The sequence below is a fragment of the Lactococcus sp. S-13 genome (genome assembly GCF_004210295.1).
Taxonomy (GTDB): Bacteria; Bacillota; Bacilli; order Lactobacillales; family Streptococcaceae; genus Lactococcus.
This window is the reverse complement of the sequence record NZ_SDAK01000001.1, coordinates 1668266-1725936: the sequence shown is the minus strand read 5'-3', so window position 1 is coordinate 1725936 and position 57671 is coordinate 1668266. Positions and strand designations below refer to the sequence as shown.

Below are 57671 nucleotides of genomic sequence, written 5' to 3'. Positions count from 1 at the left end.
TAAACAGCTAGACATTTCTCCTAACACGCTTAGAGCATGGGAAAATAGCGGTTTGAAACGTTTAGAACCTCCTATCGAGGGCACACGTTCGGTTTTTTACCTTCTAGATGATGTATTAAAATTCTTAGCGCACTAACCTACAAAAATATGGTAAAATTGGCTTATCTCAAAGAAGAGAGAAAGCCTTTTTTTAGCCAATTTCGTAATTACCCAAAATCGAAAGCAGGCAATAATGAAAATAGAAAAAATTACTCATAACAACAAAAAAGTAATCAAGAAAACTAAAACTAACGGTGAGATTTCCTACTCTTTAAAAGGAGCTTATCTTGGCTTAGATATCAAGACAGGAAAACAAGTTACGACTACAATTACGGCTCGAACCCTTAAAGCCCTTGATAGAAATCTGATACAAGCCAAATTAAACTTCGAAAAAAATGACTCAACAAAAAAAGAAAAGATTCAAGTCAAAAATTTTGAAGAGTTATCCGAACTTTGGTTTAATAGTTTTAAAAACTGGGTTAGTTCTGAAAACACCTTAAATCGAGTAAGAGGATATTTAGACACTTATATTATCCCTCAATTCGGAAAATACAAGCCTGATAAAATTTCATCTTCTGAGATTCAAGCTTGGGCTAATCAACTAGCTATAAATGCTCAAGGGGCTTTAGAAACAGGAAAAAAGCGTTCTGTCAAAGGAAAAACAAAAGATTTTGGTGCTATTATTCACAAATTAAGTGATATTTTTGATTTTGGAACAACTCATTTTGGGTTAAAAACAAATCCAGTACAGTCAATAAAAATCCCTCCAAAACCAAAATCAAATAGTAAACGTGTTATGGTGCTACATGATGAAGATTTAACAAAGTGGCTTAATTTTTTGGAATCATTACCCAATACTAGAGGCAATCGGCGCTTTAAAATTATTTGCGATACTTTACTCTGCTCTGGCTTAAGAATAAATGAACTATTAGCTCTAACTATCTCTGACCTAGATCTTGAAAGCTCTGAGATAACCGTAAATAAGACTCTTGTATGGAAAAACGGAAATAAAAAACTTCACATTAAAGGGGGCATTACATGTAAGTTGAGCACCAAAACTGACTCTGGTTTCCGACGTGTATCTGTTCCTTTAAACAGCTTACTTCGACTTAAGGCCTTTCATAAGGAAATGAACAGCTACTTTATAAAACATAGGCTACCTCAATCATCTTTAATTTTCCCAACTATTTATGGTAACTATATGTGCGACAGAAACGAAAGAGCTACGCTGAAAAAACGGTTAGAAAGTATCAACCTCCCAAATTACGGTTTTCATCTTTTCCGTCACACCCATGCATCAATTTTACTTAATGCTGGTGCAAACTGGAAAGAATTACAGGTCAGAATGGGGCATAAATCTATCTCAACTACAATGGATATCTATGCAGAACTTGCTCCAAAAAAGAAAGTTGAAGCTGTCAATATTTATCTTGATAAAATTTCATCTTTGAAACTTCTATAAAGACTCTCTACCTTTTTCTCTACCTCTCTCTAATTTATAAAAAACAAATCTCTCAAACCCTTGTAAAATCACTATCTAGAACGGCTAAAATTAAATATACTTCATCTTTAAAGAAGTTAAATAAGGTTTAAAACATATGGAATTGCAGTCCTTCGGACTGCAATTTTTTTATTTCTTCTCATAACTGAGAGCGGTGGACTTCTTGTTATTTTTATAAGTGACTATGGTATAATAAAAAAACGATGTAATAATAGAAAGTTACCCTCCATGCAAAATTCAAAATCTTCACTTTCGCTGATCGGCGGAATTGCCTTTTTAGGTGTTATTCTGCGCGTTCCATTTACTACCTTGACTCCCGTGCTCTCGGATATCGCTAAATCTCTTGATGTCCCAGTCAGTTCACTAGGTCTCTTAACAACCATCCCACTCTTGATGTTTGCGATTTTTTCATCTCTAGCTCCCAAGCTCGCTCAGCACACAGGGATTGAACGCCTATTTACTGCTGTTATTTTCTTGATGATTGTTGGCTCAGCGGTGAGAATTTTTAATCTTCCTTTGCTCTATTTGGGTACTTTTTTGATTGGTGCAGCCATTGCCATGCTCAATGTGCTCTTACCAGCTCTAATATTGGTTAATAAACCCGGGCAAATTGGTCGCTACACAACATTTTATACTACTGCGATGACAATTTCTATGGCAATTTTTTCAGTCATTGCTGTCCCTATCGTTATGGTTTCATCTTGGCGAACCTTGATTTTAGTTTTGACCGCTTTATTAGTTGTCACACTCATTTTCTGGTTACCCAACAATAAAAACAATCATAAATTACAGCTCAAAGAAAAAAATCAAACCACAACTTCTGTCAATTTATGGAAAAATAAATTGGCTTGGGTCTTACTAGTTTTCGGCGGTTTACAATCTTTCTTATTTTACACTGGTGTCACTTGGTTTCCGACAATGGCCCAAGACGCTGGAGTTTCTCCTGAGTTGACAGGTTTACTAGCTGGAGTTTACACCTTAATCGGGATGCCCTTTGCTCTATTTCTGCCTATTTCTCTAACTCGCCTTAACAGCAAACAAAGACAATGGCTCATGGGCGGAATCAGTACTCTGGGAATTTTAGCACTGATCTTACTCCTCTTTCCAACAGAAAACTTTTTCTATTGGTTACTTATTAACGCCTTTGTGGGATTGACCGTTGGAGCACTTTTTCCTTATCTGATGACTACTTTCTCGTTGAAGTCCTCATCTCCCCAGCAAACGGCTAAATTATCAGGCATGGTACAAACGGGAGGTTATTTCCTTGCTGCCGTTGGTCCAATTGGCTTTGGTTATGCTCATGATTTGTTCAACTCTTGGTTACCCGAAAATATTCTTTTACTGATTTTGACCATTATTATGACACTTGCCCTAATTTATATCGAACGCTTTGAAAAAATTGTTTAAAAAGGATAATCATGTATTATCCTTTTTAATTTAATCAAGAAGCGCTTACCGTCTGTATTCAAAAAAGCCTTAGACAAGCAGTCTAAAGCATGAATTTACTAACAAAATATTAACACAAGAACTAAAAGCACTTGAGTTCACTAATTTAAACTTCTCATTTAATAATCATCACATTGCAAGGCGCGTGTTTTACCACATAAACAGCAGTTGATCCGAGCAACATTCGATCAAGTGCACCCTTACCTGAGGATCCCATAACAATCAGATCGATCTCATGATCTTTAGCGAAATCAACAATCTCTTTTTGTGGTGAGCCCTCTACTTTGACTGTTTCAAAATTGACTTGTGGGCCGATTAAAGCTGTAGCTCTGTTCATAATATCCTGAGTTTCTTGTTCAATGCTCTCATCAACAGCAGAAAGATTTGGAGCAATGGGTAAAGCCGGAGCTGGAACAGTAGGCATGGGAGTTGCCGCTGCATATAAATTCACTTTATCAGTCGCGTGTAAAACAAACAATTGAGCTTTGCTCAATTTACAAATCGCAACTGCCTCATGTACGGCCTCCTCAGCTTGTTCTGAACCATCAATAGCCACTAAAATTTTTTTGTAATTTTCCATCATTGTAAGCGTCCTCCTTAATTCTATTTTACGTTATTTCTAAAATGAATTCCAATTAAACGACCAATAATTTATTCTAAAGAATACTGTTTTCTCATTAAATCTATAAGCCCGCCTTCCAAAATTGATTTTTGGTTTAAGTTTCTATTTAGAAGGATAACATATACTAGTAATTCTATTACTATTTATCTCAGTGAAGTGGTATAATTACTTTAAAAATACACCATTTATTTCATTAAAAATTTCAGTTTTTGAAAGGAAATCAAAACATGACAGAAAAAATTGTTGCCATCACTGGCGCTTCAAATGGAATGGGGTTAGAAGCTGCGCTCCTTTTTGCGAAACGGGGATGGAAAGTTTATGCTGGCGCGCGTCGTGTAGAAAAAATCCCTCAAGACGAAGATAAAATTATCGCTGTAAAACTTGATGTGACTGACTCAGCTTCAAATCAAGATTTTGTTCAACAAATCTTAACACAAGCTGGTCATATTGACGTCCTTATCAACAATGCAGGATATGGAGAATATGGTCCTGCTGAAGAAATTTCAATGGACAAAATTCGCAAGCAATTTGAAACTAACTTTTTTGGTGCAGTGGAGCTGACACAGCTCATTTTACCTACCATGCGTGCACAAAACTATGGGCGTATTGTTAATATCTCTTCAATTGGTGGAGACGGCTATATGCCTCTCGGAGCTTATTACCATGCCACGAAAGCTGCAATTCAACAATGGAGTGATGTTCTCGATCTTGAAGTTTCTCAGTTTGGCATCCGCTCTGTCTGCGTCCAGCCTGGAGGTACACAGTCAAGTTGGGGAGCAATTGCCCTAAACAATTCCAAAGCTAATCTGAGTGAACATTCTCCTTATCAACCTCTTGTTGATTCGGTATCGTCTGGTCTTGAGCGTTTCATGAAAAGTAGCGCTAAAGCTTCTGATTTAGCCGAAGTTTTTTATAAGGCAGCTACTGAAATTAAACCAAGCTTACGTTACCTTCATTCATTTAGTGACAAGTTCATGGTCAATGTTGCACGCAAGCATCCTCAAGTTTTCCGTAGAGCCATTCTCGCTGCTATGCGCTATTTTGAAAGACAAAATAAAAAATAAAAACAGTAATAAAACTGTTTTTTTATTTACTTTCAAACCCGCTCTATAAAAAAGTTCTATTCTCTTTATTAAAAAATATTATAACCAGAATTTTCTGAAAAAACTATAATTATAATAAGCTTTATATCCTAAAGGAGAGTGTTATGATCCGAGAAATGCTTACGAATAATCTGCGAATGTGATTCACAACTATTTTTAAACCCTACCCTGTAAATCTTTCAATATAAAATAGGAGAAAAATATGACTGAACACAATTATAAATTTGACACTTTACAAGTCCACGCTGGCCAAACCCCTGACCCAGTTACAGGAGCGCGTGCCGTTCCTCTTTACCAAACCACTTCTTTTGTTTTCAACAACTCTGATCATGCAGAAGCTCGTTTTGCCCTACAAGATCCAGGTGCTATTTATTCCAGACTTGGAAATCCAACGAACGATGTTTTTGAAGCACGAATTGCGGCACTTGAAGGTGGAACCGCAGCACTCGGTGTAGCGTCTGGCTCAGCTGCTATTACTTATGCCATTTTAAACATTACAACAGTGGGCGATAATATCGTTGCAGCTAGCACGCTTTATGGCGGAACTTATCATCTTTTTTCTGGCACTTTGTCAAAATACGGCATCGCGACCAAATTCGTCAATCCAGATGACCCACAAAACTTTGAGGACGCGATTGATGAAAAGACCAAAGCCATTTATTACGAAACTTTAGGAAACCCTGGCAATAACGTGATTGATTACGACGCCGTCAGTGAAATTGCTGAGAGACACGGTATCCCTGTCATTGTTGACGCAACTTTCACCACTCCTGTGACTTTCAAACCTTTTGAACATGGAGCTAATGTTGTGGTACATTCGGCAACTAAATTTATCGGTGGACATGGCACTTCCATTGGTGGAGTCATCGTTGACGGCGGTAATTTTAATTGGGCAAATGGAAAATTTCCAGAGTTTACCAAACCAGACGAAAGCTACAATGGCATCAAATTTGCAGACTTAGGGGAGGTTGCTTTTGTAACTCGTATTCGAGCAATTTTACTGCGTGACACTGGAGCTTCTCTATCTCCTTTCCATTCTTGGCTCTTCTTGCAAGGACTCGAAACACTCTCACTTCGTGTAGAACGCCACATTGCCAACACGAAGAAAATCGTGGAATTTTTGACGGAACATCCAAAAGTTGGTGTGGTTCATCATCCGTTGCTAGAAAGCAATGAATATCACAAGCTTTATGCCAAGTATTACTTTAAAGACGCTGGCTCAATTTTCACTTTTGAATTGAAAGAAAAAGATCAGCAAAAAGCGCGCGATTTCATTGACAATCTGGAGATTTTCTCCCTACTCGCTAATGTCGGCGACACCAAATCGCTGGCAATCCACCCTGCTTCGACCACGCACCAACAACTCAACGACGAAGAACTGACTGCCGCTGGAATCAGTAAAGCAACAATTCGTCTTTCTGTTGGTATTGAAGATGTGACAGATTTGATTGCGGATTTGGAGCAAGCTTTAGCTAAAATCTAATTGAAAATATAAAAAAACTGAGCGGTAACCAGCCGCTCAGCTTTTGTTTAGGAGTAAACTTTATGAAAAATTTTATTGGAATAAATATATTATAGATTTACTCACTTAATTCTTACTAAAATCACACTAAACTCAAACTAAATACATTTCTTTTTTCCGAATTACTTTGATAAAGCTCTTTCCAAAAATATAGACTTTATAAAGTCTAATTTTTATGCTAAAATAAGAGCAGAATGCTCGTTTTGAGTACAAAAGCGTCGGAACGCTTTAGCCAAAAAAATAATTGAGAATCTTTCTCATCATTAAAAAAGGAAAAAACATGCTTACAGTATCTGATATTTCGTTACAATTCTCTGACCGCAAGCTTTTTGACGAAGTCAACATCAAGTTTACCCCAGGAAACTGTTACGGCTTGATTGGCGCCAATGGCGCTGGTAAATCAACTTTCTTGAAAATCTTGGACGGTGAAATTCAACCAACAACCGGCCACATTTCAATGGGCCCGAACGAACGGATGTCTGTTCTTCGTCAGAATCATTATGACTATGAAGACCAAACGCCACTTGATGTGGTTATGATGGGAAATGAAAAGCTTTTTGCCATCAATCAAGAAAAAAATGCCATTTATATGAATCCTGACGCAACAGACGACGACTTCATGAAAGCTGCTGAACTTGAAGCTGAGTTTGGTGAAATGGGTGGTTACGAAGCCGAATCTGACGCCGCACGTCTTTTACAAAACTTAGGGATTAAAACTGAGCAACATGCTGACCTCATGGCCAATCTAACTTCTGGAGAACACGTTAAAGTCCTCCTTGCTAAAGCCCTCTTTGGTAAACCAGATGTTCTTCTTCTTGACGAACCGACCAATGGACTGGATATTCAAGCGATTGCTTGGTTGGAAGAGTTTTTGATTAACTTTGAAAATACCGTTATCGTTGTTTCCCATGACCGTCACTTCCTCAACAATGTGTGTACTTATATGGCTGACCTTGACTACGGTAAAATCAAACTTTACCCAGGGAACTATGATTTCTGGAAACAATCTTCTGAGCTTGCCCTTCGCTTACAAGGTGATGCTAACCGTAAAGCTGAAGAAAAGATTGCCGAATTGAAAGAATTTATCGCACGTTTCTCAGCTAATGCTTCTAAATCAAAACAAGCGACCTCTCGTAAAAAAATGCTGGATAAAATCGAGGTTGAAGAATTTGTTCCTTCATCACGTAAGTATCCATTTGTCGGTTTTGAACAAGAACGTGAAATCGGAAACGATCTTTTGCGTGTAGAAAACCTTTCTGTTGCTATTGACGGTGAAGTTATCGTTGAAAATATTTCATTTATTTTAGCACCTGGTGATAAAACGGTCTTTATTGGTCAAAATGATATCCAACAAACAACTGTCATTCGTGCCTTGATGGGTGACGTTGAAGACAACTGGACTGTGACTGGCGATATCAAATGGGGCGTAACTACTTCTCGCTCATACTTGCCAAAAGACAATACGAAAGACTTTGACACAAGTGACTCTATTCTTGATTGGCTTCGCCAATTTGTCTTGACTAAAGAAGAAGATGACAATACTTATCTTCGTGGTTTCCTCGGACGTATGCTCTTCAAAGGGGAAGAATCTCTGAAATCTGTGAATGTCCTTTCAGGAGGAGAAAAAGTGCGCGTGATGCTTTCTAAAATGATGCTTCAACGTGCTAATGTGCTGGTGCTTGATGATCCAACTAACCACTTGGACTTGGAGTCTATTTCTGCCCTTAATGATGGCTTGAAAGCTTTCAAAGGTTCTATTCTCTTTGCTTCACATGACCATGAGTTTATCAATACTATTGCTAATCACATCGTTGTTCTTGGTAAATCTGGGGTCATTGACCGTATCGGTGAAACTTATGATGATTTCTTGGAAAATGCCGAAGTACAAGAAAAAGTCAAAGCACTTTGGGCTGACTAATTGGTAAATTGAAGTTCTGTCAGTAATTTTTACTGACAGAACTTATTTTTAATTGTTCGATGCACTGTCAGTATGAATTTTAGGAGTTAAGATGAAAGATTTAAAACTTTTTGCAACCGATATGGACGGAACTTTTTTACGTAACGACCATTCTTATAATCACAAAAAACTCGCAGAACTTATTCCACGGATTCAAGAGAAGGGTCTTCTTTTTGCCGCTTCTTCTGGACGCTCTTTACTTGGTTTGACTGAGGTATTTGCTCAGTACAAGGAGCATATGGCTTTTGTGGCTGAAAATGGCGGAGTGGTTGCTTATAAAGGGGAAGTTCTTTTCGCTAAAGCTTTGAGCGTTGCTCAAATGCAAGAATTGATTGATGCCCTCCAAGAAATGCCCTTTAGTCCACAAAAAAATTATCTGATTTCTGGACTCAAAGGAGCATATTATCCTGTGGGAGTTTCTGAAGATTATCTAGCACACGCTAAGCTTTACTATCCAAACTGTCAGCTTTTTCATGATTTGGCAGAAATCGATGATAAATTGCTTAAAATTACGACAAATTTTCCAGAAGAACACGTACGTGATTGTGAGCGGTGGGTTACTGACCGCCTTGATTTTGTTCGCGCGACAACCACTGGTTTTACAAGTATTGACATTGTACCTAATGGCATCTCTAAGGCCTCTGGTTTAGCCCATTTACTCGCACATTTTAACTGGTTACCCGAAAATCTTGCGGTGTTTGGTGATCAAATGAACGATTTAGAAATGTTTGAATATGCTGGATCTGCTTATGCTGTCAGCAATGCTGCCCCTGAAATTTTGGCACTTGCTGATAAAGTCATCTTGAGTAATGACGAGGATGCTGTATTAGTTGAAATTGAACAGATTTTGACACAGAAAAATTACTGATAGAGAAAAATACTGATGGAAATAAATCCGTCAGTATTTTCTCTTATATTTTATGTCCTTGAAAATAATATACTGTTTTTAAACAGCTTCATGGAATTAAAATATATCTTTAATTTGTTCATACATATATTTTTTATTTAACCACCAAGCCTGTTTCGTCATATACCAATCAGAGTACTCCTGAATTTTATCTGTTGGTCAATTAATCCATTTAATCCTAGCGGGTAATTTCTCAGAATAATGTCTGCCGTCAGGATGAACTTCTGAGTAAGAGGTTTGCCCTGCAGACAGCTTACTCAGAAGTTTAATTTCTGAGGTAAATTTAATAAAGTTGGTCAATCTTCTGTGCGGTGTCCATATAATTTCAACTCCAGATATAAACTTGAAGACGGTATCCTTGTAAACTTCACGCACTTCTTTTTCCACATCACTTTCAGGCATTGACCAAAATTTAGCTCCTACTAAAATAGAATTTTTATCATTTTTGTTCTGCATCTCCCATACAGAGATAAGAAACTTCGTATTGTCTAAAAATTCATGAAGCTCGGAGTCTTCCCAGCCTTCTTCAGCACAGACATCAGCAAATTTATATTCTTGAATTTTAAATTCTTCTTTAAGTTCTTTTTGATTTTTGATAACAGAGACAGACTTTGGCTCAATGCCTAAATTATTCCAAATTAGTAAATTTTCTTGGCCAATTTGTCTTTAAATTTTTGCTAAATCCTTTTTGAACCACTTTTTTTCGCAGATAAACTTGCATATCTTGAGAAAAAAATACTTTATTCTTCGAGCCTTCAAAACGACTAGAGTAAAAACTTAAACCTTGAACTTCTATATCCTCTTCATCAAGTCCCCAAATCATCCAACCTCTTAAAATCCAATTTTTCTTTTTATCTTCAGTAAAAATGATAAAAAAGTAGAGTAGTCCATAAAGCGACTCATAAAAGCTACTTTCTTCAAACGGCTCGATAAAATCTTCCTCATCACTATCAAAAATTGGAAAATCTCCCAACAGTTGCCCCACCTTGTCAATTCTATAAGGAAAAACAGTCATTCCAGATTTCTGAAATTCTTCTGACTCCTGCAACGAACAATTCAATTCAAAAACTGACTTTAGGAAATCAACAAATGGATTTCCACTGCCTTTACAGCTCAGTTCTATTTGAATTTTAGAAATTGACAAGCCAATATAACGGCTTAATCTGCTAGTAAAAATGCTGTCTAGTCCATATTCTGCCACTTCATGAACCTTCTTTATAATTGACTTTGTTTTCATGAAGGTATTTTACCGATCGAGATCTAAATAAAGCTTAGATCTGACGAATTTTATATATCTTTTTGTAGATGTGATAAAATAGAGATAAATCAAGACGTGGCAAGAAATTTGGAGGACAAAATGAACAAAATTGAAAGAGAGCATCTATTTGTTGAATGGATGAGTTCGCCAATTCACCCAACGATAAAGGCTTCAACCTTGGAGAGCTATATTGCTGCCCTCAAGAAATCTTTTACGACCTTCTCAAACGTGGATTTTGAACTCGATATTTTCAACTATAAAATCCTGAGCGAGTTCCAAAATTTCTTCAACCAAATTCGACAAAATGAACGCTATGACAAATTCAATAAATCAAATAATGGCAGCTATCAAGCACTATTGAAAAAATATGAAAAATATTTGTCTGAGATGCAAGAGAGCCAGGAAAAATATGTTTCCAAAGAAGATTTTCTGGAATGGGCGGTTTTGAAGAAAAGGTCTTACAATCCAAGCTGGATAAAGATTTATGCGGATAATTTGAAATCTTTAGCCTTCGACCTTCAAGAAAATGATGACTTGAAAATCAATTTGTTTAATATTGATGATGCCAATTCGTTTCGCATCGCCGAAGTCAAGATAAGAGTGGACAAAAATTTTGATACTATCAACCAGCATTCAACTCAGAAAAGTTTTTCAGCCGCACTTGGTCGGTATTCTGAATTTTTGGCAAGCGATTTTTATCTTTCAAGGTTATTTGTGAAAGATTTGGTGGAAGATAAACTCATTGATGAGCAGGTCAAGACTGAAATCGAGCGAACCGTGCTGTCAAGAATTGGTCAGTCAGACTTTAGGCGTGGAATTATCAGACGTGATAGGGATTGTTTATTGTGTCACATCCCCTACACAGAGTTGCTGCGTGCCAGCCATATCAAACCTTGGGCTAAATCAACAAATCAAGAGCGTCTGGATTTATCAAACGGCTTTCTGCTTTGCGCCAATCACGACGTCTTGTTTGACAAAGGATTGATTAGCTTTGATGAACAAGGAATTTTGAAAATTTCAAGCCAGATTAACCCGAAAGATTACGACAAGTTGTTACTTGGAAAGGCCATGAATTTGAATGTTGATGAGCGACAGGGGCGCTATCTGATTTATCATCGGCAGGAGATTTTTAGAAAATAAGCTGACAAATATCTCATCACTGATGAGGAAAAAAATTTGAATACCTACGTGAAGCAAAAAAGTTTGAACGAAACACTTCCGACGGTCACACTTGGATTTACTCCGAAGGTGGCATGAGTCCCTCATGATAATCTCAATCTCCCCGCTCGTACAGTGAGTTCTATCAATCGTTCAACTCACCTTTTAAAGACTGAGCAAGGTTATCGACTCTTAACTCCTATTGAAGCAGAATTGTTACAAGATTTTCCAGAAGAATGGACAAGGTATAAGCTTGTTGACGGAGAGGTTAAAGAAGTCTCTGATAAAATGCGATATTTTTTCATGGGGAATGCTTTAGTTACAGGAATTGTCAAAAGGATTGGCATAGAAATCGAAAAACTAATCTCAGAAAATAATTAAAAGTGACGCTCTTGTCACTTTTTTTGTTATAATTTTACTGATATCTAATTTGATTTGGAGAAAAATATGAAAATTGCAATTGATGCGATGGGAGGAGATTTTGCTCCCGAAAATATTGTTAAGGGTGTAAATCTTGCAAAAAAAGAACTTTCTGATGTAACTTTTCAGCTTTATGGAGATGCAACTAAAATTCGAGAGTTTTTAGATAATGAAGTAAATGTTGAAATTATTGCAACAAGTGAAGTGATTGATTTCCATGATGATCCAGTGACAGCAATCAAGGCGAAAAAGGATAGTTCGCTCGTTCGGGCTGTGACTGCTGTGAAAAAAGGAGAAGCCGATGCGGTCTTGTCCGCTGGCTCTACTGGGGCACTTTTGACTGCTGGGTTGCTTTTGGTAAAGCGAATTAAGCAAGTGTCGCGTCCAGCTTTGATGTCAACTTTACCAACGGTTGATGGTCGGGGATTTGATATGCTTGATCTTGGTGCAAATACTGAAAATACTGCTCAGCATTTGGTGGATTTTGCGGTTCTTGGCTCTTATTATGCTGAAAATGTTCGAGGAATTGAAAAACCACGAGTAGCATTGATTTCTAATGGTTCTGAAGAATCTAAAGGTTCCCCAACAGTCAAAGAAGCTCATGAACTTCTGGTAGCAATGCCCGAAATTAACTTTATTGGCAACATCGAAGCACGAGATATTTTGACAGGTGGTGCAGATGTTGTCGTAGCTGACGGTTTCACGGGAAACGCTATTCTCAAAGCAGTAGAGGGTACTGCAAGTGTACTAATGAAACAGATTAAAACAGCGATTATGGAAGGCAGTTTAACCACAAAAATTGGTGGTGCGCTCATTAAAAAATCCCTTTCTGGTTTGAAAGACTTGATGAGTACAGACGCAGCCGGAGGAGCGGCTTTCGTTGGCCTCAAAGCACCTGTAGTCAAGGCTCACGGCAATTCTAGTGAATTTGCCATTGCTTCTGCTTTGAAGCAAATCCACAAAATGATAGAATCTGACGTTTCTGGAAAATTGGTCAAACATTTTGAGGCACTTGATAAATAAAAAGCTCGATTTTCGAGCTTTTTTCTATTTTACTTCAAGAAATTATTCAAAAAAATTTGCGTCAGTATTTTCTCTGAGAAATTTTACTGACGAAAAACTCTTAATCTATTTCAGCGCTGTTGGTAAGCGTCAGTAGATAAGTGCTGATAACAAAAATAAGACTTTTTGCACAAAAAATTACTGACGGAAATTACGTCAGCAAATTCTCTAGCAAAAACAGCACATATTTTACTCTTCCATAAAAGCAAAATACAAACCATTAGGACTTTGAAAATTAAAAGTCAATTTCCCACCCATTTCTTGCAAATCACTTGTAAAACCACCCTGAGCAACCACTTTTTCATGCCAATCTTGAATGTCCGAGACTTCAAATAAAATTGATGGCTTTTGCTCGGCAACTTCGGGACTCACTTGACGAATAAACTCAATATCCCAAATTTGTAAGCGAGCATTTCCAGCAGCGGTTGGTGCAAAAATGAGCGTTTCAGTTTCACCATTCTTTTGTCGTGCCATTTCCACAAAACCAATAGTCTTAAAAAATTCACCTTCAGTTTTAACATTTTGAACATAAAGATTCGTACACATTTTAATTGTCATCAGCCGACCTCCTTTTGATAAGCAAATTATAACAAAAAAGTGAACTGAATCGTTCACTTTTTCCTTTTTTAAAATACATCAACTTATCTTTAAGCTAATTTTGCGTCCAAAGTAATCTCTTGGACTCCTGCAAGTGCGCGGGATACAGGGCAATTGTTCTTGGTAAATTCAGCCAATTGAGCAAAATCAGCTTCGGACATTCCAGGAATATTGCTGACATTCGTCAAATGAATTTTGGCAACTGTTGGAGCACCATCCACCACATCAAAAGTCACGTCAGCTCTTGTGTCGATTGATTTTGCCACCAAATTTTTTTGTCCAAGAAAAAGTGCCATAGCTTGCGAAAAACAAGCTGCGTGCGCTGCACCCAGGAGTTCTTCAGGCGTTGTGATGTGAACTTGACTTTCAGCACGGGCCTTAAAATTATAAGGCGCTTCTGTAAAAAGCTGTGAAGATTCAGCAGAAATAGTCCCAAAGCCTTCTTCAAGTGTATCTTCCCAATGTGCTGAAGCTGATGATGTATTTGCCATAATTTTAATCTCCTTTTCAATTGACTCTTCCCAAAATAGTCAATTTTCTTGTCAAATGATTTTTACATTTTCAGTATAATCCTTTAAGAAAATGAATGCAAGAATTTGAATTGCACTTTCTTAAAATCCTAAGCTAATCGTTTCAAAAATAAATCCACCAAATCCCGCTCGAGCGAACTCAATCTCCTATCCGATTGATAAGCAATGAAAAAGTTTGCCGAAATCAGGTGTTGTGAAAGTTTGAAAAGATTGTAATTCTGAACTTTTTCATCTTTTATCATGGTTTCTGGAACAATCGTTCCCGCAAGTCCTGCCTTGGCAGAATGAAAAGCGGTCAACAAATTTTGCGTTTCCAATACAATTTGTGGTATAAGTGAATACTTATCAAAGAGAAAATTAATATTGCGCCGCACCGAAGAACCTTTACTTGTCAAAACTAACCTCTCCTGTAAGAAAGTTGATAGTTCAAATTGTTCTTCTAGCAAAAACTCTTGCCCCACTTGATATAGCTCAGAGCATTGAGGAATGACCGCTATGTAACCAAAATTAACCGAACTCTCAACTTTCAGAGCCTGAGAAACGGTTTCTGAATTTTGGCCGATAAAAAAATCAATAGTTCCAGAAATCGCATTTTTTTCATTATTATCTGCAAAATCCTCTACTAACTCCACCTTGACTTCAGGGTGTTCCTGCAAAAATTCGGGTAAAAATCGTGGCAGTAAATCCTGCCCCAATGTTCCTAAAATCCCAATCCGTAAAAGTTGCCCATTTTGTAAGGTAAAAGGATAAAGCTGTTTTTTAAAATCGTCCTGCGCCAGCTCCAATTCTTTCAGATGATGATAATAAAGCTCACCCGCCGCCGTCAACTGCAAGGGACTGCTGGCACGATTGACAATAGCCACCCCCAATTCCTGCTCGCAGCGCTTGATGACCTGCGTCAGATAAGGCTGCGAAATATAAAGCTGCTGCGCCGCCTTAGTAAAATTCCCCACCTTCAAAAGCGTATCCAAATAATGCAATAAATCCACTGAACCTGCCATACTACCAAACCTCCATCCCCCCATTATAACAAATTACTTATCAAGCTATAAGCAAAAAAGTATTTCACTAAAAGCTTGTGAAGTATTATACTTATATTATATTGTTAATAATTGAACAAAAAACCAAGAAAGAGACAAAATCATGAAATTCCTTGCCATCGTTGGGACCAACTCAGACCGTTCAACCAACCGCAAACTCTTGCAATTCATGCAAAAACACTTCAAAACTCAAGCCGACATCGAAGTCCAAGAAATCAAAGACCTGCCTGCCTTTGACGAGCCAGAAGACCACCATATTCCTGCTGCCGTCCAAGCCTTTTCTGACAAAATCGCAGCCGCTGACGGCATTATCATAGCCACACCCGAATACGACCACAGCATTCCTGCCGTCCTCAAAAGTGCGCTGGAGTGGCTGTCTTACACCACGCGCCCACTGATTGACAAACCCGTCATGATTGTAGGCAGCTCTCTGGGTTCGCTGGGAACTTCCCGCGCTCAAGCTCACCTGCGCCAAATCCTTGATGCACCTGAGCTTAAAGCCCGCGTCATGCCCGGCACCGAGTTTCTCTTGGGACATTCTGCACAAGTCCTTGATGAAAATAATGACCTGCTTGATACTGCCAAAGTCAAAGAATTAGAAGAAAGCTTCGCTGAATTTTGCGACTTCGTGCCTTTGGTCAATGAACTGCTCCAAAAATATCCCAATCGTACCGCAGCCAACAAATCTTTCAGCTGGGAAGTAGAAAATCAAGGAGGCCAAGCCAAATGAAATTCGTTGCCATCGTTGGAACCAACGCTAAAAAATCCTACAACCGCAAATTATTGAAATTCATGCAAAGCCATTTTGCAGATAAAGCCGACATCGAAGTCCTAGACATCACAGGCATTCCCATGTTCAACGAAACGGATGACCAATCTAATCACCCACTCATTCAAGCCCTCAATGACAAGATTTTGGCCGCTGATGGAGTCATCATGGCCACGCCAGAACACAACCACTCCATCCCTTCGAGCCTGAAAAGTGTGCTGGAATGGCTGTCTTTCAACCTGCACCCCTTTGAAAACAAACCCGTCATGATTGTCGGCGCTTCTCTGGACCTTCAAGGCTCGTCACGCGCCCAACTCCACCTGCGCCAAATCCTCGACGCCCCCGGTGTCAATGCTTTAGTCATGCCAGGCTACGAATTTTTGCTGGGTCAAGCCAACCAAGCCTTTGATGAAAATGACCAACTCAAATCTGAGGGCACCATCAATTTCTTAGAATCTTGCTTCAACCAATTTATCCGCTTTGCAGGCATCGCAGCTCAGCTGGCTATTCCCGAAGAAATGAACTACGAGCCAGGCGACTATGAAGTCACAGCACTGGGACACAACGGTGCTCTGCCAATGACCGTCACTCTGTCTGAAAATCGTATCGAAAAAATCGACATTGACAGCAAGGGTGAAACTGAAGGCATTGCCGACATCGTCTTTGAGCGTGTGCCAATCCAAATCATCGAAAATCAAACCCTCAACATTGATGCCGTGGCAGGCGCTTCTATCACCACTAACGGCGTGCTGGACGGGGTGGCAAAAGCTGTCAAAATGGCAGGCGCCAACCCAGACGCTCTGCGCAAACGTCCTAAAAATAACCCTGCTGCCAAAGTTGAAAGCAAGGAACTTACCACTGATGTAGTGGTTGTCGGAGCTGGTGGTGCTGGATTGACCGCAGCCGCAAGACTTCTGCAAGCTGGCAAAAAAGTGACGATTTTGGAAAAATTCCCAGCTGTCGGCGGCAATACCTTGCGCGCTGGTGGACCAATGAATGCCGCAGATCCAGACTGGCAAAAGACTTTCAAAGCCCTGCACGGCGAAGAAGAAACCCTGCAAAAACTGGCCGCTATTGATGAAAATCAAATTGACCCAGAATATCGTGCAGACTTTGCGATTTTCAAAACTCAAGTGGCAGACTATGTCAAAGCTAGACAAGCTGACCAAGATTTCCTCTTTGACTCGACCATCTTCTACCGCATTCAAACTTACCTGGGCGGCAAACGCAAAGACCTGCAAGGACATGAAATCCACGGCAACTATGACTTGGTCAAAATCTTGACCGACCATGCCTTGGAATCTCAAAAATGGCTGGAAAAAATCGGTGTCGAATTTGACTATTCTGACGTGACTATGCCTGTTGGTGCCCTCTGGCGCCGTGGTCACAAGCCTGTCAAACCCATGGGCTTTGGCTTTATCAGCGCTCTCAAAGACTACGTCCTGCAAAATGGTGCTGAACTTTTGACTGAAACAGCGGCTAAAGAATTGCTGATGGATGAAAATGGTCAAGTTACTGGGGTGGTCGCAAACACGGTCACTGGTCAAAAACTCAATATTCATGCGGAAGCAGTTATCTTGGCTTCTGGTGGTTTCGGGGCCAATACTAAGATGTTGCAAAAATACAACCGCTATTGGACAGAAATTGATGACAACATCAAAACTACCAACTCGCCCGCTATCACAGGTGACGGGATTGTGCTGGGACAAAGCGCTGGGGCTGACTTGGTCGGTATGGGCTTCACGCAAATGATGCCCGTGGCTGACCCTGACAACGGCGAATTGTTCACGGGTGTCCAAACACCGCCCGCTAACTTCATCATGGTCAACCAAGCCGGCAAACGTTTTGTCAATGAATTTGGCAGCCGCGATGAGTTGTCGCAAGCAGCTATTAAAAACGGCGCTCTCTTCTATCTGATTGCCGATGATAAAATCAAGGAAACGGCCTACAATACTACCCAAGAAAGTCTGGACGCACAAGTGGCTGCTGGCACACTTTTCCGTGCTGACAGCTTGGAAGAATTGGCGGAGCAAATCAATATCGAGCCTAGCGTGTTGATTGAAACCATTGAAAAATATAATGCTTACGTTGACGCTGGGGTTGACCCAGACTTTGGTAAGTCTGCCTTTGATTTGAAATGCCAAGTGGCGCCATTTTATGCCACTCCGCGTAAACCAGCCGTTCACCACACTATGGGTGGTCTGAAAATCAATACTAGCGCCCAAGTCATTAACACTGAAGGTCAAGTCATTGCTGGACTCTTTGCCGCTGGCGAAGTGGCTGGTGGTATTCACGCGGGAAATCGTCTGGGCGGAAATTCACTGACCGACATCTTTACCTTTGGCCGAATCGCCGCAGAAAGTGCCTTGGCAAATTTGAGTTGACAATTTTTGGAAATAAGGCTAAAATAACCTTATCAGAAAAGTAGTTTTTGCCAGATTTACAGAGAGTTGACGGGAGTGCGAGTCAACAGACCGCAATCACGAAAATTGGGCCTGATAAAATTGCTTTTCAAAAAAGCTTAAAAGTGAAAAATAACGGTGGTACCGCGCCATAAGCGCCCGTTGACTTTGTATAAAGTCGCGGGCTTTTTTGATACTTGAAAATCTAGTCATTGCGCTGCGCAAGGCTTAAAAAGCGTAGGGGACCACGCTTCATTCGCAGCTGACTACAAAATTAAATAGATAAGAAAAAGGAGAATCTTATGACAAAACCAATCATCTTAACGGGCGACCGTCCTACTGGCAAGCTGCACATCGGTCACTACGTTGGCTCCCTGCAAAATCGAGTCAAAATGCAAAATGAAGGCAAATACGATATGTTCGTTTTCTTGGCTGACCAACAGGCGCTGACTGACCACGCTAAAGAACCTGAACTCATTCGTCAATCTGTGGGCGATGTGGCGCTGGACTACTTGGCGGCTGGTCTTGACCCTGCCAAATCAACCATTTTTATCCAAAGCCAAATTCCTGAGTTGGCTGAGTTGTCTATGTACTACATGAACTTGGTTTCTTTAGCTCGATTGGAACGCAATCCAACGGTTAAAACTGAAATTGCGCAGAAAGCCTTTGGTGAGTCGATTCCGGCTGGTTTCTTGGTTTATCCTGTGTCACAAGCGGCGGACATCACGGCTTTTAAAGCTACTCACGTGCCTGTAGGAAACGACCAAAAACCTATGATTGAGCAAACGCGTGAAATCGTGCGGACTTTCAACAATGCCTACAAGACGGACGTTTTGGTGGAACCAGAAGGCATTTACCCTGAAAATGAAGCGGCTGGTCGCCTGCCGGGACTTGATGGCAATGCTAAAATGTCCAAATCGCTGGGCAACGGCATTTTCTTAGCTGACGACATGGACACGCTCAAGAAAAAAGTCATGTCCATGTACACTGACCCCGACCACATCAAGGTCGAAGACCCCGGCAAAATCGAGGGCAACATGGTCTTCCATTATCTTGACGTTTTCGGCAAACCCGAAGATGCGGACACTATCGCTGAGATGAAGGCGCAATATCAAGCGGGCGGCTTGGGCGATGTCAAGACCAAGCGCTACTTGCTGGAAGTTCTCGACCGCGAGCTGTCGCCAATCCGCGAGCGACGCATTGAATTCGCGAAGAGCATAGACTACGTCTATGATATGCTCAAAGCTGGTTGCCTCAAAGCTGAAGCTGTGGCTGCTGCAACCCTTGACGAGGTAAAAGACGCCATGGGAATTAATTATTTTAAATAAATAAAAAATTGGCTTTTACAGCCGATTTTTTCATTTTGAAGTATAATTAAGACATGATAAATTTAGAAAAAATCGCCAATTTCGCGAGTGACATTCACTGCCAAAATAACGATGGACATGGTTTTGATCATATTGAGCGCGTAGTAGCTTTAGCAGAAAAAATTTTACTCACCGAGCCGACTGCAAACCGTGAACTCGTTCTCGCTGCATGCTACTTGCATGATAGCTATGATGAAAAATTGACCACAGATGTGGCTAGGCGCAAGTCATCAGTTGCTCAATTTTTGAAAGAAATCCAAATTCAGCAAGACACCTGTGATGAAATTTTTTATATTATTGATAATATGAGCTATTCAAGTAATCTTGTAGAAAAAAAAGTTCTCAATTTAAACGGACAAATTGTCCAAGATGCTGATCGTCTTGATGCTCTGGGCGCCTGGGGTATTGTCCGCACGCTTGAATATGGTTGGTCAAAAAATCGAGTTCTTTACAATCCTAAAATTCACCCCAACAGTTATGCATCCAAGGCAGACTACCACGCTCAAGAAAAAAACACAACCATCAATCATTTTTATGAAAAGTTGTTTTTACTTAAAAGTTTATTAAATACCGCCGAAGCCAAGAGAATTGGTGAACATCGTGATAAAATTATGCACGATTTTGTTAAAGAAATCGAACGTGAATACAAGGAAAATTATGAAAACTGAAATTTTTGCTCACAGGGGCGCTCGTTGGTGTCGCCCAGAAAATACCTTAGCGAGTTTCCGGCAGGCACTGCGTGAAAAAGCAGATGGCATCGAACTTGATGTGCATCTGAGTCTCGACAATGAACTAATCGTCATTCATGATGAAAAAATAAATCGCACAACCAACGGCAAAGGTTTTGTGAAGGATTTTACGCTTACTGATCTTAAAAATTTCAGTGCTGGTGTCAAATTTGTAGCTCAATCTACAACAGGAAGTTTTCCTATCGTGCAGAAAATACGAAGTTTGCTAACCAAAAAGATTTTTCTTCACGAAAAAATCCCTACCCTGCTAGAAGTCCTAGAACTCCTTTCAGATAAAAATTTTTCTGGCAAACTTAATATCGAAATTAAAACCGATCATATTCACTACGAAAATATCGAAAATATCCTATCTGAACTAATGACCAGTAAAGTTTGGCCCTTCTCTTACATTTATAGTTCTTTCAATTTTTCTAGTTTAGAAAAAATACATCAGCTTGAACCTCAAACCGAGCTTGCCTATCTAACCTACAACAGAGCTTTTGAAATTCAACGTGGTCTAGACAGCAACTTCATCCAAGCTATACATCCTAAAAAAACATTTGTTCTATCTAAAAATTTCACTCCAAACCCAAAAAAATTACGAGTTTGGACTGTAAACTCTGAATCTGAGCTGAAAAGAATCTTAGCAAAAAATGTTGACGCAATAATTACTGATTTTCCAGCCAAAGCTATCAAACTTCGAGACAAGATGCAAATGAATTAAAGCATTTCTATAATTTAAATAGCTCTAATAAGGGCTATTTTTTTATGAAAAATAAAACGCTAAAAGTTTCACAATCTTTCATGTGGAAATCACACAAATTAAGTGTTTGTAAGCGCAAACCAAATTTCTTTACATTTGATTTCACAAGGAGTATAATTAAACTATGCGTGTAAAAATGTCAAATTTATTTGACAAAACAAACGCGCTAACTTGGGAGGGTGCGTAAATATGCAATTTATCAACTATCTAGGCCAAGACGCCTACACTAATATTGCAATGGATAGCTGGCTACTTTATAACTTAAAACCAACTGAACCTGTCTTTTCTCTATGGCAAAACAAACGTGCAGTTATTGTCGGTCGCAACCAAAATACTTTTTCTGAAGTGAATCAAGACTACATCGATAGCCACGACGTTCAAGTTGTACGTCGTGTGTCTGGCGGCGGAGCCGTTTATCACGATGAAGGTAATATCTGCTTCACTTTTTTTGTTCCTGTTGAAAACTCTGGTACAGTTAATTTTAAAAAGTTTGTTCAGCCGATGTATGATGCTCTTCATGCCGTGGGAATCAATGCTGAAATTACTGGTCGTAATGATCTCGAAATTGATGGTAAAAAAATTTCTGGAAATGCTCAGCGATATGCTGGCGGCTATCTTATGCATCACGGAACACTCCTTTGGGATACTGATGTCGAAGCTATGATTCGCTCCCTTAATGTTTCAGATGAAAAATTCGTCAGTAAGGCTGCCAAGTCTGTCCGAGCTCGCGTAGGAAACATTAAAGATTTTGCTCCTAATGACTTAACCTTAAACAGCTTTATTGAGGCTCTAAAATATTATCTCACCGATGAGGGAAAAGATAGTGAACTGATTTTAACCGATGCTCAACTTGCTTCAATCAAGAAACTTCGTGATGAGCAATTTGCTACGTGGGATTGGAATTATGGTGAATCGCCAAAATTCTCTTTCCAAAATCACGCTAAATTTACCGGCGGAGCCATTGATATTCAGGTCAATGTCGAAAATGGTAAAATCACCGAAATTAATTTCCAAGGAGATTTCTTAGGTGTTCGAGATTGGCGAGATATCAAAGAGCAATTTATTGGTGTTGAATTTGAACCTTCTGCTATTCTTGAAGTTCTTGAAGCAAATAAAGAAGGCCAATATTTTGGAACAATTCAAAATGATGAACTTTCTGAAATGTTCAAAGCTGACTATCGAATAGACTAAGTTATTTCACAAGCATAACTTTAGGAAATTTCTCCAAAAAATGATAAATTTCTAATTATAGACACATAAAATAGAAAGGGAATCTATTATGTCAAACTCACAACAAATCTTAGATTTCAAAGCGCAGCTAGAACTGCAAGACACTGCATTTCCAATGCTTCAAATTCTTAACGAAGAAGGAAAAATTGTTGATGAAGACGGACTTAAACGTGCCGGTCTTTCTGATGAAAAACTCGTTGAACTCTTCAAAAGTATGCTTTTTGCGCGTCAAGTTGACATTCGTTCAATGAAATTAGCTAAACAAGGACGTATGGGATTCTTTGGACCTCACGCTGGTCAAGAAGCTTCTCAAATGGCCTCATCATTCGCTTTCACTGACGAAGACTGGCTCTTCCCAGGTTACCGTGACTTGCCACAAATTTACGCAAAAGGTTGGCCAATTTGGAAAGGTCTTCTTTGGTCTCGTGGACATCAACTTGGTAATGAGTACACTACCGATGATGGTAAACCTGTAAACTCATGGTTTCCACAAATTATCATTGGTGCTCAATACGTTGAAGCCGCTGGTGTCGCACTCGGGCTCAAAAAACGCAAAAAAGATGCTGTCGCTTTCGTTTACACTGGTGATGGTGGTTCTTCACAAGGTGATACGTATGAAGGAATTAACTTTGCTGGAGCTTACAAAGCCCCACTTGTTGCCTTTATCCAAAATAACGGCTATGCCATTTCAACGCCTCGTAGTCTCCAAAGTGCCGCTCCTCATTTAGCTGCTAAAGGTTGGGCCGCAGGTGCTCCTTCTATCGTAGTTGATGGAATGGACGCGATTGCCATGTATCTTGCTTCTAAAGAAGCTCGTGCTTGGGCAGTAGCTGGAAATGGTCCAGTTGTTATTGAAGCCATTACAAACCGTTTGGAACCACACTCAACAGCCGGTGACGATCCACTTCGCTACCGTACTAAAGAAGACATTGAAGCTTGGTGGAAAAAAGAACCTCTCGTTCGTATGCGTAATTTCTTGACTGAAAAAGGACTTTGGGATACGGATAAAGAGGAAGCTTATATTGCTGAACTTGATTCTCGCATTGATGCTGACATTAAGAAAGCTAATAATGTTGAGAAACAAAAAATTTCTAACTTCATTAAAAATACACTTGAAGTGCCAAGCCAAGCAATGGCAGAACAAATTGCAAAATTTGAAAGCGAGGGCAAATAAGAATGGCAGTAAAAACTTATATTGCAGCAATTACAGAAGCGCTTGATTTGGCGCTTGAAAAAGATAAAGATGCACTCATTTTTGGTGAAGACGTTGGACAAAATGGTGGGGTTTTCCGTGCTACTGATGGTCTGCAAGCAAAATATGGAGAAGAACGTGTTTTCAATACTCCACTTGCTGAATCAGGAATTGGTGGAATGGCAATTGGTCTTGCAACACAAGGTTTCCACCCCATTATGGAAATTCAATTCGGAACCTTTATCTTTGAAGTTTTCGACTCAATTGCTGGACAAATGAGCCGGACACGTTATCGTTTTAATAACACACGTTCAAATAATATTGTCGTACGTACACCTTATGGAATCGGAACTAAAACGCCTGAAATGCACGCGGATTCAATTGAAGGGCTATTTTCACAAATCCCCGGAATTCGTGTTGTAATGCCTTCAAATCCAGCTGATGCTAAAGGATTATTGCTGGCTTCAATTGAAAATAACGACCCTGTTATTTTCCTTGAAAACCTTCACCTTTATCGCTCACTTAAAGGTGAAGTTCCTGAAGGTTACTATACTACGCCACTTGATACTGCTGCAGTCGCTAAAGAAGGCTCTGATGTTTCAATCATTGCTTATGGTGGAACAGTTCCACTTGCTCTTAAAGCAGCTGAACAACTCGAAAAAGATGGAATTAAAGCTGAAGTCCTTGACCTCAGAACAGTTGCTCCTCTTGATATTGCCTCAATTGGTAAAACAGTTGAAAAAACTGGGCGTGTGGTCGTTGTTCAAGAAGCTCAACGTACAGCCGGTATCGCAGCGAATGTCATGGCCGAAATTTCAGAACGTTTTGTTTTGAACCTTAAAGCGCCAATTGGACGTGTTAGTGGTCCTGACTCAATTTTCCCCTTTGCACAAGCAGAAAATGACTGGGCAGTTAAAGCTGAAGATATTGTGAATAAAGTTAAAGAGGTGGTTGACTATGACTGAGATTTTTAAAATGCCTGATATTGGCGAAGGAATGCACGAAGGAGACATTGCCAACTGGTTAGTTAAAGTTGGAGATGTTGTTAAAGAAGATGACCCCATTGCTGAAGTACAAAATGATAAACTTATGCAAGAAATTCTCTCTCCTTATTCTGGTACCGTAACTAAACTTTTCGTTGAAGCTGGAACAACTGTAGAAGTTGATTCTCCTTTGGTTGAGTTTGATGGTGACGGTTCAGGCTCTTCTGAAGCTGCTCCTGCTGCTCAAGAAACAGCTAGTTCTGATACTACTACAAGTGATGCACCTTCTGGAGAAGCTCAAATCTTCACGATGCCTGATATTGGTGAAGGAATGCATGAAGGAGATATCGCCAACTGGTTAGTTAAAGTTGGAGATGAAATTAAAGAAGATGATCCTGTTGCAGAGGTTCAAAATGATAAACTCATGCAAGAAATTCTTTCTCCATATTCTGGAAAAGTCACTAAACTTTTCGTTGAAGCTGGAACAACTGTAGAAGTTGGGGCTCCTTTGATTGAATACAATGGAACTGGGGCTGCTCCAGCAGCTGCTAGTCCTGCTCCAGTCGCAGAAGCACCTAAAGCAGCTACTCCTGCTACTAGTCCTGCAAATGCTCCATTGACTAAAACAACTTCTACTGGTCATATTCTTGCGATGCCTTCTGTGCGCCAATATGCACGCAAGGCTGGTATTGATTTAAGTCAAGTTCCTGCAACTGGTCGTCACGGTCACACAACTTTGGCCGATGTTAAAGCTTTTGAATCTGGGAATGTTGCTCCTATCGCTCAACCAGAAGCTGCTCCAGCACCTAAGGCTGATAAACCAGCAGCTCCTGTGGCTGAAAAGGCGCCAAGCGTTAAAGCAGGGGCTGGTGATCGACGTGAAGCAATGAATCCAACTCGTAAAGTTGTTTCTAAAGTCATGACTGCTCAACATACACACATCCCACCAGTAACAAACTTTGATCAAGTTGAAGTTTCTAAGTTGGTCAAACATCGTGCAATGTTTAAAGAAATTGCCGCTAAACAAGATATTAAATTAACTTATCTTGCTTATGTTGCTAAAGCTTTGGCCACTACTGCTCATAAATTCCCAGATATCAATGCTTCTGTGGATTATGAAAAACAAGAAATTGTTTATCATGAACACGTTAATGTAGGGATTGCGGTCAATGCTCCAACTGGTTTGTATGTGCCGGTTATTCATGAAGCTGAAAATAAATCAATTCTTGAAATTGCTAAAGAAATCGCTGAGTTAGCTACTGCTACTCGTGAAGGCACATTGAAACCACAACAAATGCAAGGTTCAACTATAACAATTTCAAATATTGGCTCTGCGCGTGGCTCATGGTTTACACCTATTATTAATGGTTCTGATGTCATGATTTTGGGACTCGGCTCAATTGTTAAAGAACCAATTGTCAATGGAGAAGGTGAAATTGTCGTAGGTCAAAATATGAAATTGTCACTAACTTATGACCACCGTTTGATTGATGGCATGTTAGGACAAAGTTCACTTAACTACTTGAAATCACTTTTGGCTGATCCTGAGTTTATGTTGATGGAGATTTAATAGGAAAATAACGAAAAGTCATTTTCCATCAGCTGACAAGTTTTGTCAGCTAGTTTACAATATTGTCAATCAATTTGACACTAATGTTTACAAGAAAGAGGATATATTATGGTTGTTGGTGCACAAGCAACAGAAGTTGATTTGGTTGTTATTGGTTCTGGCCCTGGTGGTTATGTTGCTGCCATTCGTGCGGCTGAACTTGGTAAAAAAGTTACAATTATCGAAAAAGATAATGTCGGTGGGGTTTGTTTAAATATTGGTTGCATTCCCTCAAAAGCATTGATTAATATTGGTCACCATTATCAAGAATCTTTGGAGGCTTCGGAAAAGAAAAATCCTTTCGGACTTTCAATGAGTAAAGTAGAGCTTGATTGGGCTTCTGCTCAAAAATGGAAACAAGATAAAGTTGTCAACCAGTTGACAGGTGGCGTCAAAATGCTACTTAAAAAACACAAAGTTGACGTGATTCAAGGAACAGCAGAATTTGTTGACAATAATACAATTAATGTCGAACAAGAAGATGGTTTCCAACTTTTGCAATTTAATGATGTGATTATCTCAACTGGTTCACGTCCTATCGAAATTCCTTCTTTCCCATTTGGTGGTCGCATTATTGACTCCACTGGTGCGTTGTCACTTCCAGAAATCCCTAAACATTTGATTATTGTTGGAGGAGGAGTTATTGGGTCTGAGCTTGGTGGAGCTTACCGGATGCTCGGTTCTAAGATTACAATCGTTGAAGGATTGGATCACATCTTAAACGGTTTTGATAAAGAAATGTCTGATATCATTGCTAATCGCGTGAAATCTGCTGGTTCTGAAATCTTTACTTCAGCAATGGCTAAATCAGCTACTCAAACTGATAAAGATGTGACTTTGACGTTTGAAGTTGATGGAAAAGAACAAACAGTGACTGGTGATTACTTACTCGTCTCTGTTGGTCGTCGTCCAAATACTGATTTAATCGGATTGAACAATACTGATGTTAAGTTGACTGACCGCGGGTTGATCGAAGTTAATGAATCTTATGCAACCAATGTGCCCCACATTTACGCAATTGGTGATGTAGTGCCTGGTCCAATGCTTGCTCACAAAGCTTCTTTCCAAGCTAAAGTTGCTGCTGCTGCAATTGCTGGAGCTGAAGATGACGTCGATTTACACGTGGCTTTACCTGCTGTAGCTTATACAACTACTGAATTGGCAACTGTCGGTGAAACGCCTGAATCTGTTAAGGATCGCAAAGATGTTAAAATTTCTAAGTTCCCATTTGCAGCAAATGGGCGTGCTATTTCAATGAATGATACGACTGGTTTCTTGCGTTTGATTACTGAAAAGAAAGAGGGGGCGCTGATTGGGGCTCAAATCGTTGGTCCTGGTGCTTCTGACTTAATTTCTGGATTGTCACTGGCAATTGAAAACGGTTTGACTTCTAAAGATATTTCATTGACGATTCAACCTCACCCAACGCTTGGCGAAGCAATCATGGATACTGCTGAATTGGCTGATGGTTTGCCAATTCACGTTTAAAATTACTGACCAAAATGAAAAAAATTACTGATAAATGCGTCAGTAATTTTTTTCAGTCCTACTTTTCCACTGTGGATAAGTTTTTGGAAATATTCTTTCCGGCTTATCCACAGTTATTTCATAATATCTGCCCAGGAACCTGGCTGCATGGAGTCCAGAAACTTCTTGGCTTTCAGGTGGATGCCTACATATTCGTCATAAAGTCCGTCTATGAATTGGCGGATTTTTTCTTTTATTTCTGGCTTGAGGGAAATTTTCTGGAGTTCATTGAGCGAAATTTCTTGGAAAAGATTGACCAGATAGAGGACATTGGGATCTAAATGACTCCGACGCAAGTCTTCATCAAAGTGCCGTGAGCAAAGGCAACCACTAAATTTATAAGAAAAATCAAAGGGGCCAGAAGTTGTATGGCAAAAAGCACACTCAGAAAAATTGATTGAGACGCCAAAACGATTTAGCACCTGTAACTCAAAAATGTTGGTAATCACTTCCCTGTCAAAGCCTTGGTTGAGTAGCTCTAAACTCTGAATCAGAAAACCGTAAAGGGCTGGATCATAATGATTGTCGCTAATCGCTGCGTCAGCAAGACTGACGAGATAGGAGGCGTGAGCATTGATAAAAATATCGCTGCTGACTTGCTTGTAGGTGGAGATTTCGCTGACGTCCTCGATAAAAGAAAAGCCCTCGTCATTAATTGTCGCTTTCAGCTGAGCGCTCGTAAAGGGCTGTAAACTGCTGGCATAGTGCGATTTTCCAAAATTTCTGACGAAAAACATTCGCTTACCGAAAGACTCTGTGAAAATTTTGACTAACTTATCTTTTTCTTTGTAATTTCGGCTGTACATTACCAAACCGCGCGTTTCAGCATCCCGCATGATTTTTCCTCCTCAAAATTTTCGATATTTTTAAAAATTACATCAGTAACTCAGCACACTTTGGCTGACTTTTCTTTAATTATAACAGAAAAATTGCTGACAAGATTTTCGTCAGCAATTTCTCTGGCTTTTTTGACTGAAAAAATTTACGTCAGCATTTTCTCTGAGCATTTTTACTGACGTGATGCATTAGCGACGCACTTTTGCGACATAATCAGTCAGACGTACCATTGCCTGTTCAATGACTTCCATTGAAGCCGCATAAGACAAGCGGACAAAGCCTTCGCCGTACTGACCAAAGGCGATTCCAGGAATAATAGCTACCGCATTTTTTTGAGCAAAATCCACACAGAATTTGAAGGAATCTTGTTCCAAATCTGCAGGAATTTTTGCAAAAATATAGAATGCGCCGTCAGGTTCTATGATTTTAAATCCAAGTGCTGTCATTTTTTCGATGATAAAATCGCGCCGTTTCAAATATTCGCCTCGCATTGGCAAAGCGTCATCAGCACCATTTTTTAGAGCCTCAATCGCCGCAAACTGTGACTGTGTAGAGGCTGAAGTCACCAAATACTGATGTGTTTTGATGATTTGCGCCACCAATTCACGCGCAGCAAAAATTAAACCAATCCGCCAACCTGTCATCGCGTGCGATTTTGACAAACCGTTGAGGACAATGGTTTGTTCAGGGGCATACTCAGCAATTGATACGTGCGTATTCGGAGTATAATTCAGCTCAGAGTAGACCTCATCGGCAATGACAAAAACCTCATGACGTTTCACAACCTCAGCCAAAGCCGAAATTTGCTCCCGCGTATAAGTGACCCCTGTCGGATTAGCTGGATAATTCAAAATCACAGCTTTGACTTTTTCACCACGCGCGACAAGCGCATTTTCAAGCATCTCAGGCGTCAAAACAAAATCATTGGCTCTTGTGTCAATTTCAACCAAACTTCCACCAGCAAGCGTAATCAAAGGCTCATAGCCCGGATAAGCCGGCGCAGGAATCAAAACCTCATCTCCCGCCACCAAAATGGAAAGTAAAACACTTGAAATCGCCTCTGTCACCCCAACAGTTACTAAAATTTCATCTTCAGCAGCATAGCTCAAGCCATATTTTTTCGCCATAAATTCACTGGCCGCTTGACGCAATTCCAGCAGACCCGCCATTCCCGTGTAATGGCTCTGGTTGTTTTCAATCGCCGCAATCCCTGCCTGTTTAACGTGTTCAGGCGTGTAAAAATCAGGCTCACCCAAGGTTAATTTGATAATATCAGGAATACTTGACACCTGCTGATCAAACTGCCGAATTAGCGAAATCGCAATTTTATCTAAATTCGGGTTAAATTTTTTCAATAAATCCATTATATTTCCTCCAATGAAAATCCAAGCAAAATTGTTTATTCTATTATAGCGCTTTTTCAGAAAATTTCCACTTTTGAGAAGAGAATTTACTGACGTAAATCCCAAAACAAATCCGTCAGTAAATTCTCTAACAAAAAAAACACATCTCTTCAATAAAGATGTGTCCTAGTTTATGCCCCCTGTAGGACTCGAACCTACGACCCATAGATTAAGAGTCTACTGCTCTACCAACTGAGCTAAGGAGGCTTTTTTATCAGTAATTTTCAAAACTTACTTTATTATTGTACGCCTTTTCATTGAAAAATGCAAGAATTTTTATCGTTCCAAATCCAAATCTCTCGCCGAAAAAACAACACAAAAAACACTGATTGAATGCCGTATGCTCCTTCACGTATTGAACCCGCTAAAACGCTAGGTGGGTGTTCTCGCTTCGTATCAGCTTCCCCTACTTTCGTTCGAGGTATTACGCTACCGAATGTCTCATGAACCCCGATGCAATACAAATATAGTCGGTCAAAAAAAAGAAAGAGCTCGCACATTCCAGTGCTTTTCTATGCTTCTATATTACCATTTTAAACTTAACATTTCAAGTGGAAACGGTTTATTTTTTACTTAATTATAACAAAACAAAATTTTAAAACTTTGTATATTTCCCTACAATTGCTTCGATTTCTCCAAGAATTTTGGGACTAGATAGCCCTGTCACTTCCTTGATAACTTTTGAAAGTTCCCCTGTCGCTAATCTTTCTTGAAGTTCCACCGCTTGATCATCATTGTCATCTTTATAAGCAAAAATCTTCCCAACCACATCTAAATGAGCACTATAATCAAGACCCCGATCATTTAGCTCCCGAATTGGACGAATAAAACGTTCATCATAACCAAGTTTACGAATCGGTGTCCGTCCTACACGCGTCACCTCATCAATAATTTCAGGATTTTTAAAGCGCGAAATAATGACTTGATGATAATCAATAAGACTTTCTTCAGTAAAATATTCCCCCCATTTTGCCAAAAGTAAGGCCCGCGTCTCCACTTGAACAGCCTTTAGTGCATCAACTACCTCCACGTCTTGTAAACCCTCCAAAATTGTTTTATAACCCTTATAAGCACTGTTATAAGCCACTGTCGCATGACCTGAGTTTACAGAGAAAAGTTTACGCTCAATAAATGGTTCAAGGTTTGTCGCATAATGAGCACCTTCAAGTTTAAAACTTGTGTTTTTAAGCTGACTTTCATCAATTACCCACTCGCGAAAAGGCTCGACTTCAACATAAAGCACATCTTCATGACGTTGCCCTGGAACAATACGATCAACTGCCGCATTGGGAAATCCGATGTACTCAGCAACATATGCTCGATCCTCATCTGATAAATATTCTGCTACTTTCCCACCCAAAAATTCAGAACCACCAATCATATTTTCACAAGCCAGAAAATCCAAAGGATTTTGATTACCTGCTTGTTTGCGCGCGTGAATCCCTTTAGCAATAAGCTCAGCAATATAAGGTAAGATAGTTGGTCCAATCGCTGTCGTCACAATATCAGCTTCAGCAATGGCTTGTACAACCTCTTCAGGATTTTTTCCATTATTAATCCCAGAAACACCTGAGACACTGATTTTCTCATGCTCCGGACTTGCAATACCAATCTCATAACCATGGCGTTCATTAAGTGCATCAATTACCGCTGCATTCATATCAACAAAAATAACTTCAAAGTCATTTTTACTAAGAATTTCTCCAATAAATCCACGACCAATATTGCCCGCACCAAAATGTACTGCTTTTTTCATCATACTTCTCCTTGAATTGATAATTATTAAGTCAGTCCCGCTAGGAACAACCCAATTGTAAGCTTTTACATTTCGAGCGTAAATAAAGAAAATGACACGAACAATCGTGCCATTTTTTATTTATTTAAAGTTTATTCAGCAAAATATCCAGCGACTTCATCCACTGTTTGAGCATCAGCAAGCTTTACAACATTGTCAACATCTGCACAAAAAATAGAAATTTTTTGAATCAAATCCAGATGTTCATTCCCCACCCCAGCAATACCAAATAATACCGTTGCGACTTTAGGATTATTGTCTGTTCCAAAATTGACTCCACGCGGCACTTGGACAATTGCAATCCCTGTTTTTAGAACTTCCTTTTTCGCATCATCCGTTCCATGAGGAATCGCAATAAAGTTGCCCATATACACCGACAAATCTTTGTTCCGTTGAATCATGGCTGGGACATACTCCGCTGTTACATGACCTCCTGAAACTAACAACTCTCCACAAAATTCGATTGCCTCTTCTTTTGTCTCAAAATTTTGATTGAGTCTAATTAAATTTTTTTGAACTTCCATTGTTTTCCTTTCTTTATTTACTGTATTTACAGGGGTTTACAATACTTGTAAACCTAATCTCCATACGTTTTTATTGCTTCTGTGATGATTTGTCTCAAAAGCTCTCTAATCACTTCTTCATTTCCTGAATTATAAATTGTTGTATACAGTTTATTCTCAATGATTGAACTTGAAATTTTACCCAATAAATAGGCAACATAGTCTGGAACCTTTGGAGGTGCCAACAATAACAAGCTTCGTTTGATTTTAAGGAGCTTTCGATTCATCCCTATAACTTCCAGTTCTTCACTCAAATCATAAATTTTAAAAATTGGAGTCTTTATATAAGAATGGACACCATGGAACAAAGCAATCTCAGTTTCAGGAATAGCCAAGTGCGTTTCTTGAAAACGGGTTTTTATCAAATTTACCAATTCCCCCGAATCGTCTGGATTTACATCATGAATAATTTGAGTAACTACATCTGATAATACAGCTTTATTAGTAATTTTTTTAATCTCAAATCCTTTTACCAAAGCATTTCCCACAATAAATAACGCGTTGAGGTCAATAAAATCTTTTTGCACCTCATCCTCATCAAGCCTAAGAACCTTCTTATTTTGCTGTATTTCTCGCAGTTTCTGTCGTAGTCCATCAAGGTTTTTTTGATCCATCATCCGACTAACATAAAGATAATTCAGTTCTTTTTCTGTAGTAAAAATCACATCATACTTACTTTTTTCAAATTTCATAGAACTTTGAATTAATTCTATTTTTTTCAAAAAAGGAAAATTTTTACGTAAATCACTCATCAAAAACTCACAAGAAATAAGCCCCTCGCTCGTAACCAAAGCTGCTCTCAAAGGCCTGACAAGATCACTTCTTTCCAAAGTTGCTACAAAATGCAGAGTAACATAAGCAAATTCAATCTCTGAAAATCGTTTCTTAAAAACTTCCGTTAACGCAACTTTGACAGCTTTATAAATTTTCTGATTATCTATTTCTATTTTTTTGATAAAATCATTTTGTTTTTCAGAAAAAAGAGTTGGAAGAATATCACTTTCTTTCAGATGAGCATAAAGCAATCCATACAAACGATCGTCTTTACCAAATTTTATTTCAAGTATCGTGGAGACCTGATCAATCAGTTGACGAATTTTATACGAAAAATCTGTATCAAATTTTTCCATGAATAAAATATCACGTCCAAATCCAAAGTATAAAATATCATAAATACTTGCTAGATAAACAATTTCTCCAATTGTAAACCCCTTTATTGGCACCTTAGTCAGCAGATGATTAACGAAATTTAAAGCTTTTTTGCTAGGCTGGTATCCTTTCATTCCCGCATCAGCAACTACCGTTTGCTTTCTATCCAATCGTAGCAAGGCAGCGGTGAGGAAAAGCTGCATCAATACCCGTACCTTATCTGTTAATCCTTCTGGTAAATCACTGTCTTCAAAAGCTACGTGAGCGATATTAAATTTCTCTAAATCCAATATCTCTAAAACTTTATTCTCAGAAAAATTAGCTGTCAGTAACTCTTGAATCGAACAAGAATTATAAATACTTGAGACAAGAACTGATCGGATATTTTCCTCTCGCCCCTTAATTTTCAAACCACGCTCCCGCTCTAAAATAAGTTCACTTTCCAATAACACCTGCTCAATTTGTCGTAAATCATTAGTTGCTGTTGGCTGACTTATCCCAAAGTATTCAGTGATAGAGATGATAGATGCTTTATTTTCGATTAAAAAAAGGAGCTCGCCATTCAGACGTTCGATTACTGAGTACTCCACTAATTCACGAGCTTCTTCAAGCTGCTGCAAATCTCCCCTTAAAAAATAACCATCCGCTGAGTTTTCAAGAGTAATTTCTAAAGGTAAAGATTCTTGCAATTTTTCAAGATCTCGATAAAGCGTCCTTCGACTCGTTCCAGTCAGCTCTATCATCTCGGAAATCGTGAGTTTACCTTTTTTTAGAAAATGTTGAATCAATTTCTGCTCACGACTCGTTACAAACATAGTTTTTCCTTTTTATCGTTGCAATCTTTCTACCAGTTATTCTATAATATGCCTCTATTAATAAATTCATAACTAACATTCTTTAGTTATTTATTCATTCGATTGACCATATTAAGGTACTCTGGCGTCGTGATTAAACTTTCCACTGATAAATGTTGAGCATTAGGAGCTTTGGATTTCGCTATTGTTGTAAATTCTTCTGATGTTACAACTACAATGTTGCTTGCGTTAAAAGCACCCAATCCCGTAAATTCAACATCAGAAACGGGTATTTTGACATCATGTGTTTGGAAAATTGCTTGCAAAGTTTCTTTTCCCATAGTACTTGAGCCAATATGAGCATCATCATGAGCAAAAACAACCTCGTCAATCTGATTCAAATCAATATCATCGGTGCTAGCTTCTTCATGAAGCACCTTTTTCTTATTGTTTTCTTCATTATTACCTGCTAAACTTCCTATAATTTCATCATAACGTGGTGAATTAAGGAAATTAACCACAGAATATCGTATTGCACAAGGAGCCATTGTAGCGGCTCTTGGAGCAAGTTCGTCTTGAGTCACTACAATTGTGTCAGGGCCAGCTTTTAAGTTAGCAATCGCAACATTAGTCACATCTTGTGACAGTCCAGCTTTCTTAGCTTTATTGCGTAAAATGGACGCACCCATTGCACTTGAGCCCATACCAGCATCACAAGCAAATATGATATGCTTTATATTAGTAAAATCAACAGAAACGTCATTTGTAGTAGGCGTCTGTCCTTTACTAATAGCTTTATCTGCAGCAACCTCTTCTTTAGCTACATCAAATGAGTCGTCTGTCATCGACTTATCACGTTTAAGAATGAAGGAGGCAACAATAAACGACACCCCTGCAGCGACAATAACGCCTGCATAGACAGATAGCAAGTTGCCTAATCCTCCAGCACCTTTTCCAGCAGCCATAGCCGTAATAGAAATGATTGAGCCAGGTGCAGCAGGTGCAATCAGACCAGAATTCAATAAACTATTTGTTGTTGTTCCAGCAACACCTCCAGCCATTACAGCAAGAAAAAGAGCTGGTTTCATCATGACATATGGAAAATAGATTTCGTGGATACCACCCACAAAGTGAATCAGAGCCGCGCCTGGTGCTGTAGCTTTGGCTGATCCCTTACCAAAAAACATAAAAGCAAGTAAAATACCAAGACCTGGTCCAGGATTAGCCTCTAACAGGAATAAGATTGATTTCCCATGCGTAGCGACTTGTTCAAGCCCGATTGGTGTCAAGACCCCATGGTTAATCGCATTATTCAAAAACAAAATTTTTGCTGGTTCGATGAAGAGATTGGCTAGTGGAATCAGATGTTCTGTTACTAAAAAGTTAACTCCAGCTGTTAAAATATTCATCAAGCCTTCAATAGCAGGCCCAAAAACTTTTAAGCTAAGAATTAACATCAAACCAGCGATAATACCGCCTGAAAAATTATTAACTAACATTTCAAAACCGGTTTTGATGTGTGGTTGCACCCATGCATCAAATTTTTTTACAATCCAAGCAGTCAAAGGACCCAGAATCATTGCACCTAAAATCATTGGAATATTTGTTGATACCACTTCCATATGACCTGGCTGAATCATTCTTGTACCATCTGTGCCAATATACAATTGAGCTGTGGTCACAGCATTTTTAACATGGTGCAAGCTATCCATTTGTAAGCCACCATAATGGACAGAAGCTGTTGCGATAATGGCACCGAATGTCGCGATAGCCCCCACAACTCCTCCACGAATATCATAGACATTTTTTCCTCCAACAAAAGCAATTGCCGTTGGAATCAAAAAAGTTAAAACGGGAGTCACAACCGTAGCAATTGTCGCATTAGGAGTGAATCCGGCAGGAATAAAGAACGCTGTAATGAGACCCCAAGCAATTAAGATTGGGATGTTGGGCATTACCATATTGGATAGTGCTGTACCAACCTTTTGCACACGCACTTTTAAACTGACTGTTTCTGTCATTTTAGGCTCCTTTATTTAATAAACATAAGCCTATTGTAACCGCCACCAACAAAACTGTAAATAAAAATCTTGACACAACAAAGTGTGTCAAGATTTCTTAATTTATATTGTAAAATAAAAAAATCACCCTTAGGTGATTTAAATACTGCGGATGTCAGACTCGAACTGACGACATCATGATTAACAGTCATGCGCTACTACCAACTGAGCTAATCCGCAATCAAACTTGGCATCGACCTTATCTCCCAGGGGGCAACCCCCAAGTACTTCCAGCGTAGTAGGACTTGACTTCTGTGTTCGACATGGGAACAGGTATATCTCCTACACAATAAATACCAAATATGGGAATTCCAGGATTCGAACCTGGGACCCCTGCGTTATCAACACAGTGCTCTAACCAACTGAGCTAAACTCCCAAAATATAAACGAAGCGGATGACGAGAATCGAACTCGCGTAGCCAGCTTGGAAGGCTGGGGTTCTACCATTAAACTACATCCGCATAGTAAAATGTAATGGCGCGAGACGGAATCGAACCGCCGACACATAGAGCTTCAATCTATTGCTCTACCAACTGAGCTACCGAGCCATATCAAATATTCAATTGAAATTGCGGGAATAGGATTTGAACCTATGACCTTCGGGTTATGAGCCCGACGAGCTACCTAGCTGCTCCATCCCGCGATAATTTAAAGGAGGATGTGGGATTCGAACCCACGCGCGACTCTCATCGCCTGACGGTTTTCAAGACCGTTCCCTTCAGCCGGACTTGGGTAATCCTCCAAATATAGTCCGTACGGGATTCGAACCCGTGTTACCGCCGTGAAAAGGCGGTGTCTTAACCCCTTGACCAACGGACCATATGTTTGTTGTGCTGTCTCAAACAGTACTTTTCTATTATACACTATTTTTATTTTTTGTCAAGAATAAACTATGTTACTCTTTTCAAAGCTTTTAGAAAATAGTGTTTAAAGAAAACATCTCTCTCAATCGACAACTATTTAATTATATCAAAATTATATTTTTTGTCAAGAATAAACTGATTATTCTCCCAAAAAATTTATCTACTCTAGACAATAAGCACTTTTTTCTCATATAAATAAAGAAAAACAGCCTTATTCGGCTGTTTCACTCTCTGTTTGTTCAGAATCTTTTTGTTCATCATCAAAAATATGAATATTTGAGAAGTCGTTAGCATCAGATAATGACTCTTCAAATGTTTTTGGTTCTGGAACTTCTGCTGCCGCTGCTTCATCAGGCATTTTACCTGTTTTAAAGAGTGACATAATTTGTTTCGCATCAAGTGTTTCGTATTTAAGCAATGCCTCTGCAATAGCTTTGTGTTGCTCACGGTGTGTTTCAATTGCTTCTTTAGCACGATCGTAAGCTTCACCGAGAATGCGGCGTACTTCATCATCAATCATCACAGCAGTTGCTTCTGAATAATTCTTGGTTTGACCATAGTCGCGACCAATAAAGACTTGATGGTCTCCTTCATAAGATACCATACCAAGTTTCTTAGACATACCATATTCAGTGACCATTGAACGAGCAATGTGTGTTGCTTTTTCGATGTCGTTTGATGCTCCTGGAGTAGCTACACCAAAGACAATTTCTTCACCAAGTCGTCCACCCATAAGGCTGGCAAGTTGGTCTTGGAGATGGAAATTAGTTGGTTGCATGATTTCTTCATCTGGAAGAGCAAGCATATAACCACCGATGCGTCCACGGGGAACAACGGTAACTTTACGGACAGTAGAACCATTTTCAAGAACGAGTCCAACGATAGCGTGACCTGCTTCGTGGTAAGCCACGATTTCACGTTCGCGCATTGATTGAATGCGGTCTTTCTTAGCTGGACCAGCCATTGCACGGTCCATCCCTTCATCAATGTCAGCCGCGTTGATTTCTTTTTTATTTTGACGGGCAGCAACAAGAGCCGCTTCGTTCAAAATATTTTCCAAATCAGCTCCAACATAACCTGGGGTTTGGGTAGCTACGGTATGAAGATCAACATCACTTCCCAAAGGTTTATTTTTAGCATGGACTTTTAGTACGGCTTCACGTCCCTTAACATCTGGTGCTCCAACCAAAACTTTACGGTCAAAACGCCCTGGACGCAAAAGTGCTGGGTCAAGAACATCTGAACGGTTGGTTGCAGCAATGACAATTACTGAGTTTTCATTATCTTGGAAACCATCCATCTCAACGAGCAATTGGTTGAGGGTTTGTTCACGTTCATCGTTACCACCACCTAAACCAGCACCACGTTGGCGACCTACTGCGTCAATTTCATCAATGAAAATGATTGACGGAGCGGTTTTCTTAGCATTTTCAAAAAGATCACGAACACGTGAAGCACCAACACCGACGAACATTTCGACAAAGTCAGAACCAGAAATGCTATAGAATGGCACGCCTGCCTCCCCTGCGACAGCTTTGGCAAGCAAAGTTTTACCTGTACCTGGAGGGCCTTCAAGAAGTACACCCGCAGGAATACGAGCGCCTAAATCGTGATATTTTTTCGGATTTTTAAGGAAATCAACAACTTCTACAAGCTCTTGTTTTTCTTCTTCAGAACCTGCAACATCGGCAAAACGAACTTTTGATGTTTTACCATCTTGTTGTTTAGCACGAGATTTACCGAAGGACATTGGGTTTCCACCGCCGCCACCGCCGCGATTCATTCCACCCATCATCAACCAAAATACACCGACAAACAGGAGCATTGGGATGATGTATGAAAGAATTTGAACCCACATTCCACTAGATGATGCTTGGATAACGCTAACTTTTACATCGTTATCTTTAGCAGTATTTTGAATTTCTTTAACAATACTATCCGTTGGAATGATATAAGCTTGAAACTGTTTAACTTCTGTTGTTGAGTTACCTAAAAGTGGGAAACTACCTGCATTATCTACTTTTACAGGTTTTTTATACTCACCTGTAACGGTAATCAGGCTATCTGAAGGTTGCATTGTGACTGTTTCAATATCATCGTTGCCAAGTTTAGTCATCAACTGTGAATAGCTGATTTTATCCACATTTGAGTGATTATTGCTGAAGAAGAAATTGAAACCGACAACAACAACAATAGCCAATATCACCCACATCAAGATATTTTTTACAAAATTTCCTTGTCTTGGTTGTTTGTTGTTATTCATATTTTCCTTATCTTTTTATTTATTTGTTATTGATTTTTATCAAATTCTAATGCTAGAAGATTTTCTGATTATTCAATAACAGCTTATTACCTAGTTATAGCATATTTCTAAGTGGATTGCTAATAGTAAGTATTGGTCAAAGATTTTTTCATACTTTAGTCTGAGAAAACTTTCTGTCTACTTTGTTGAGCTAAATTATTTATTGTAAACTTCAGGTTTCAAAACACCTACATATGGAAGATTACGATAGTTTTCATCGTAGTCCAAGCCAAAACCAACAACAAACTCGTTTGGAATTGTGAAGCCAGAATAGTCTGGTTTAATTTCGACAATTCTTCCTTCTGGTTTATCAAGGAGTGTAACGATTTTAACTTTTGCACCACGGTGTTCCAGTAACTCTTTGAGGTATTTCAAAGTCCGACCTGTATCAATAATATCCTCAACAATAAGAATATCACGATCTCTAACCACTGTATCAACATCCAAAATCAATTTTACTTCACCTGATGATTTTGTCCCGCCATGGTAACTTGACACAGTCATGAAGTCTGTTTCCAAATGGCAGTCAATATGCTTGATCAACTCTGCTAGAAATGGAACTGACCCACGAAGAATTCCTAATACTAAGGGATTTTTTCCCTCATAATCTTTAGTTAATATTGCTCCAAGTTCTTTGGATTTTTCAATAATTTCTTTTTCTGAAACCAGTACTTTCTCGATTGTTTTATCAAGATTCTTTTCAAGCATGGTGTATTTCCTCTCTTATACTGGGTTTAACCCATAATATTCTTTTAATTTTACCATTTTTAGCGGCTTTACTCAAATCAGAGCATACCACTCCAACAATTGCATAAAGTCTTTTTTCTACAAAAATGAGTGAGTTTTCCCTTTTTTCCAATGGAATGTGGTTATCAATAAAAAATTTACGTAGTTTTTTGTGGTGTCCATTGATTAAAATTTTATCACCTGGTTGACGTTTTCTAATCTCAATTTCACCTTTTTCTGGTAAGTAAATCTCCATAAAACTTTCATCTCTAGGATTTTCAGTGAGGATGATAAGCTCTTTTTCTAAATTTACTTGCTTTTTTTCAATATAGAACTGTACATCTGTTTTGATGAAATCGAAATCTTTATTGAACGGTTCATGATATTGTTGAGAACGATTGATGATATGGAGCAGCTCAGAAAACTTTTTCTTGCTTATTTTTACTTCTGGAAATTGAGCAAAATAAGCTTGTAAAATAAAGTGTTGCAAGGCTTCTGATTGACTAAGAAATTGTTTTGTTGTTATTTTTTTTCCCAAAATATCAAGCTCTGAAATCTTATCTGAAATAACACACATAGCTTGTTTTATCTCATCAGTCAAGTCCATCATCGCTTCTGAAAAACGAGGGTTTTCTTTAGTCAATTCTGGAATGAGTTGATTGCGTACCCTGTTGCGAAAGTAGGCTGTTCCTTGATTGGTTTGATCTTCAAAAAAATAGGGCGCATCTAACTCTGATTTGTCAAAACTTAATAAAGGTCGAATCAATTCTCCGCTGGCGAATGGTTGTCGTTCAGCAATTCCTTGTAAACTTCTCAAAGGCCTGCCTGTGATTTCTCTCATCAGCACAGTCTCAACAACGTCACCTTTATGATGAGCTGTTACAATTGCTGTGTAGCCATTTTCAATCATTATTTTTTCAAAAAAATGATAGCGAAATTCACGAGCTTTCTTTTCTGTAAACCCTCCTGTAAACTTGTCAACATAAATTGAAACTTCTTTATCTTTAGCAAGCTCTCTCAGCTTCTCTTCTTCAAAATTTGATACTTTTCGCTGCCCGTGATTGATATGTGCAATACCGAGTTCAATCTGTAAATTTTCCTTTAAATCATAGAGCCAATTAAATAGGGTCATCGAGTCTTGACCACCCGATAAGGCAATTAAGACTTTTGAATGGTCAGAAAAATAAGCATTCGTTTCACATTCTTTTAAGAACTTAAGTTGAGCTGGTGTCATTTCATCACTCCATAAATGTCTTGTGATATTTTTTGAATTTGTTCATCAGTTGCTCCTTGAGTTTCAATAACAAGGAGATATGGTTCTGAGGTAAAGATGATGGCCGCATCGTGATTGTCATTGTCTGCTCCACCTATTTTGTGAGCAACAGGAACGTTTTGTGGAATAGCGGCTCTGATTTTTACATCATCAAATGAGGTGTTAAACAGAGCATTGAAAGCCGCACCACCTTCATTGTAGAGTGCCTCTAATACTTTTCCAACCATTTGGGCTGAGGCTTGACGCTCTTTGGGATTCCATGGGCTTCCTGCAATTTGAGTGATTTCGTTTTGATAAGTGGCACTAAACTGCTGAGTTTCATAGTAAGCCAACATATTGCTCCCAACATTGTCTGAAAGTTTCGCCGTGCGGTTGATGATATCTTGAAGACTATAAGATTTATTGTCTGCTGTCTTGGGGAGATTACCTGTCCCCTCTGGTTGGTAGCTGCCATAAAAAGTGTTGATTGATGTCGTATACAAAAGCTGATCATTGAGTGAAGCTTTGCCGTCATTAAGCTGTTTTTGCGTCCAATAGAGAATCGGCAATTTTGATAAGCTTGCAGAATACATTTTTTCATTTTGATTGATACCGGCTGTAAAGTCATTGTCAATTTGTTTGACATAAATCGAGTATTTTTTGTTGTTATATTTTTCGTTAAGTAGAGCTTGAACTTGCTGTAGCTTTGGATTTTCTAAAGAGATATCTTTTTCTGATATCCATCCTTTTTGGCCATTACTCAATGATATTTCATAGTATTTTCCCCAATATGTTTGAGCAATTTTATCGGATAAAAGTTCTTGGTTGCCTTTTAAAACGGATAAAACTTGATTATCATAGGTTGTAACTGGGTTGTAAAAGACGTTGACAGACTTATTGGTATAAAGGGTTTGCTGCTTTGGTTCTCGAGAGAGGGGCACATCAGAGATAACGTCTTTTTTATCCGCGGAAATATAATTCCCGTTTTTTAGCTTAAAAGCTTTCCCTGTAACTTCGGTGATGTCCAACTGAGTTTTCTGTGGAATATTCCCATTTACTTTGGTTAACTCGGCATCACTGTAGGTCTGTAAGTCTTTGTAAGCAACGGCTCTTTCGGGGAGGCTTGTCCATAACTTATTTTCAACTAATTTGTCTGCTACAACAACATTTCCATGTTTAGAGGATTGTTTTTCTGTATTTTTTTGAAATTTTGGAAATGCAAAAAAGCTTGGGATGAGCATCAAGAGCATCACCAAGCCTACACCGATATTGAATTTATTTCTGAGTTTTTGCATGATTTAAAACCTTATCCAACATTTGATGAGCAGTTTTTAGATCTGCTGTCTGCCAGTGCATATTTTTGATCCACATCGGATTCCCTCCGTGGAGAAATTCATAAGTTCGTTGACGTTGTCCAAATGACTCTCCTGTGATATCCCAGGCTAAGTTCAATAATAATGCACGATCTTGAGCATCGATCAAGGGACTTGTCATACTCGCTTTTAGAATCTCTGCAATCTCAGCATTTTCAAATTCACGAAAATCTGGAACACCGACGACCGAACCACTTGACAGTTCGGCAATGACCCGTAAGGCTTCGTCATAATAGTGAGTTAAACTTGCACGTACAGCCAGCAAAACTTGCATATTTGGTGTTAAAACGCCATTTTCCATCTGAGCAGTGACTTCACTAGCAATAATGCTTGATTTAATCATTTCTAGATTGACCGTGAGGCTTCCCAGCATTTCTTGAACGCGTATGAATCCTGTCAATCCTAGTTTTTCAGCAAGACGAATCGCCAAAGCAGTGACAAATTCTAATTTGACAAAGCCGCGTACTTCGTCTTGATGGGCAGTGTGAACGAAAAATCCTGAGGCTGGAAAGAAAGCATTTGATTTTTCTACTGAGCCACAAACAAATAGATTTTCATTCGGGACAAAAACATCATCCAAGATAATAAAGGCGTCCATTTCATCAAAAAGACCTGATAATGGATAGTCTTTCAGTGAAAATTCTTCTTTCATGGTTGGTTTCCGGCAGACCATCTTCACACCGTCTGTCGCTAGGGGAAGTGAAAATGCGAGGGCAAACTTACTGTCAACCTCTTGTAAACCTGGTAAATTAAACACAAGCAATTCATCAGCAAGAGGAGCTAAAGTGTTGACCTGCTTGGCTCCACGAATGATTACACCATCTGGTCGTTCTTCTTTAATCCAAACTGCGGCGAATTCTTGACCTTCATCAAGTAATTCTGTCAATCCTTTTTGGCGATCAACTTGTGGATTTTGAATGGCGTGTGAAATAAACAAATCATTTTCTTTGACTCTTTTGGCCCAATCACGCGCATTTTGTGCATAATCTGTCCGCTCATCTTTTTCTAAAACATCTGCGTAATAATCCAAAATGGCGACACCCGTGTCAATAAAATCTGGCGTTCTTCCCAAAAATCCATAAGATTCACGAGCAATCTGTTCATAAATTTTGCGCTTATGGGCTAAATCGTCAACGGTTTTTGGTGGCATGAACAAAATCGAACGTTGCTCGCCGTTTTCGTCAGTGTAAAGGTAAGTTTCTGGGTCTTCTTCTTGCAGTTCGTAGTAGCGTTGAACAATTTTCAAAGTTCTCGCAAAAACTGGCTCTGCTGCCATATCCTCAACTTTTTTCCCACGATAAAAAACGGCACGTCCGTCGTTTAGATTTCCATTTTTAGTTGTCATTATCTGATTTCCTTATTTAGTTCTTGCAGCTTTTGGAGGGCTTGCTCGCTCTTTTCCAAAAAAGTACCATAGGTACTTTTGAAATTTTTTTCTTGATAAACAAGGTCTATTTTGCCATTCTCATGTTCTTTTTCAATACTTATGCCTATCAAATCACCAATTTGAATCTTGGGTAAGCCTTTTGGCACCGCTGACCAGCGCAATAAACCGACTTTTTTACTGACGGAATTTTCGTCAGCATTTTCTCTGAGAATTTTTACTGACGGATTGATTAAATCATTTTCGTCAGCAATAATTCTCACAAATAAACCAAAACGAGTCACATTTTCAACTTGTCCAATCATGGTTTTGCTCCACCAATCAAGGGATTGTTAGTGTCAAAAACTTTTTCATCACTTTGTGAAAATTCTTGTCCTTGTGAACGCGCGAATTTTTGCAAATAAAGGGGATTTTGCAGTTTGGTAATTTCTTGTTTTTTGGTATTCACTTCAGCGGATAAGCTTTGATATTGCTTTTTCGCGGTTTGTTCCAGCGCAACTTGCTTTTGCAAATTTTCATAAGATTTTATCAAACTCATGCTAGCCAGACTAAAAAGTAAGATTGCAATGACTAGAATAAAGCCCAAGTGCTTTCTTTTTGGTGCTGGCACAACTGCTTTCTGCTTCTTTTTTTGAATATATTCGTTATCTAATTGAATGATTTGTTTAGCCATTGAATCCTCCTATCTGCTGGTTTATTACAGTTCATCCTCAGCTTTGACGCGGGTTTCACTGATAAGCTCGTACATTTTATCAGCATCTTCTTTGCGAGTAAATTCTTTTAACTCAATCACGCGCACTTCAACAATTTTATTTCCAAAGCGAATCTCGATGATATCATTGAATTTTACATCAGAAGATGATTTTGCTAATTTTCCATTGATTTTAATCCGACCTTTGTCGGCAACTTCTTTCGCAACTGGACGACGTTTAATCAAGCGCGAAACTTTTAAAAACTTATCTAATCTCATGGATTGATTATAACATATTTCATTTTGTTTGAAAATGCTTTTAGCTGATAAATCCGTCAGTAAATGCTCTATTTTGTTGAAAGTAAGCCAATCAATTCTTGACCTTTTTACTGACGTAAATTTTTCAAGGGTCAAAAATTGCTGACGAATAGAAAAAATACTGACGAAATCATCAGTATTTTCAATTCTTTTCATGCTCATCACGAATGCCCGACAAACTTTCCACAAAGTTCATGATTTCACTCATCAGCACCACTAAATTTCGTTTTTCGATTTTAAAACGGAAAGTCATTTTGCCATATTTTTCACCAACCGAAGCTTTCATCGTCGTTTCTGCCAGTGCTTTAAAATATTCTTGCGGATCGTACATCGTGTTGGCTGATTTTTCCATCGTGACAACTGCTTCAAAATTTGTCTTCTCGATTTTTTCCACCAAAGCATTATCTGCGAAATGTTTCAAGAGACCAATTTCCAAAAGATAAGCGACTTCATCAGGATATTCACCAAAACGATCGACCAACTCCTCTTGCAATTCTTCATAAATTGCGCGACTATCAATCTGGCGAATTCGTTTGTAAATCTCAATTTTTTGACGCTCATCTGAAATATAATACGCTGGAATGAAGGCATCCAAACCCAAAGAAAGTTCGACATTTGATCGTTTTCTGTGTTTTTGACCTCCAAGTTTTGCCTGAACCGCTTCCTCCAAAAGTTGCGAATACAAATCAAAACCGACAGAATCAATGAAACCAGATTGTTCACTTCCCAAAAGATTTCCGGCACCGCGAATAGAAAGATCGCGCATGGCAATCTTGAATCCTGAGCCCAGCTCTGTAAATCCTTTAATCGCCTCCAGACGCTTTTCCGAGATTTCAGACAATATTTTTTCAGGACGATACATAAAGTAAGCATAGGCCACTCGATTGGAACGGCCCACACGTCCGCGCAATTGATAAAGCTGGGACAAGCCCATCATATCAGCGTTCTCGATGAAGAGTGTATTACTGTTTGGAATATCAACCCCTGTTTCAATAATTGTTGTCGCCACTAGCACATCATAATCACCAGCAATAAAGGCCAGCAAAGTATTTTCCAACTGTACCTCTGTCATTTGACCATGAATAAAACCAATCCGAGCCTCTGGAATTAGCTCTTCCAACTGGGAAACTTTCTGTTCAATCGTGTCAACCCGATTGTAAACATAGTAAACCTGTCCACCGCGCGAAATTTCCCGTAGTACCGCATCACGCACCACACCATAATTGGTTTCCATGACATAGGTCTGCACAGGGTAACGATTAGTAGGAGGGGTTTCAATCACTGACAAATCACGAATCCCCAGCATGGACATATGCAAAGTCCGTGGAATTGGTGTTGCAGTCAATGTCAACACATCAACCTGTGTTTTCAGCTCTTTCAAGCGCTCTTTGTGTTTGACTCCAAAACGTTGCTCTTCATCAATAATCATCAAGCCCAAATCAAAAAATTCCACGTCTTTGGACAGCAAACGATGCGTTCCGATGATTAAATCTACCCGTCCTTTTTTTAATTTTGCTAGAATCTCTGCTTGTTGGGTTTTGGTTTGAAAACGACTGAGTACTTCTACATTGACTCCAAAATTGATAAAACGTTCCGTAAAATTATTAAAATGTTGCTCTGCAAGCACAGTAGTTGGCACGAGAATGGCAACTTGTTTACCATCATTGATTGCTTTGAAAGCCGCCCGCATAGCGACTTCAGTCTTTCCAAATCCAACATCTCCGACCAGTAAACGATCCATTGGGCGTTCTAACTCCATGTCTCGCTTGATTTCATTGATTGATCGAATCTGATCTTGAGTTTCGGCATAAGCGAAGGCGCCATCAAACTCTTCTTGATTGGCATCGTCAGGTGCAAAAGCATAACCTTTCATCGCCTGTCTAGCTGCATAAAGTTTGATTAAATCCTCAGAAATGTCCTCGACTTGTTTGCTGACCGTTGACATGGTTTTGCGCCAGCGCCCATCATTGAGCTTATTGATTTTAGGCGTTTTACCCTCACCTGCGGAATATTTGCTTAGCAAATCAAGATGATCGACAGGCACAGAAATCGTATCACCATTTTGGTATTGAATGGTCAGATAATCCCGGTGCATCCCGCCCACTTCAAGGGTCTGTAAACCAAGATATTTCCCAATCCCATGATTTTTATGGACAACAAAATCTCCCACTGCCAACTCATTGTAATCTTTGAGACGTTCAGCGTTAGTAATATTGAGTCTGCGCGCTTTTTTCTTACGCATTTTTCCAAAAATTTCCTGCTCAGTCATTACAACAAGCTTTTCATCAAGGAAATTAAAGCCATTAGCCAGTTGCAAATCGAGCAAATTCACTTGACCAGCCTGTAAACTTGAGCTGTCAACTTCATGTAAATCTAGTTCTAATTCATGGAGAGATTTTCTTAATTTTTCTGAAGAAACAGCCAATATCACTGTAAAATCTTGTTTTACAAATCGCTCAACCTCAGTATAAAACAACTCCAATTGACCAAAAAATTGTTGCATTGTATGTTGTTTAAAATTATAAAGTTGATCAAATCTGAGATTTCCCAAACCTTTCTGAAAATTTGAGAAAAAAGTTGCTGGTTTGTAATTACGAATTTTAGCCATATTATCAGCTAGATAAGTCTGTCCATCAAAAGCACGACCCATCGTTTTCTCAGACAAAATAAAATCAGCCAATTCCATTTCCAACTTATTGTTGGCGTCGTTGACTTTTTGAAAATCATCAATGAAAAGCTGCACATTTTTAGGAAAATAATTTAAAAGTGATGCTTTTTTACCATAAAAATACTCAGCAAACTTACGTAAGTCTTTGTGGTAATAATGATTTTGTGCTGCAGAAATCACTTCCTCCATATAAGATTTTGCGGATGAATCCGTCAGTGAATTTGTCAAATCCGTCAGCTTTTTAGCTCCTTGATCAAATTCCTTTTCCGTCAAAATAAAGTCACTTGCAGGATAAATTTCCAATTGGTCTAAATGATTAAGCGAGCGCTGGCTTTCAGCATCAAAAGAGCGAATAGCATCGACTTCATCGCCAAAAAACTCCAAACGGATCGGATTTTCAGCTTCCAAAGGATAAATATCAACAATATCTCCTCGCATCGAAAATTCACCTGGTGTCATCACGCGCTGAGTTTTCTCGTAGCCTGCAGCAGACAGCAAGGTCATCAATTGCTTCAAATCGTAGGTATCTCCAGCAGTTAACAACAGATAATTTTCCAAAAAATTCTCGGGACTCGGTAAAAAACTTCGCAAAGCTAAAAAAGGAACCACTAAAAAGCCTGTTGCAGCCTCATCCAACAGGAAATTTAGGGCCTCAAGCCGATAAGCCACACGATCTTTGGAAGCCAAGGCAAATTCCGCATACACATTGTCATCTGAGAAAAATTGATAAACTTTTTCCTCGCCAAGGAGCGTTGATAACTCGTCATACAGCTCATTGGCATGAAATTGACTATCCGTAATAATGATGTACTTGTCAGGGACATTTTCATAAGCATTGGCCATAACCAAACTCTTCGCTGTTCCTGACAGACCTGTCAGCAACGTACGCTCGCGCTTGGAAAAGCCTTGTTGCCATTTTTGCAACTGCCAATTTTGGTCAAAAAATTCAATAATATTCATTTAGTTAAACTTATTCATTGTCTTTGAAAAATCACCCTTTTCGATATAGAATTTCATGGCATCAACTGCCTTGAATATTCCTTCTTGAGCAATTTCTTTATCTGCATTGTCAAACCTTGACAGGACATGGTTGACGACTGTCATCCCATTTTGCGGTCGTCCGATACCAATTTTTACCCGATTAAAATCTTGAGTCCCAACATGAGTAATGACTGATTTGATACCATTTTGTCCACCCGATGAACCTTTTTGGCGCAAACGTACGCGCCCGACCGGCGAATCCAAATCATCATGAATCACCGTCAAATCTGTTGGATCAAGATTATAGTATTTTAAAAGAGGTGCCACTGCTCGACCCGATTCATTCATAAAAGTCAAAGGTTTCACGAGAAACATTTTCTCCCCATTAATAAAAGTCGAACCAACCAAGGACATGAAAGGTTTTTCTTCACGAAACTCTATATCTAATTCTTTAGCTAATAAATCAACCGCCATAAAACCCATATTATGTCGTGTTTTTTCATATTTATCGCCTGGATTTCCCAAGCCAACTATCATTTTTGTCATTGCTTACTTCCTCTATAAATTTCTTAATTTGTCTTTTGCTGCGCAGCACGATAAGATTCGGTTGAGTTTCAATCAAATCCCTACGGTCAATTTTTTGCCAGATGAACATTTGCCTTAGCATCTGTAAACTTGGTTGATAATTAGCGCTTTCCAATCCCAATTTTTGTCTAAAATACCGCTTGATGACTCGATATTTTAAGAAAATTTCCGGCAAATCTAGGAAAATCACACTGTCAACCTCCCTCAACAAGCCTGTAAATTGCTCCCGCAAAGTATCCTCAATGATAAACTTTTCCTGCTGTAAAATCTGCTGGGTCAAGTCTGAAATCTCTTGCTCAGACCGCCTCCTCTTCCCATCGTGAACCACATCATCCAAGGGAAAAACAGAAATTGAAAGCAACTCACCAAGCTGCCTAGCCAAAGTCGATTTTCCAGAACCGACCGTTCCAACGATGTAAATTTTCATCATTTTCTCCACAAATTTACTGCTCAAAAGCCAAAAGGCTGATTTCTAGAAATCAGCGACTTCATTTATTATAACACATCTCGTCAGCGAAAATGTCACTTTTTTACTAACAAAGCTGTCAATAATTTCACAACATTACAAGCCATAATAAAAAAGGCTAAACGCCCTTTTTGATTAAAAAAATCCCAGTGAACCGACTCGTTCGACGGCTTCGATCAAGCGCTCTGGAGAGACCAACAAACCGATTCGCACATAACCTTCACCATATTGCCCAAAACCATTGGCGGCTGCCACAGCCACACCAACTTTATCCAGTAACAAGTCAGAAAAACTTTCGCTGGTGTATCCTTCAGGTACAGGCATGAAGACATAAAATGCACCACCTGGCACCACAGCCTGCCAGCCGATCTTGGCTGCCGCTTCAATAAAAGCATTGCGCCGCGCTTCATAAGTCGCCACCAATTTTGCAATTTCTGCATCGCGCTCAGGTGCTTGAAGAGCAACAATACCCGCCTCCTGCAAAGCTGGAAATATACTCACAAACAGATGATCCTGAATCAGATTCAAAGCCTCAATAATGTCCGCGTTTCCTACAGCAAACCCTAATCGCCAGCCGGCCATATTAAAGGTTTTAGAGTAAGTGTAAAATTCTACACCTACTTCTTTGGCCCCTGGCACTTCCATGAATGAAATCGGCGCTTGCCCATCATAACCGATAGCGCCATAGGCAAAATCCGAAATGATGCCGATCTGATAGCGTTTGGCCCAGATCACCAACTCTTCATAAAATTCCCGTGTGGCCACTGCTCCCGTCGGATTATTGGGGTAATTCAGATAGAGAAACTTAGCACGCTTAGCTGATTCTTCAGGAATAGCTGATAAATCAGGTAAAAATCCATTTTCTTCTAAGAGAGGAAAAGTCTCAAAATCAACCCGGCCCAAAGCAGAGCCAGATAGATAATCTGGATAGCCAGGATCTGGCAGTAGCAGAAGGTCTCCAGGATTCATCAAAGCCCAGGGCAATTCCACCAGACCAATCTTGCTTCCCGCTAAAATCACCACTTCAGATTCAGGATTAAAACTAGTCTTATATTTTTCTTGATAAAACTGACTGGCCGCCACTTTTAAATCATGCCGACCTCGAAAAGGGGAATACTTATGGTTGAGTGGCTTAGCGGTAGCTGCTTGAGCAGCCCTGACAATATATTCTGGGGTTGGCTGATCAGGATTACCCTGTCCTAAGTTAATCACGTCCACACCTTGCTCAATTTTTGCATTGACCTTCAAGACCAAGCTGGCAAAAAATTGTTTAGGTAGTTGTTGCATCAGTTCTGATTCTGAAAATTTCATTTCTTCTCCCTACAGTTTACAGTTCTGTAAACCCTATTTGTAAAGTTCTGGTCTGCGGTCAGCGAATACCGGAATAAATCCCCTTACCTGCTCCACTTGAGCCAATTCTAGCTCAGCCACTTGTAAAGTTTCCTCTTGACCAACATCCAACAAAATTTTTCCCAAGGGATCAATGACCAAGGAATGACCGTTGAAGCGGTTGTTAGGATCTGCTCCCACTCGATTGACCCCCACCACAAAAGCTTGATTTTCAATCGCTCTGGCCTGCAGCAAAATCTTCCACTGCTCAATCCTTTGCTCAGGCCACTCTGCTACCACATAGAGGATTTTCGCTCCTTGTCTCATCTGAGTACGCACCCATTCTGGAAAGCGTAAATCATAACAAATCACACCGGCTGACTTGACCCCAGCCAGGTCAAAGACGTTGTCAACAGAGCCTCTAGACACATATTTTTCTTCGTCCATAGGTCCAAACAGGTGAACCTTGTCATAGTTGCTAAGGATTTGCCCCTCGCAATCAACAATCACCTGACTGTTATAAAACTTGCCCGCTTTGGCTGTGGCAACAGAGCCGCCTACGATGTTAATATGATACTGTTTGGCTAGCTGAGACAGGACTTGCTGACTACGCTGCCCCTGTGGGTCTGCTAATTTTCCTAAGTCACTCAGGGCGTACCCGGTATTCCACATTTCAGGAAAGACTACCACCGCAGCATTTTGCGCAGCAGCTTGCCTGACAAAGTCAGCAATCTTATTAAAATTCTGCTCTAGCTGACCCAAAGCAATATCAATTTGAGCTAAGGCTATTTTTAAAGTCATGAGAACCTCCTACTTTTCTCAGTTTATCGTAATTTTCAGACTTTTATCATAAAAAAAATAAAAATTGAGTTAGAAAAAATTTAACTCAATTTTTATTTAGATAGATTGTCAAGTTTACACATTAAAGCGGGATTCCATAATATCACCATCTTGGCCGACGTAGTCTTTGACTTCTTCACGCAGGAGCCCAGCTTCATGGACGGTTTTTTCAGAACCGTATTTAATTAAGTCCTCATAAGACATCCATAGTGTAAGTAATTTTAAAAATTTTCGACTTTTCTTTTAAAATAGATGGAGAACATACTTCAAGATAAAGAGGAGCGGAATGATTACCGACCAAAAAACAAACATAATCCGGCGGGTAATCGGATCTTTCCACCACAAAAATTGGCTACTTTCTTTTTTCACTTTTTCTTTCATATTGGGGTCACCTTTGAGCAACGTGTCCAAAGACAAATCAAAAATTTCACTTAAGAGAATCAACTGGTCAGTCGTGGGTAGTGTTTTTCCAGTTTCCCATTTAGAGATAGATTGACGTGAAATATGGAGTTGTTTTGCCAAATCTTCTTGACTAAGCTTTTTCAGTTTACGATTTTCTTTGATAAGTTCCGAAATTTCCATGTTGCTTTCCTTTCATGTCATGCCTTAAGCATAACGCTTTTTATCTTGCTCCACAAGCACTTTCAGGTTGCAAAAATGCACCAATCCGGTGCATTTTCAAAATTTATCAGGTTTACACTAAAGCTTTACACATTAAAACGGAACTCCATAATATCTCCATCTTGACCAATATATTCCTTACCTTCTTCACGCAAACGACCAGCTTCACGAACAGCTTTTTCTGAGCCATATTTAAGTAAATCCTCATACGACATCGTTACAGCACGGATAAATCCTTTCTCAAAATCTGTGTGGATGATTCCAGCCATCTGAGGAGCTTTCATTCCTCGTTTGAAGGTCCATGCGCGCACTTCTTTTTCGCCGGCTGTAAAGTAAGTCGCAAGTCCCAGAAGATGATAAGCAGCTCGAGTCAACATATCTACACCAGACTCATGCAGACCAATCGCTTCTAAAAATTCTGCTTTTTCATCATCTTCAAGTTCTGAAATTTCTTCCTCCACGCGTGCAGAAATCACAGCAACCTCTGCATTTTCAGTCGCCGCAAATTCACGAATTTGTTTGACGTACTCAATATTATCAGGCTCACCCACCTCATCTTCAGAAACATTTGCCACATAGAGCACTGGTTTCGTTGTCAATAAGAATAAACTTTTGACAACTTTTGCTTCGTCTTCATCAAACTCGACTGTACGTGCTGATTTTCCATCTTCAAGTACAGGTTTGATTTTTTTCAGTACGTTAAATTCTGCAACCGCCTCTTTATCTTTTGCTGTACGAGCAATCTTTTCAACACGCGCATAGCGTTTATTGACCGATTCCAAGTCTGCCAAGATCAATTCCAAGTTGATGGTTTCAATATCTGCCATTGGATCTACAAAGGCATCTTCACGATTGTTTTCCCGCATAACATTTTCGTCATCAAAAGCACGAACAACGTGGACAATCGCGTCCACTTCACGGATATTGGCTAGGAATTTATTCCCTAAACCTTCACCCCGTGAAGCCCCTTTAACAATTCCTGCAATATCAGTAAACTCAAAAGTAGTTGGAACAGTTTTCTTCGGTTTAATCAACTCAGTCAATTTGTTCAAGCGTTCATCTGGAACTTCAACCATACCAACATTAGGATCAATTGTTGCGAAAGGATAGTTTGCAGCCTCCGCGCCTGCTTTTGTAATTGCGTTAAAAAGTGTTGATTTACCAACATTGGGTAAACCAACGATACCTGCTGTTAAAGCCATTTTTTCTATTTCCTTTATAAATAATCTTGTTTCATTATATCGTAAATCAAAAGAAAAGACAAAAAAACCTTCATTGCAACAGGTTTGTTGCTTGTAATTCATTTGATTTGAGTTAAAATAAAATCAACAAATCGAAATAAGGACACCACATGACTTTTGGAGAAAATTTGCAAAAAGCAAGAATAAAATCACAGTTTACTCAAGAAGAAGTCGCAGAAAAATTATTTGTTACAAGACAAACTGTTTCACGTTGGGAAACTGACCGAACACTTCCAAATATTTACTATCTAAAAGACTTAAGTAATCTCTACAGCTGTACAACGGATGAACTTATCAGAGAACTTGTCACACCTAAACAAAGTAACTTCTTTAAAATAAATCGAGATTATATCCAAGATATGATGAGAATAAATTTTTTCTGGTTCAAGTATCTACAATTCGCTCTTTTCCTCTGGCTTTTTTGCTTATGGGGACTACTCTTGGGAGGAGTAGCTTACTCTATACTCAGTTTTTCTAATGGAGCTACCCTCTTGGAAATTGGCAAATTTACTTTCTTTATTTTTCTTGCCATTCCACTTTACTTTATTAGTCTTTGGACAATCAAAACAATCCGATTAAAAAAATAGCCTGGGTTTACACGTTTACAACCTTTCCACAAAACATCCATTGCACGACAAACAACTTAAAAGCCACAAAATGTTGCTTTCCTTTTACTTAAAATCGCTTGATATTTGATTTTTTTTAGTTGATAATGAGAATGTACACAAAGGGAGTCCAAGACTCCTACCCTCACCTATCAAGGAGATAAAAAATGCTCGGAGAAAATCTACAAAAAGCACGACTTGCCCAAAATTTAACCCAAGAGGAAGTCGCAAAAGAACTTTATTTCAGTCGTCAAGCCATTTCGCGTTGGGAGGCCGGAAAGACAGAACCAAATCTTGAAACATTGATTTCACTAGCCCAAATTTATGACACTGACTTAACTGCATTAACCGAAGGAATCCAACCTCAAAAAAGAAAAAAACACCTCAATCTTTTCGCCGGATTTGGCATCTTGCTCTTTAATTTTGTGCTTGGTGTCTGGCTCATTGTTGCTATTGTACTAGTTCTTGCCGCTGTTTATATGGTTCTTTTAGCCTTACTACTTGCCCCTTTCTTGATGATTTTTGCTACAGCCACACACAACCCTTCGATTACTTTCATCAACGCTACAGGAGCAACGGGTTTTGATTGGTGGTATTGGCTATTGGGGATTGTTGGTTGCTCATTGACTATTCTAGGACTTCCTTATATTTGGAAATTTACAAAACTACTTTATTTTTGGTTAATCAAATATCTCAAATTTAACCTAAAAGCAGTTTACAACTGATACATTCCTTTCATCGCAAAAAAATAAAGCAACTTTTGTTGCTTTATTTTTGTAGTATTTTTTTCAACTTTTTATTAAAATCAAATCTCCCCATCATCACTTCATGGTTGCAATTCGTACATTTTATTCTAATATCTGCCCCTAGACGTACAATTTCCCAAGCATTTGCTTTTTTCCCTGTGGCTTTAATCGTACACGCATGGGGTTTTTTCATTTCTACAATCGACCCAAGTTCGTAATCTTGCATTTTTCTTCCTTCTTCTCTGATAAATTTTTATAAGATTTAATCTAATTTTTCAACAAAAACTTTCGTCGATCCTCCTAATAAAATTAAATATTTGTCAACTTGGGCAATTCCATACGCCTTTCTCAAAGCCTCACTATAAAGTTCCATCTGTTCTTGATAGCGATTCTTTATTTCAGCGATATCCGAAATTTTTGTAAATCGGTCTGTCTTATAATCAAATAAAACAATTCGATCTTCTAAGCGAATGAATCCATCACAAATCCCCCGAACAATGTATTGCTCACCCGCCAAATCATCCGTTCTCAACATTGAAAAAGGGGCCTCTTTTACTGTCTTATTGACGTTATCGATTAACAATTGACCAAAGTCTGTGTCAAATAAAGTCAAGATTTTTTCAAGATCAATCTGTCGTTTCAACTTTTCATCAAATCCCATCTCATCAAGGGTTCTTTGAAAGTTGACCAAATTTACTCGAGAAAAATCTGCATATTGCATGAAACTATGAATTGCAGAACCAATTTTTGCTGCTGTAATTTTTTTTGATTCAAAGTCAGAAAAATCCAGATTTTTTACTCGGACAAATTCACTAATGGGTTGAATATTACCAACTTCAAGTTGTTTTTCATAGCTCCGTTTTTTCACTTGACTTGGAGTTTGAATACTTGCAAGCTCCGTGGCTGCTTGATGGGGGTACTCGTAGGTCATTATTTTCTGAGCATTTTTTATTTCTTCAGAAAAAGCCATAATATTATCAAATTTAGCTGAGTCTTCGACAAGTTTTTTGAAGTTAGGTTGGCTTGAAAATCCCTTTTGTTGCTGTTGTAAATCCTCTTTTGTATAAATATTCATCTTCATAGGGAGCGATGTTGTTGCTTGTAGAGCCAACAACCAATGTTGAAATCCTTTGCTCGATTTTCGAAACTTATCACTAAGAACATTCTGTTCTAGTACAGCTGTTTCGTAATAATCAAGTGCCTGTTTTTTATCGGTTTCTTTGATTTTTCCTACAAGGTATAACTTTCTCTTAGCCCTTGTAAATGCAACATATAAAACCCTCATTTCCTCTGAAAGTCCTGCATTTTGTTTTAATTCTTTATTGACTGTATAAGGGAGGGTTTCCATTTTTACTAAAGCATAGGGAAATTCTGTATCTACTTCAGGCTCTCCTTTTAGATCTGCAAGATACTTCATTCCTAAGCCATTTTCACGGCTTAGAATAACATTTCCTTTTAAGTCGCGTTCATTGAACCGAGATTGTAAATTCATTAGGAAAACATAATCAAATTCTAGTCCTTTTGATTTATGGAAGGTCATCACACGTACAGCATTTTGTGGTAGTTTAATATTAACTGAAGCTAAATCATTATTTTGCTCCATAAACTTATTAATGAGACGAATAAATTTAAATAAACCTTTATAACCTGAGTTTTCGTAAACTTCTGCCCGGATAGATAAAGCTTGCAGATTAGCTTGACGCATCTCTCCATTTTTTAAGGCACCCACATAATCAAAATAATAGGTTTCTATATAAATTTTCCACAGCAATTCATGGATTGAAATTTGATTGACAAGTTTACGCCAACCTGTAAACTTCCGATAGAAATTGAGCAGTTTTTTCTGAAGTGATGAGTCAATAAGCTCTGGATTTGCTCCATTTTTTTCCACTGAAAGTTGAACTTTATCCCAAAAACGTGTATCACGAGTAGCTTGCAAACTTATTTTGGTCAACTCATCTTCATTAAAACTGAATAAAGGTGAGCGTAACAATGCAACTAAAGACAGGTCATACAATGGATTATCAATTGCTCGCAAAACATCTAGCATGACTAAAACTTCCATTGATTTTAAGAAATCAACGCGCCCTTCGTCCAGAACAACTGGGATATCGTAACTTAGTAAAACATCTTCAATTTTATTATTATTTGATTTTGAACGAACTAAAATTGCGATATCTTTCGGTTCAACTCCTGAGGCGATTAAACTTTTTATTTCTTGCGCCGCACCTTTAATTTCACCATCTGAGATATTTTCTTCGGATTCATCATTCAACTCATCATCTGCATTTTCTTTATATAACAGTAATTCTGGATAGTATTCCTTGTCCAACTCACTGGGATAATC

52 protein-coding genes, 8 tRNA genes, 1 rRNA gene and 2 pseudogenes (2 of these 63 running past the window's edge) are annotated in these 57671 nt (G+C 39.0%); 23 read left to right on the top strand and 40 right to left on the bottom strand.

Going from position 1 to position 57671, the window contains the following annotated elements; all coding sequences use genetic code 11:
* Together EQJ87_RS08580 and EQJ87_RS11735 are read left to right on the top strand one after the other, a co-directional pair.
* Positions 1-136: the 3' portion of a helix-turn-helix transcriptional regulator gene (locus EQJ87_RS08580; RefSeq protein ID WP_130124197.1), read on the top strand. 137 nt of this gene lie to the left of the window's left edge; only the last 136 of its 273 coding nucleotides appear in the window; the start codon falls outside the window, past its left edge; its stop codon occupies positions 134-136.
* 96 nt (positions 137-232) lie between these two features.
* Positions 233-631, top strand: a pseudogene (locus tag EQJ87_RS11735) (tyrosine-type recombinase/integrase); the annotation flags it as partial.
* A gap of 33 nt (positions 632-664) precedes the next feature.
* On the opposite strand, the gene EQJ87_RS11730 reads toward EQJ87_RS11735, so the two are convergent.
* On the bottom strand, positions 665-727 hold the full coding sequence (locus tag EQJ87_RS11730) for a hypothetical protein (RefSeq protein ID WP_223804547.1): 63 nt from the start codon (positions 725-727) through the stop codon (positions 665-667).
* Positions 728-835: 108 nt separating this feature from the next.
* Here EQJ87_RS11730 and EQJ87_RS11725 point away from each other — a divergent pair, with 108 nt between their 5' ends.
* Together EQJ87_RS11725 and EQJ87_RS08570 are read left to right on the top strand one after the other, a co-directional pair.
* Positions 836-1501: a site-specific integrase gene (locus EQJ87_RS11725; RefSeq protein WP_223804546.1), complete on the top strand. Its 666-nt coding sequence runs from the start codon at positions 836-838 to the stop codon at positions 1499-1501.
* A gap of 267 nt (positions 1502-1768) precedes the next feature.
* A complete protein-coding gene (locus tag EQJ87_RS08570) occupies positions 1769-2947 on the top strand; it encodes an MFS transporter (RefSeq protein WP_130124195.1) in 1179 nt (392 codons plus the stop codon).
* Between the two features lie 154 nt (positions 2948-3101).
* Here the strand turns inward: EQJ87_RS08570 and EQJ87_RS08565 are convergent, their stop codons facing one another.
* The gene (locus tag EQJ87_RS08565) at positions 3102-3569 is read right to left on the bottom strand and encodes a universal stress protein (protein ID WP_130124194.1); all 468 of its coding nucleotides are present in this window, start codon (positions 3567-3569) and stop codon (positions 3102-3104) included.
* Positions 3570-3835: 266 nt separating this feature from the next.
* On the opposite strand from EQJ87_RS08565, the gene EQJ87_RS08560 reads away from it, so the two are divergent.
* From EQJ87_RS08560 to EQJ87_RS08545, 4 genes are all read left to right on the top strand, one after another.
* Positions 3836-4672: an SDR family NAD(P)-dependent oxidoreductase gene (locus EQJ87_RS08560; protein ID WP_130124193.1), complete on the top strand. Its 837-nt coding sequence runs from the start codon at positions 3836-3838 to the stop codon at positions 4670-4672.
* Between the two features lie 241 nt (positions 4673-4913).
* Positions 4914-6194, top strand: a complete 1281-nt coding sequence (locus EQJ87_RS08555) for an O-acetylhomoserine aminocarboxypropyltransferase/cysteine synthase family protein (RefSeq protein WP_130124192.1) — start codon at positions 4914-4916, stop codon at positions 6192-6194.
* A gap of 319 nt (positions 6195-6513) precedes the next feature.
* On the top strand, positions 6514-8151 hold the full coding sequence (locus EQJ87_RS08550) for an ABC-F family ATP-binding cassette domain-containing protein (protein WP_130124191.1): 1638 nt from the start codon (positions 6514-6516) through the stop codon (positions 8149-8151).
* A gap of 91 nt (positions 8152-8242) precedes the next feature.
* Positions 8243-9058 (top strand): Cof-type HAD-IIB family hydrolase, encoded by an 816-nt coding sequence (locus EQJ87_RS08545; protein ID WP_130124190.1) that lies wholly within the window; start codon positions 8243-8245, stop codon positions 9056-9058.
* Between the two features lie 198 nt (positions 9059-9256).
* Here the strand turns inward: EQJ87_RS08545 and EQJ87_RS08540 are convergent, their stop codons facing one another.
* Both EQJ87_RS08540 and EQJ87_RS08535 read right to left on the bottom strand, forming a co-directional pair.
* A complete protein-coding gene (locus EQJ87_RS08540) occupies positions 9257-9499 on the bottom strand; it encodes a hypothetical protein (protein WP_130124189.1) in 243 nt (80 codons plus the stop codon).
* Positions 9500-9725: 226 nt separating this feature from the next.
* Positions 9726-10298 (bottom strand): PDDEXK family nuclease, encoded by a 573-nt coding sequence (locus tag EQJ87_RS08535; RefSeq protein ID WP_130124188.1) that lies wholly within the window; start codon positions 10296-10298, stop codon positions 9726-9728.
* A 156-nt stretch (positions 10299-10454) separates the two neighbouring features.
* Here EQJ87_RS08535 and EQJ87_RS08530 point away from each other — a divergent pair, with 156 nt between their 5' ends.
* The 3 genes and pseudogenes from EQJ87_RS08530 to plsX all read left to right on the top strand — a co-directional run bounded on the left by EQJ87_RS08530 (position 10455) and on the right by plsX (position 12956).
* Positions 10455-11495 carry an HNH endonuclease gene (locus EQJ87_RS08530; protein ID WP_130124187.1) on the top strand — a complete coding sequence of 347 codons (1041 nt, stop codon included), beginning with the start codon at positions 10455-10457 and terminating at the stop codon, positions 11493-11495.
* A 29-nt stretch (positions 11496-11524) separates the two neighbouring features.
* Positions 11525-11894, top strand: a pseudogene (locus EQJ87_RS08525) (DNA cytosine methyltransferase); the annotation flags it as partial.
* A 66-nt stretch (positions 11895-11960) separates the two neighbouring features.
* Positions 11961-12956, top strand: a complete 996-nt coding sequence (plsX, locus tag EQJ87_RS08520) for a phosphate acyltransferase PlsX (protein WP_130124186.1) — start codon at positions 11961-11963, stop codon at positions 12954-12956.
* A gap of 228 nt (positions 12957-13184) precedes the next feature.
* On the opposite strand, the gene EQJ87_RS08515 is transcribed toward plsX, so the two are convergent.
* From EQJ87_RS08515 to EQJ87_RS08505, 3 genes are all read right to left on the bottom strand, one after another.
* A complete protein-coding gene (locus EQJ87_RS08515) occupies positions 13185-13553 on the bottom strand; it encodes a VOC family protein (protein ID WP_130124185.1) in 369 nt (122 codons plus the stop codon).
* 89 nt (positions 13554-13642) lie between these two features.
* Positions 13643-14083 carry an OsmC family peroxiredoxin gene (locus EQJ87_RS08510; protein WP_130124184.1) on the bottom strand — a complete coding sequence of 147 codons (441 nt, stop codon included), beginning with the start codon at positions 14081-14083 and terminating at the stop codon, positions 13643-13645.
* Between the two features lie 128 nt (positions 14084-14211).
* Entirely contained in the window at positions 14212-15123 is a 912-nt protein-coding gene (locus EQJ87_RS08505) for a LysR family transcriptional regulator (RefSeq protein ID WP_190289065.1), read from the bottom strand.
* Positions 15124-15265: 142 nt separating this feature from the next.
* On the opposite strand from EQJ87_RS08505, the gene EQJ87_RS08500 reads away from it, so the two are divergent.
* The 10 genes from EQJ87_RS08500 to lpdA all read left to right on the top strand — a co-directional run bounded on the left by EQJ87_RS08500 (position 15266) and on the right by lpdA (position 27693).
* A complete protein-coding gene (locus tag EQJ87_RS08500) occupies positions 15266-15892 on the top strand; it encodes an NADPH-dependent FMN reductase (protein WP_130124182.1) in 627 nt (208 codons plus the stop codon).
* Positions 15889-18315: a flavocytochrome c gene (locus EQJ87_RS08495; protein WP_130124181.1), complete on the top strand. Its 2427-nt coding sequence runs from the start codon at positions 15889-15891 to the stop codon at positions 18313-18315. The genes EQJ87_RS08500 and EQJ87_RS08495 overlap by 4 nt, the downstream gene beginning before the upstream one ends.
* 320 nt (positions 18316-18635) lie before the next feature.
* Positions 18636-19661 (top strand): tryptophan--tRNA ligase, encoded by a 1026-nt coding sequence (gene trpS, locus EQJ87_RS08490; RefSeq protein WP_130124180.1) that lies wholly within the window; start codon positions 18636-18638, stop codon positions 19659-19661.
* Positions 19662-19714: 53 nt separating this feature from the next.
* Complete coding sequence (locus tag EQJ87_RS08485; RefSeq protein ID WP_130124179.1) at positions 19715-20368, top strand: HD domain-containing protein; 654 nt, start codon at positions 19715-19717, stop codon at positions 20366-20368.
* Positions 20358-21152 carry a glycerophosphodiester phosphodiesterase family protein gene (locus tag EQJ87_RS08480; RefSeq protein WP_130124178.1) on the top strand — a complete coding sequence of 265 codons (795 nt, stop codon included), beginning with the start codon at positions 20358-20360 and terminating at the stop codon, positions 21150-21152. Before EQJ87_RS08485 ends, EQJ87_RS08480 begins: the two co-directional genes overlap by 11 nt.
* A gap of 228 nt (positions 21153-21380) precedes the next feature.
* The gene (locus tag EQJ87_RS08475; protein WP_130124177.1) at positions 21381-22382 is read left to right on the top strand and encodes a lipoate--protein ligase; all 1002 of its coding nucleotides are present in this window, start codon (positions 21381-21383) and stop codon (positions 22380-22382) included.
* Positions 22383-22470: 88 nt separating this feature from the next.
* Entirely contained in the window at positions 22471-23595 is a 1125-nt protein-coding gene (locus EQJ87_RS08470; protein ID WP_130124176.1) for a thiamine pyrophosphate-dependent dehydrogenase E1 component subunit alpha, read from the top strand.
* Positions 23596-23597: 2 nt separating this feature from the next.
* Entirely contained in the window at positions 23598-24578 is a 981-nt protein-coding gene (locus EQJ87_RS08465; protein WP_003132227.1) for an alpha-ketoacid dehydrogenase subunit beta, read from the top strand.
* Entirely contained in the window at positions 24571-26166 is a 1596-nt protein-coding gene (locus EQJ87_RS08460) for a 2-oxo acid dehydrogenase subunit E2 (protein ID WP_130124175.1), read from the top strand. Before EQJ87_RS08465 ends, EQJ87_RS08460 begins: the two co-directional genes overlap by 8 nt.
* Positions 26167-26274: 108 nt before the next feature.
* Complete coding sequence (lpdA, locus tag EQJ87_RS08455; protein WP_130124174.1) at positions 26275-27693, top strand: dihydrolipoyl dehydrogenase; 1419 nt, start codon at positions 26275-26277, stop codon at positions 27691-27693.
* A gap of 113 nt (positions 27694-27806) precedes the next feature.
* On the opposite strand, the gene recO is transcribed toward lpdA, so the two are convergent.
* The 31 genes from recO to ychF form a co-directional block, all read right to left on the bottom strand.
* The gene (gene recO / locus EQJ87_RS08450) at positions 27807-28568 is read right to left on the bottom strand and encodes a DNA repair protein RecO (RefSeq protein WP_130124173.1); all 762 of its coding nucleotides are present in this window, start codon (positions 28566-28568) and stop codon (positions 27807-27809) included.
* 189 nt (positions 28569-28757) lie between these two features.
* Positions 28758-29933: a pyridoxal phosphate-dependent aminotransferase gene (locus EQJ87_RS08445; RefSeq protein WP_130124172.1), complete on the bottom strand. Its 1176-nt coding sequence runs from the start codon at positions 29931-29933 to the stop codon at positions 28758-28760.
* Between the two features lie 173 nt (positions 29934-30106).
* Positions 30107-30179: transfer RNA gene (locus EQJ87_RS08440), tRNA-Lys, on the bottom strand.
* Positions 30180-30567: 388 nt separating this feature from the next.
* Positions 30568-31728 (bottom strand): mannitol-1-phosphate 5-dehydrogenase, encoded by a 1161-nt coding sequence (locus EQJ87_RS08430; protein WP_130124627.1) that lies wholly within the window; start codon positions 31726-31728, stop codon positions 30568-30570.
* Positions 31729-31859: 131 nt separating this feature from the next.
* On the bottom strand, positions 31860-32291 hold the full coding sequence (locus tag EQJ87_RS08425) for a PTS sugar transporter subunit IIA (RefSeq protein WP_130124170.1): 432 nt from the start codon (positions 32289-32291) through the stop codon (positions 31860-31862).
* Positions 32292-32344: 53 nt separating this feature from the next.
* On the bottom strand, positions 32345-34294 hold the full coding sequence (locus EQJ87_RS08420; RefSeq protein ID WP_130124169.1) for a BglG family transcription antiterminator: 1950 nt from the start codon (positions 34292-34294) through the stop codon (positions 32345-32347).
* A gap of 86 nt (positions 34295-34380) precedes the next feature.
* Positions 34381-36294 (bottom strand): PTS transporter subunit EIIC, encoded by a 1914-nt coding sequence (locus tag EQJ87_RS08415; protein ID WP_130124168.1) that lies wholly within the window; start codon positions 36292-36294, stop codon positions 34381-34383.
* A 145-nt stretch (positions 36295-36439) separates the two neighbouring features.
* A tRNA-Asn gene (locus EQJ87_RS08410) sits at positions 36440-36513 on the bottom strand.
* Positions 36514-36518: 5 nt separating this feature from the next.
* Positions 36519-36634: ribosomal RNA gene (rrf, locus tag EQJ87_RS08405) — 5S ribosomal RNA — on the bottom strand.
* A gap of 2 nt (positions 36635-36636) precedes the next feature.
* Positions 36637-36710: transfer RNA gene (locus EQJ87_RS08400), tRNA-Ile, on the bottom strand.
* Between the two features lie 13 nt (positions 36711-36723).
* Positions 36724-36794, bottom strand: a tRNA-Gly gene (locus tag EQJ87_RS08395).
* 14 nt (positions 36795-36808) lie between these two features.
* Positions 36809-36881: transfer RNA gene (locus EQJ87_RS08390), tRNA-Phe, on the bottom strand.
* A 21-nt stretch (positions 36882-36902) separates the two neighbouring features.
* Positions 36903-36976: transfer RNA gene (locus tag EQJ87_RS08385), tRNA-Met, on the bottom strand.
* 9 nt (positions 36977-36985) lie between these two features.
* Positions 36986-37075, bottom strand: a tRNA-Ser gene (locus tag EQJ87_RS08380).
* 5 nt (positions 37076-37080) lie between these two features.
* Positions 37081-37152: transfer RNA gene (locus EQJ87_RS08375), tRNA-Glu, on the bottom strand.
* A gap of 255 nt (positions 37153-37407) precedes the next feature.
* Positions 37408-39459: an ATP-dependent zinc metalloprotease FtsH gene (gene ftsH, locus EQJ87_RS08370; RefSeq protein ID WP_130124167.1), complete on the bottom strand. Its 2052-nt coding sequence runs from the start codon at positions 39457-39459 to the stop codon at positions 37408-37410.
* A gap of 195 nt (positions 39460-39654) precedes the next feature.
* The gene (gene hpt / locus EQJ87_RS08365) at positions 39655-40206 is read right to left on the bottom strand and encodes a hypoxanthine phosphoribosyltransferase (protein ID WP_130124166.1); all 552 of its coding nucleotides are present in this window, start codon (positions 40204-40206) and stop codon (positions 39655-39657) included.
* The gene (tilS, locus tag EQJ87_RS08360) at positions 40199-41458 is read right to left on the bottom strand and encodes a tRNA lysidine(34) synthetase TilS (RefSeq protein WP_130124165.1); all 1260 of its coding nucleotides are present in this window, start codon (positions 41456-41458) and stop codon (positions 40199-40201) included. The genes hpt and tilS overlap by 8 nt, the downstream gene beginning before the upstream one ends.
* Positions 41455-42771, bottom strand: coding sequence for a serine hydrolase (locus EQJ87_RS08355; protein WP_130124164.1), 1317 nt, complete (start codon positions 42769-42771; stop codon positions 41455-41457). Before EQJ87_RS08355 ends, tilS begins: the two co-directional genes overlap by 4 nt.
* Positions 42752-44194, bottom strand: a complete 1443-nt coding sequence (locus EQJ87_RS08350; RefSeq protein WP_130124163.1) for a 4-hydroxyphenylacetate 3-hydroxylase N-terminal domain-containing protein — start codon at positions 44192-44194, stop codon at positions 42752-42754. Before EQJ87_RS08350 ends, EQJ87_RS08355 begins: the two co-directional genes overlap by 20 nt.
* Positions 44194-44538 carry an RNA-binding protein gene (locus EQJ87_RS08345; RefSeq protein WP_130124162.1) on the bottom strand — a complete coding sequence of 115 codons (345 nt, stop codon included), beginning with the start codon at positions 44536-44538 and terminating at the stop codon, positions 44194-44196. Before EQJ87_RS08345 ends, EQJ87_RS08350 begins: the two co-directional genes overlap by 1 nt.
* Positions 44535-44906, bottom strand: a complete 372-nt coding sequence (locus tag EQJ87_RS08340) for a septum formation initiator family protein (RefSeq protein ID WP_130124161.1) — start codon at positions 44904-44906, stop codon at positions 44535-44537. Before EQJ87_RS08340 ends, EQJ87_RS08345 begins: the two co-directional genes overlap by 4 nt.
* A 24-nt stretch (positions 44907-44930) precedes the next feature.
* Positions 44931-45203 (bottom strand): RNA-binding S4 domain-containing protein, encoded by a 273-nt coding sequence (locus EQJ87_RS08335; protein WP_130124626.1) that lies wholly within the window; start codon positions 45201-45203, stop codon positions 44931-44933.
* 181 nt (positions 45204-45384) lie between these two features.
* The gene (mfd, locus tag EQJ87_RS08330) at positions 45385-48870 is read right to left on the bottom strand and encodes a transcription-repair coupling factor (protein ID WP_130124160.1); all 3486 of its coding nucleotides are present in this window, start codon (positions 48868-48870) and stop codon (positions 45385-45387) included.
* The gene (gene pth / locus EQJ87_RS08325) at positions 48871-49437 is read right to left on the bottom strand and encodes an aminoacyl-tRNA hydrolase (RefSeq protein ID WP_130124159.1); all 567 of its coding nucleotides are present in this window, start codon (positions 49435-49437) and stop codon (positions 48871-48873) included.
* On the bottom strand, positions 49397-49906 hold the full coding sequence (locus EQJ87_RS08320; protein WP_223804525.1) for a P-loop NTPase family protein: 510 nt from the start codon (positions 49904-49906) through the stop codon (positions 49397-49399). The genes pth and EQJ87_RS08320 overlap by 41 nt, the downstream gene beginning before the upstream one ends.
* 171 nt (positions 49907-50077) lie before the next feature.
* Positions 50078-51253, bottom strand: a complete 1176-nt coding sequence (locus EQJ87_RS08315) for a pyridoxal phosphate-dependent aminotransferase (protein ID WP_130124158.1) — start codon at positions 51251-51253, stop codon at positions 50078-50080.
* A 33-nt stretch (positions 51254-51286) separates the two neighbouring features.
* The gene (locus tag EQJ87_RS08310; RefSeq protein ID WP_130124157.1) at positions 51287-52072 is read right to left on the bottom strand and encodes a carbon-nitrogen family hydrolase; all 786 of its coding nucleotides are present in this window, start codon (positions 52070-52072) and stop codon (positions 51287-51289) included.
* A 114-nt stretch (positions 52073-52186) separates the two neighbouring features.
* Positions 52187-52315, bottom strand: coding sequence for a DUF933 domain-containing protein (locus EQJ87_RS08305; RefSeq protein ID WP_130124156.1), 129 nt, complete (start codon positions 52313-52315; stop codon positions 52187-52189).
* Positions 52316-52354: 39 nt separating this feature from the next.
* Complete coding sequence (locus EQJ87_RS08300) at positions 52355-52693, bottom strand: helix-turn-helix domain-containing protein (protein WP_130124155.1); 339 nt, start codon at positions 52691-52693, stop codon at positions 52355-52357.
* A 125-nt stretch (positions 52694-52818) separates the two neighbouring features.
* On the bottom strand, positions 52819-53934 hold the full coding sequence (ychF, locus tag EQJ87_RS08295; RefSeq protein ID WP_130124154.1) for a redox-regulated ATPase YchF: 1116 nt from the start codon (positions 53932-53934) through the stop codon (positions 52819-52821).
* A gap of 149 nt (positions 53935-54083) precedes the next feature.
* Here ychF and EQJ87_RS08290 point away from each other — a divergent pair, with 149 nt between their 5' ends.
* Both EQJ87_RS08290 and EQJ87_RS08285 read left to right on the top strand, forming a co-directional pair.
* Positions 54084-54560 (top strand): helix-turn-helix domain-containing protein, encoded by a 477-nt coding sequence (locus tag EQJ87_RS08290; protein ID WP_130124153.1) that lies wholly within the window; start codon positions 54084-54086, stop codon positions 54558-54560.
* A gap of 185 nt (positions 54561-54745) precedes the next feature.
* Positions 54746-55303: a helix-turn-helix domain-containing protein gene (locus tag EQJ87_RS08285; RefSeq protein WP_130124152.1), complete on the top strand. Its 558-nt coding sequence runs from the start codon at positions 54746-54748 to the stop codon at positions 55301-55303.
* 43 nt (positions 55304-55346) lie between these two features.
* On the opposite strand, the gene EQJ87_RS08280 is transcribed toward EQJ87_RS08285, so the two are convergent.
* The gene (locus EQJ87_RS08280) at positions 55347-55550 is read right to left on the bottom strand and encodes a DUF951 domain-containing protein (protein WP_130124151.1); all 204 of its coding nucleotides are present in this window, start codon (positions 55548-55550) and stop codon (positions 55347-55349) included.
* Positions 55551-55586: 36 nt separating this feature from the next.
* A protein-coding gene (addA, locus tag EQJ87_RS08275) for a helicase-exonuclease AddAB subunit AddA (RefSeq protein WP_130124150.1) crosses the window boundary here: on the bottom strand, positions 55587-57671 show its 3' portion. It continues 1524 nt past the right edge of the window; the window shows 2085 of its 3609 coding nt (coding positions 1525-3609); the start codon falls outside the window, past its right edge — the gene reads right to left on this strand; its stop codon occupies positions 55587-55589.

Excerpts from the sequence above, each read along its gene's own strand:
- tilS (WP_130124165.1), bottom strand. The coding sequence starts at position 41,458 with ATGACACCAGCTCAACTTAAGTTCTTAAAAGAATGTGAAACGAATGCT.
- EQJ87_RS08460 (WP_130124175.1), top strand. The coding sequence starts at position 24,571 with ATGACTGAGATTTTTAAAATGCCTGATATTGGCGAAGGAATGCACGAA.
- EQJ87_RS08320 (WP_223804525.1), bottom strand. The coding sequence starts at position 49,906 with ATGATGAAAATTTACATCGTTGGAACGGTCGGTTCTGGAAAATCGACT.
- EQJ87_RS08305 (WP_130124156.1), bottom strand. The coding sequence starts at position 52,315 with ATGTCTTATGAGGACTTAATTAAATACGGTTCTGAAAAAACCGTCCAT.
- EQJ87_RS08280 (WP_130124151.1), bottom strand. The coding sequence starts at position 55,550 with ATGCAAGATTACGAACTTGGGTCGATTGTAGAAATGAAAAAACCCCAT.
- recO (WP_130124173.1), bottom strand. The coding sequence starts at position 28,568 with ATGCGGGATGCTGAAACGCGCGGTTTGGTAATGTACAGCCGAAATTAC.
- EQJ87_RS08475 (WP_130124177.1), top strand. The coding sequence starts at position 21,381 with ATGCAATTTATCAACTATCTAGGCCAAGACGCCTACACTAATATTGCA.
- EQJ87_RS08470 (WP_130124176.1), top strand. The coding sequence starts at position 22,471 with ATGTCAAACTCACAACAAATCTTAGATTTCAAAGCGCAGCTAGAACTG.
- EQJ87_RS08540 (WP_130124189.1), bottom strand. The coding sequence starts at position 9,499 with ATGCCTGAAAGTGATGTGGAAAAAGAAGTGCGTGAAGTTTACAAGGAT.
- EQJ87_RS08335 (WP_130124626.1), bottom strand. The coding sequence starts at position 45,203 with ATGAGATTAGATAAGTTTTTAAAAGTTTCGCGCTTGATTAAACGTCGT.
- EQJ87_RS08310 (WP_130124157.1), bottom strand. The coding sequence starts at position 52,072 with ATGACTTTAAAAATAGCCTTAGCTCAAATTGATATTGCTTTGGGTCAG.
- EQJ87_RS08315 (WP_130124158.1), bottom strand. The coding sequence starts at position 51,253 with ATGAAATTTTCAGAATCAGAACTGATGCAACAACTACCTAAACAATTT.
- EQJ87_RS08480 (WP_130124178.1), top strand. The coding sequence starts at position 20,358 with ATGAAAACTGAAATTTTTGCTCACAGGGGCGCTCGTTGGTGTCGCCCA.
- trpS (WP_130124180.1), top strand. The coding sequence starts at position 18,636 with ATGACAAAACCAATCATCTTAACGGGCGACCGTCCTACTGGCAAGCTG.
- EQJ87_RS08355 (WP_130124164.1), bottom strand. The coding sequence starts at position 42,771 with ATGCAAAAACTCAGAAATAAATTCAATATCGGTGTAGGCTTGGTGATG.
- EQJ87_RS08510 (WP_130124184.1), bottom strand. The coding sequence starts at position 14,083 with ATGGCAAATACATCATCAGCTTCAGCACATTGGGAAGATACACTTGAA.
- EQJ87_RS08500 (WP_130124182.1), top strand. The coding sequence starts at position 15,266 with ATGAAATTCCTTGCCATCGTTGGGACCAACTCAGACCGTTCAACCAAC.
- EQJ87_RS08430 (WP_130124627.1), bottom strand. The coding sequence starts at position 31,728 with ATGAAAAAAGCAGTACATTTTGGTGCGGGCAATATTGGTCGTGGATTT.
- EQJ87_RS08485 (WP_130124179.1), top strand. The coding sequence starts at position 19,715 with ATGATAAATTTAGAAAAAATCGCCAATTTCGCGAGTGACATTCACTGC.
- ychF (WP_130124154.1), bottom strand. The coding sequence starts at position 53,934 with ATGGCTTTAACAGCAGGTATCGTTGGTTTACCCAATGTTGGTAAATCA.
- EQJ87_RS08550 (WP_130124191.1), top strand. The coding sequence starts at position 6,514 with ATGCTTACAGTATCTGATATTTCGTTACAATTCTCTGACCGCAAGCTT.
- EQJ87_RS08415 (WP_130124168.1), bottom strand. The coding sequence starts at position 36,294 with ATGACAGAAACAGTCAGTTTAAAAGTGCGTGTGCAAAAGGTTGGTACA.
- hpt (WP_130124166.1), bottom strand. The coding sequence starts at position 40,206 with ATGCTTGAAAAGAATCTTGATAAAACAATCGAGAAAGTACTGGTTTCA.
- plsX (WP_130124186.1), top strand. The coding sequence starts at position 11,961 with ATGAAAATTGCAATTGATGCGATGGGAGGAGATTTTGCTCCCGAAAAT.
- EQJ87_RS08495 (WP_130124181.1), top strand. The coding sequence starts at position 15,889 with ATGAAATTCGTTGCCATCGTTGGAACCAACGCTAAAAAATCCTACAAC.
- EQJ87_RS08565 (WP_130124194.1), bottom strand. The coding sequence starts at position 3,569 with ATGATGGAAAATTACAAAAAAATTTTAGTGGCTATTGATGGTTCAGAA.
- EQJ87_RS08555 (WP_130124192.1), top strand. The coding sequence starts at position 4,914 with ATGACTGAACACAATTATAAATTTGACACTTTACAAGTCCACGCTGGC.
- EQJ87_RS08300 (WP_130124155.1), bottom strand. The coding sequence starts at position 52,693 with ATGGAAATTTCGGAACTTATCAAAGAAAATCGTAAACTGAAAAAGCTT.
- EQJ87_RS08425 (WP_130124170.1), bottom strand. The coding sequence starts at position 32,291 with ATGGAAGTTCAAAAAAATTTAATTAGACTCAATCAAAATTTTGAGACA.
- EQJ87_RS08530 (WP_130124187.1), top strand. The coding sequence starts at position 10,455 with ATGAACAAAATTGAAAGAGAGCATCTATTTGTTGAATGGATGAGTTCG.
- EQJ87_RS08505 (WP_190289065.1), bottom strand. The coding sequence starts at position 15,123 with ATGGCAGGTTCAGTGGATTTATTGCATTATTTGGATACGCTTTTGAAG.
- EQJ87_RS08340 (WP_130124161.1), bottom strand. The coding sequence starts at position 44,906 with ATGGCTAAACAAATCATTCAATTAGATAACGAATATATTCAAAAAAAG.
- EQJ87_RS08290 (WP_130124153.1), top strand. The coding sequence starts at position 54,084 with ATGACTTTTGGAGAAAATTTGCAAAAAGCAAGAATAAAATCACAGTTT.
- EQJ87_RS08465 (WP_003132227.1), top strand. The coding sequence starts at position 23,598 with ATGGCAGTAAAAACTTATATTGCAGCAATTACAGAAGCGCTTGATTTG.
- EQJ87_RS08560 (WP_130124193.1), top strand. The coding sequence starts at position 3,836 with ATGACAGAAAAAATTGTTGCCATCACTGGCGCTTCAAATGGAATGGGG.
- EQJ87_RS08420 (WP_130124169.1), bottom strand. The coding sequence starts at position 34,294 with ATGTTTGTAACGAGTCGTGAGCAGAAATTGATTCAACATTTTCTAAAA.
- lpdA (WP_130124174.1), top strand. The coding sequence starts at position 26,275 with ATGGTTGTTGGTGCACAAGCAACAGAAGTTGATTTGGTTGTTATTGGT.
- EQJ87_RS08350 (WP_130124163.1), bottom strand. The coding sequence starts at position 44,194 with ATGACAACTAAAAATGGAAATCTAAACGACGGACGTGCCGTTTTTTAT.
- EQJ87_RS08515 (WP_130124185.1), bottom strand. The coding sequence starts at position 13,553 with ATGACAATTAAAATGTGTACGAATCTTTATGTTCAAAATGTTAAAACT.
- ftsH (WP_130124167.1), bottom strand. The coding sequence starts at position 39,459 with ATGAATAACAACAAACAACCAAGACAAGGAAATTTTGTAAAAAATATC.
- EQJ87_RS08445 (WP_130124172.1), bottom strand. The coding sequence starts at position 29,933 with ATGGATTTATTGAAAAAATTTAACCCGAATTTAGATAAAATTGCGATT.
- EQJ87_RS08570 (WP_130124195.1), top strand. The coding sequence starts at position 1,769 with ATGCAAAATTCAAAATCTTCACTTTCGCTGATCGGCGGAATTGCCTTT.
- EQJ87_RS08285 (WP_130124152.1), top strand. The coding sequence starts at position 54,746 with ATGCTCGGAGAAAATCTACAAAAAGCACGACTTGCCCAAAATTTAACC.
- mfd (WP_130124160.1), bottom strand. The coding sequence starts at position 48,870 with ATGAATATTATTGAATTTTTTGACCAAAATTGGCAGTTGCAAAAATGG.
- pth (WP_130124159.1), bottom strand. The coding sequence starts at position 49,437 with ATGACAAAAATGATAGTTGGCTTGGGAAATCCAGGCGATAAATATGAA.
- EQJ87_RS11725 (WP_223804546.1), top strand. The coding sequence starts at position 836 with ATGGTGCTACATGATGAAGATTTAACAAAGTGGCTTAATTTTTTGGAA.
- EQJ87_RS08545 (WP_130124190.1), top strand. The coding sequence starts at position 8,243 with ATGAAAGATTTAAAACTTTTTGCAACCGATATGGACGGAACTTTTTTA.
- EQJ87_RS08345 (WP_130124162.1), bottom strand. The coding sequence starts at position 44,538 with ATGATTGGACAAGTTGAAAATGTGACTCGTTTTGGTTTATTTGTGAGA.